Source organism: Billgrantia pellis (assembly GCF_008297955.1).
Classification (GTDB): Bacteria; Pseudomonadota; Gammaproteobacteria; order Pseudomonadales; family Halomonadaceae; genus Halomonas; species Halomonas pellis.
Genome location: NZ_VTPY01000005.1, coordinates 279878 through 337360 on the forward strand (window position 1 = coordinate 279878; position 57483 = coordinate 337360).

A 57483-nucleotide genomic window follows, 5' to 3' on the forward strand; every position below is an offset into this window, starting at 1 on the left:
TTGGGTGGCCGTACTCAGTTCATGAATGAGAAATATCTCCTCGGCATGACGCGCAGCGCCTTCATAGTCGGGGAATAGCGTGGCTGCCGAATGTCCATGGCGGTCGCACTCGCGCATCAGCGCGGGAATGGCGCGTACCGACAGGCTATGGCGGGTCAGGAAGCGTGCCGCTTCGGGCTGCTCCTCCAGGCATAGGTTGGGCACGCGGCGGCCCTTGATCAGAGTGAAGATGCCGCGCTGGGCGGGGAGGTGAGCGCTGACGCTGCCCGGGGCCCGCTTGATTTCGAAGTCGCTTCGATAGCGCGCCGACGCGTCGATATCGAGCTCCCAGACGGCCAGCTTGCGAGAAAGTGGGTCGTCGTGGTGGCCTTCCTCCCATCTTCTCAATGCCGCCGAGGCGGCGAAGTAGGCGGCGATGAGCGGAGCCGTGGTCCAATCGAGCAGGCGAGTGGGAACCCCGTAATGCTGGGCTTGGGCCATCAGCGAAAGCATCTCGTTGCTGTCGCCCGGCCATTGGTTGGTCCTTGTGGACGAAGCGTTACCCCCCTTCCCGTCGACAAGATTCGGGTCGTCCAGGAAGTTGCGCAGCTTCTCGCTATCGCCGGAAATGGGCAGACCGGCTTTGTCGCAGGCATTGACGAAGAGCATCAGGAAATGATTTTCCAGGCGCATGGAGTCGCGCTCGGTATCCAGTCCGTTCAATCGGGTCTGCACCTGATAGCGCCGATTGCGCACGATGGAAGGCTCGAGCCGCCAGGTCGAATCGCCGTGTCCGCGGTATGCCCTGGCGCCTGGCGCGGTGTCGGTCAGCGCCCGAATCAGGCTGTCGACATCCTCGTGTTCGATCTCGCGGGAGCCCATCAATGCGCCTCCCCGTATCGCTTGGTTTGCCGGAGCAGTAGGATAAGCGTTGTCGGTAAGTGAACGGTTGATAACGATGCCGTGTCGATTCCAGTCATGGCGTTCTCCTCATTCCTTGTCATCGTTCTCGCAGCTCGGCGTCATTGGCCTTCGTCGCTGCGCTCCTGTGCCGGCCCCTTGTGATCCGGTGCGTCCTTGCTGAGGTTGTGGGCGCTATTGATCAGCCCGACGTGAGAGAAGGCCTGGGGAAAGTTACCCAACTGACAGCCCAGGATAGGATGGTACTCTTCGGCGAGGAGACCGAGATCGTTGCGTACCCCAAGGAGCTTGTCGAAGCGCTGGCGTGCCTCGTCGTGTCGACCGAGCAACACCAGCGTATCCACCAGCCAGAAGCAACAAACCAGAAAGGCGCCTTCCCCTTCGGTCAGGTGGCGGGTCTCATCACCGTGTGAATAGCGGTAGACGAAACCGTCGTGTACCAGTTCGGCCTGTAGGGCGTCGATGGTGCCGAGAATGCGGGGATCATCAATGGGAAGGAAGCCGACCTGAGGCAGCAGCAGCAGCGAAGCGTCCAGGGCGTCCGAGCCATAGGACTGGACGAAGCTGTTGCGCTTGGAATTGAAGCCGTGCGTGCAGACGTCATCATGAATGCGTTGGCGCAGCGCTCGCCAGCGCTGCACGTCGCCATCGAGGCCGAACTCCTCGGCCCCCTTGATGACCCGATCCACTGCGACCCATGCCATGACCTTGGAATGTGTATAGTGGCGTGCAGGCTCGCGACTCTCCCACAGGCCGGCGCCCTTCTCGCTCCAGTGCTGCTCGAGATGTTCGATCATCTGGCGCTGGATGGCCCACATGTCGCGGGAGGGTTCGATATCGTGTATACGGCCAAGGTGCAAGCCATCCATCACTTCACCATAGACGTCGAGCTGGTTTTGCCGAAAGGCATCGTTGCCGATACGTACCGGCTGGCAGCCGTTGAAACCGGATAGCCAATCGAGTTCATGTTCGTAGAGGCGCCGCTCCCCGGCCAGACCGTACACTGGCTGTAGCTTGCCAGGGTCTCCGGCCACCGCACGCAGTAGCCACTCCCGCCAGGCGCAGGCCTCCTCCCGGTAGCCGGAGGAAAGTAGTGCATAGAGCGTGAACGTGGCATCGCGCAGCCAGGTGTAGCGGTAGTCCCAGTTGAGACCGGCATCGGGTTGCTCGGGCAGGGAAGTCGTCGCGGCTCCCACCATGCCGCCGGTCTCGATGTGAGTGAGTGCCTTGAGCGTGATCAGCGATCTCACCACCGGTTCGCGATATCGTTCGGCGATTCGACAGCGTGAACTCCAACTGCTCCACCACGCTTCGGTCTCTTCGAGAGCGCGCAACGCATCCCGGTGGCCGGGGACGTTGCGGAACGGGGGATACCAGGTCAGCACGAACGGCACTCGCTCTCCGGCATGAATCTCGAAGGAAGCGATGATGTCGTTGCCGCAAGCTTCCATTTTGACGGGTGCTTCAAGACGCAGGCCATCCGGGCCGGCCACGGCGGATAAGCTGCTCTCATCCTGGCTCAGCCAAGGCTTCAGCCGGCCATAGCCGAAGCGAAAGGCAGCATGTGAGCGCATCGTCACGCAGCCACTTCGCCCCTCGACGATACGCATCACGTCCTCTTCGTTGTCTCCCTTGCTGGCAACCGGCATGAAATCGATTACTGCGACACTGCCGCGGTCCGTCTCGAAGAGCGTCTCCAGTACGAGTGTCTCCCCACGATAGCGCCTCGAGCGTGACCGTACTGTCTCGCTGGGATAGATCCACCAATGACCGTTATCCTCGTTTCCGAGCAGCTCCGCACAGCAGGCTTCCGAGTCGAACCTGGGAAGGCAGAGCCAGCTCATCGAAGCATGGCGGTCGATGAGCGCGGCCGTGCGCATGTTGCCGATGAACCCGTAGTCCTCGATCATCCGTATCGTGTGCTTCACCTCGACTCCCTCCTGTGCGCCTTCCTTTCGCCAAGTACTGTGATGCTTGGAAGTGATAGCGTCATGCCGTCATGGCGAAAAAGAACAAAAAACCGCTTTTTTTAACAACACGAAAATTAAATCAAGCCGCTCTGACTGCGTGCTGAGAGCGTCTTTTCTTCGCAAGGGGGCGAAGCGTTTTTCTTGTTCAACATGCTGTTTGGCAAACATTAATTAAAAGATTTTCCAATGCAGCGAAGCGAAGCCATACCGGTCAGGCCACATTGACCATCTGGATATGGCTGACTATAGCTCTAGTGATTTCTATGGAAAGAGTGTGCTTGGAGTGTGTCGAATCCGAGCACGGAAGTTGCTATGGGAGAGCCAAGCATGAGCGAACAAGTCGGCGACTTCATCATCAGGCGCTTGGGCGAGTGGGGCGTCAAGCGTATCTATGGCTATCCGGGCGACGGCAGTAACGGCATCATGGGAGCCCTGAACCGGGCGGACGATCGCATCGAGTTCATTCAGACGCGTCATGAGGAGATGGCGGCGTTCATGGCTTGCGCCCATGCCAAGTTCACCGGCGAAGTCGGGGTGTGTACCGCCACGTCGGGGCCGGGCGCTATCCATCTTCTCAACGGGCTCTACGACGCCAAGAAGGACCATCAGCCCGTCGTGGCGATCGTCGGTCAGCAGGCGCGAGCTGCCATGGGCGGCGAGTACCAGCAGGAAGTGGATCTCGTCTCGCTGTTCAAGGATGTCGCGCATGAATTCGTTCATATGGCGACCAGCCCCGCCCAGGTTCGCCATTTGATCGACCGTGCGATTCGCATCGCGCTCTCTGAACGTACGGTGACCGCCGTCATCGTACCCAACGACCTGCAATCGCAACCGGCAGTGGAAACGCCGCCGCATGCCCATGGCACGATTCACTCGGGGGTCGGTTATGTGCCGCCTCGCGTGGTGCCTCATGAGGAGGAATTGCGTCGGGCCGCCGCCGTGCTCAACGAGGGCGAGCGCGTGGCGATTCTGGTCGGTGCCGGGGCGTTGGGCGCCGCCGACGAGGTGATCCAAGTGGCGGAGCGGCTCGGCGCGGGGGTAGCCAAGGCGCTGCTCGGACGCGCGGCGCTGCCCGACGACTTGCCCTTCGTGACAGGCTCGATCGGATTGCTGGGAACCAACGCAAGCTGGGAGCTGATGGCCAACTGCGACACGCTGCTGATGATCGGCTCGGGGTTTCCCTATTCCGAGTTTCTGCCCGAGGAGGGGCAGGCGCGCGGCGTACAGATCGACATCGATCCGCGCATGCTGAGCATTCGATACCCGATGGAAGTGAATCTGGTCGGTGACAGTGCGGGTACGCTGCAGGCGCTGTTGCCGCTGCTGGAGGAAAAGCGCGATCGTTCCTGGCGCGAGCATATCGAGACCAGCGTCGCGCAATGGTGGGACGTGCTCGAGGAGCGCGCCATGGCCGAGGCCGACCCGGTCAATCCTCAGCGCGTCTTTTGGGAACTCTCTCCACGCTTGCCCGATAACTGCATCCTGACCAGCGATTCGGGATCGGCGGCCAACTGGTACGCCCGCGACCTCAAGATTCGGCGTGGCATGATGGCGTCGCTGTCGGGCGGTCTGGCGACCATGGGTAATGGGGTGCCCTATGCGATCGCCGCCAAGTTCGCCTATCCGGACCGCGTCGCTATTGCCTTGGTCGGCGATGGGGCAATGCAGATGAACGGCTGCGCGGAGCTGATTACCGTCGCCAAGTACTGGCAGCGTTGGGCCGACCCGCGGCTCGTGGTCATGGTGCTCAATAACCAGGACCTCAACCAGGTGACTTGGGAAATGCGCGTCATGGAGGGCGACCCCAAGTACGAAGCGTCGCAGGACCTACCCGACTTCCCTTATGCCGAGTATGCCGAGCTGATCGGTCTGAAGGGAATTCGAGTCACCGAACCGAATGCGCTGGCTGGCGCCTGGGATCGGGCCCTTAGCGCCAATCGACCCGTGGTGCTGGAAGTCGTCACCGACCCCGACGTGCCGCCGATTCCGCCGCATATCAAGCGTGAACAGGCCCAAGCCTACATGTCGGCGCTGCTCCATGGCGACCCGGATGCCCTGGGCATCGTCAAGGCCTCGTTCAAACAGTTCGCGCGGCAATTTGTGCCAAAGGTGCGCCGGCATTGAACGCCAAGCGCGGACGCGGAAGAGGAGGGCAACATGCAGCGCCAAGTGCCGATCGAGGCCCTATGGGTAAGCGTCTATCGACCCACCGACATGCCCGAAGAGGACGGCACGCTGGCTTGGGACGAGACGACGCTCATTCTGGTCGAACTGGCCGCCGGCGGAGAGACCGGGATCGGCTATACCTATGCGCGTTGAGGCCAGGCGCTACCGAATCGCATCGATGGGAGCATGAGGAGTCGAACATGGAACCCTCGAGGCATGTCGCCCGCTTCGCCGATGTCATGGATGGCTATCATCGCCTGGCCGAGGAGCTGGCCGCGTCCATTGCCGGAGAAGTGCGCTTCGATGCCGGCAGCCGGGCGCTCTACGCCAATGATGCGTCGAACTATCGTCAGCCGCCCATCGGCGTGACGATCCCACGCTCGGTGGAGGATATCGTCGCCATTCATCGCATCTGTCAGGCGCACGGCCTTCCGATCCTGTCGCGCGGCGCCGGTACCAGCCTGTCAGGAGAAACCGTCAATCACGCGGTGGTGATCGACCACTCCAAGTACCTGGATCGCGTCGTCAATATCGATACCGTGAACCGGCGGGTCACCGTGGAGGCCGGGGCGATCAATGACAAGGTCAACCAGGCGCTGGCCCCCTATGGTCTGGTTTTCCCTCCCGATCCCTCCACCCACGAGTGGTGCACCATCGGCGGCAATGTCGGCAACAACTCCTGTGGGGTGCACTCGGTCCAGGCACAGTGTCACGGTCATGGGCCGCGTACCTGCGACAACGTTCAGGCGCTGGATATCCTGACCTACGATGGTGTGCGCATGACGCTCAAGGATGGCTACCGCGAGGAGGAGATCGACGCGATCTTGGCCGCGGGCGGCCGCCAGGGCGAGATCTTCGATCGCCTGCGCCGGCTTCGTGATGCCTATGCCGAGCGCATTCGTCAGGCCTACCCGCAGGTTGAGCACATGCCGCGCCGAGTGTCCGGCTATAACCTCGACGACCTGTTGCCGGAACGCGGCTTCAACCTGGCCAGCGCTCTGTGCGGCACCGAGGGCACCTGCATGACGGTATTGCATGCCACCCTCAAGCTGACCGAGAACGTGTCACATCGCACGCTCGTGGTGGTGGGCTTCGACAGCGTCGAAGAGGCCGGCGACCATGTGCCGCTGATCGTCGAGACGCGGCCGATCGCCCTCGAGGCCATCGACAAGCGGCTGCTCGAGCATGAGATCCGACAGCACATGCACGAAACGGCTCTCCAGCGGATGCCTCGCGGCGATGCCTACCTGCTGGTCGAGTACGGCGGCTCCGATGCCGACGCCACCTGCCGCGAGGCGCGCGAATTGATCGAAGGCCTGCGCAATGCCGGCAGCCGCATCGTGGATTACCGGATCGTCGACGATCCGGCGCAGGCGACGGCGTTATGGGAGGTGCGCAAGGCAGGGCTGGGAGCGACGGCGTTTCCTCCGCCCGAACGCACGCCGCACTGGCCCGGCTGGGAAGATTCCGCGGTGCCGCCGGAGCGGGTGGGCGACTACGTGCGCGATCTCAAGGGGCTCTATCGCAAGTACGGGTACGTCGGCGCGTTCTACGGCCACTTCGGGCAGGGTTGCGTCCATTCGCGCATCGACTTCGACCTGCAGTCGGAGGAGGGGATTGCGACGTACCGACGCTTCGTCGAGGAGGCCGCCGACCTGGTGGTGTCCCATGGTGGCTCGCTGTCCGGTGAGCACGGCGATGGCCAGGCGCGCGGCGAGCTGCTGGAGCGCATGTACGGACCCGAGCTGACCGAGGCCTTTCGTGAGTTCAAGCGCATCTGGGATCCGCAATGGAAGATGAATCCGGGCAAGGTCATCGATCCTTATCGCCTGGACGAAAACCTGCGCATGATCGACTACACGCCATGGCAGGTCGAGACCGCCTTCACGTTTCCCGACGACGAGCGCAGCTTCGCCAGGGTCGCGTTCCGCTGTGTCGGCGTCGGCAAGTGCCGGAGCGACAACGGCACCATGTGTCCCAGTTACATGGTGACCCGCGAGGAGAAACATTCGACCCGAGGGCGGGCCCGACTGTTGTTCGAAATGATGAACGGAGAACTCATCACCGACGGCTGGCAGTCCGACGAGGTGCGTGAATCCCTCGACCTATGCCTGGCCTGCAAGGGCTGCGTCAACGACTGTCCGGTGAACGTCGACATGGCGACCTACAAGGCCGAGTTTCTGTCGCACTATTATGGCCCAGGCAGGCATCGCCGCCCGCTGTTCCACTACGCCTACGGCTTCATCGACCGCTGGTCGCGGCTGGCGTCGAAGGTGCCGGCCCTGGTCAACTTCGTCAGCGGTGCGCCATGGGTGAGTGCGGCGACCAAGCGCCTGGTCTCCATGCCGCCGCAGCGCCGGGCGCCGCGCTACGCTCCCGAGACGTTTCAGGAGTGGTTCGCCAGACGCCCTGAGGTCAATGCCCACGCGCCTGCGGTGATGCTCTGGGCCGATACGTTCAGCAACCACTTCTACCCCGAGACCGCCCAGGCCGCCACCGAGGTGCTCGAGGCGGCGGGTTACCGTGTCATCCTGCCTCCGGTGGGACTGTGCTGCGGGCGGCCGCTCTACGATTTCGGTATGCTCGGGCACGCCAAGGCATATCTGGAACGGGTCATGACCGCCCTGGACGCTCCCTTGGCGGCCGGTACGCCCATCATCGGGTTCGAGCCATCGTGCATCACGGTCTTTCGCGACGAACTGGTCAACCTGTTCCCGGACGATCCCCGTGCGCGACGCCTGAGCGACAACAGCTTGATGCTGAGCGAATTCCTCATGCAGCGCGCCGGAAACTATCGGCCACCGTGCCTTCCACGCAAGGCGCTGGTTCACGGACATTGCCATCACAAGTCCATGCTTCACCTGGAGGCCGAGAAGGCGCTGCTCGAAGCGATGGGGCTGGACGTCGAATGGCTCGATGCCGGCTGCTGTGGGATGTCCGGCTCTTTCGGTTACGAACGCGACAAATACGAGGTATCGATGGCGATCGGTGAGCGGATCCTGCTGCCGCGCGTTCGCGAGGCCGAGCCGCAGACGCTGGTCGTCACCAGTGGCTTCAGTTGTCGCCAGCAGATTGCCGATGCCACGCCCAGGCGTGCACTGCATGTCGCCGAGGTACTACGCCTGGCCTTTGACGAGGGACACGATACGACCCCAGATGTGCCACCGGAGCGTGGTCTCGAAAGACGCCGCGTGCAGGCGCAGCGTCGGGCCAATCGGCGCGCTGCCGTCGTGGCCGGTGCCTTGGCAGCCTTGGGTTGGCATCGCGGGGCCAGGCGATAGACAACGAATGCCGAAGCAGGCAAGGCACAAGGCAAAGGAGGTGCACATGCAAGACCGTCAGGAAGTCGTCGTCGTCACCGGCGCGGGCGCCGGGCTGGGGCGTGCCGTGGCGCGGGAATTCGCCCGGCATGGGGCCGCCCTGGGGCTGATCTCACGCAGCCCGGGCCGGCTGGAGGCCGTGAAGAGTGAGATCGAGGCCCTTGGGGCACGCGCCGTCACGATGAGCGTCGACGTGGCCGATGCGCCCCAGGTCGAGCGAGCCGCCGAGCGTGTCGAGGCCGAGCTCGGCCCCATCGACATCTGGGTCAACGGCGTCATGACCACCGTGTTCTCGCCTTTGCACGAGATGAGCCCGGACGAGTTTCGCCGCGTGACCGAGGTCACCTACCTGGGCTACGTGCATGGCACGATGGCAGCGCTCAAACGCATGCGCCCGCGCAACCGCGGTACCATCGTCCAGGTTGGCTCGGCCCTGGCCCATCGTTCGATACCGTTGCAAAGCGCCTACTGCGGTGCCAAGCACGCCATCAAGGGTATGACCGAGGCGCTGCGCTGCGAGCTGATGCACGAGGGTAGCGCCATACATGTCACCCAGGTCGAGATGCCGGCGCTCAATACGCCCCAGTTCGACTGGTGCCGCAACCGCATGCCCCGGCGCGCCCGTCCCATGGCCCCCGTGTTCGAGCCCGAGGTGGGAGCGCAAGCCGTCTACTGGGCCGCGCATCATCGTCGGCGCGAGCTTCATGTCGGGCTGTCGACCGTGGCCACGATCTGGGGCAGCCGATGCCTTCCCGGCCTCATGGACCGGTGGCTGGCACGCTCGGCCGTCGACGGACAGCAGACCGAGGAATCGGAATATCCCGAGCGCGCGGACAACCTATGGCAGCCGATCAAGGGTGACATGGGGGCCCGAGGTCGCTTTGGGCGCGAGTCGAAGCGTCATAGCGGACAGTTCTGGCTGGCGACGCACCGCGGCCAGGTGGGGGCGATCGCCGGTTCGTTGCTGCTGGCCGGAGCCGCCACGCTATATGCCAGGCGGCGACCCCGCCGAGCGCCGGTCCAGATGCCGAGGCGGCGTTAGTGATCGGAATTCTTGGCCGAGCGTTCGCTCGGCACTCGTGCCATTTCATTTTCCAGCCGCCGGCGCACATCGCCGGGCGAACCGGTGTGGCGCGCCAGCAGGTCGTAGGCCACCGGGACCACGAACAGAGTGAAGAGGGTGGCGGCCGCGACGCCAGCGAGAATCACGGTACCGATCACCATGCGCGATTCGGCGCCGGCGCCTGACGAGACAATCAGCGGGACGGAGCCGGCCATGGTGGTGACCGCCGTCATCAGGATCGGCCGCAGGCGTGTCACGGAGGCTTCCAGCAGAGCGTCGCGAAAGGCGAAGCCCTCGTCGCGCAACTGGTTGGCGAATTCCACGATCAAAATGCCGTTCTTCGCTGCCAGACCGATCAGCATTACCAGCCCCACCTGACTGTAGATATTGAGCGACTGCCCGGTGACGTAGAGCCCCAACATGGCGCCGCTCATGGCCAAGGGCACGGTGAGCATGATCACGAAAGGATGGATGAAGCTCTCGAACTGGGCCGCCAGCACCAGGAAGACCACCAGGCCGCCAAGGATCAATAGGGTGAGGGTGGCACCGCTGGCGCGGTCGTAATCGCGCGAAGCGCCGCTGACGTCGGTCTGGGCCTGGCCCGGCAGCACTTCGTTGGCTGCCGCTTCCAGATACTCCAGCGCATCGCCCAGCGCATAGCCGTCGGCCAGGTTGGCCTCGATGGTGATGGCGCGCAGACGATTGAAGCGGTTGAGCGTGCTGGCGCCGGCCTCGTCGGAGAAGCTCACCAGGCTGGCCAGGGGAATCAGCTCCCCGGTACGGGCCGAACGTACCTGGATGTTATCCAGGGCGCGCGGGCTCGACTGGTTGGCGCGGTCGCCCTCGACGATCACATCGTACTCCTGGCCATTGTCGAGGTAGCGGGTCACGTTGCGCCCACCCAGCATGACCTCGAGGGTCCGACCGATTTCGGTCACGGTGACGCCCAGGTCGGCGGCCCGTGTATAATCGATCTCGACGCGCAACTGCGGCTGGGTCTCCTTGTAGTTGCTGTCCAGGCCGATCAGGCGCGGATTGTCCTCGCGTATATGCGCCATCAACAGGTCGCGCCACTCGGCGAGCTCTTCATAGGTGCCGCCGCCCAGCACGAACTCCACCGGCTTGCTGATGCGTTGGCCGAAACCTTGGCGCATCACTGGGAAGGCCTGGACGCCGGGCAGGTCGGCGAGCTTGCGCCGCACATCGTTCATGATCGTCCACGCGTCGCGACGCTCTCCCCAGTCTGCCATGCTGACGATCGCGAAGCCGTTGTTGAAGTTCTCGATATTGCCGAACCCGCGAGGTGCCCGGACCACGACCCGCTGCAGGTCGCCGCTGTCGATCAGGGAAGAGAGGCGCGTCTCGATCTCGTCCATGTAGTCCATGGTGTAATCGAACGTTGCCCCTTCCGGCCCGTTGACCAGAATGATGAAGCTGCCACGATCCTCCTGGGGGGTGTACTCGCTGGGCAGACGGTCGGCGAGCCAGGCGGTGGCGGCGACCAACCCGACGAAAACCGCCAGCACCGGCAGACGCGCCTTGAGCACGCCGACCAGCAGCGTGTGGTAGAGGCGCTGCGAGAATTCCAGCAGCCACTGCACGCCGTGGGCGATACGGCTGTCCTGCATCGAGGGCTTGAGAATCTTCGACGCCATCATCGGCGTCAACGACAGGGCCAGTACGCTGGAGATGACCACCGCAGCGGCCATGGTCAGGGCGAACTCGGAGAACAGGCGACCCACGTTGCCCTGCAGGAAGCCCAGCGGCACGAATACCGCGACCAGCACCAGGGTGGTGGCGATGACGGCGAAGGCGATCTGGCGGCTGCCGCGAAAGGCCGCGACCAGCGGCGTCTCGCCATAGTCATGCATGCGCCGGTGGATATTCTCGAGCACCACGATGGCATCGTCGACGATCAGGCCGATCGCCAGCACCAGGGCGAGCAGGGTGAGCAGATTGATCGAGAATCCCATCAGCGCCAGTGCCATGAATGAGCCGATGATGGCGATCGGCACGGTAACGGCGGGAATCAGCGTGGTGCGCACGTTGCCGAGGAAAAGAAAGATCACCACCACCACCAGTCCCAGAGCGATGAATAGGGTGAGCACGACCTGCTCGATGGCGCCCGAGACGAATACCGAGGCATCGTAGTTGAGGGAGAGCGTCATGCCGTCGGGCAAGCTGTTCTGCACCCGCTTCAGCTCTGTCTGGACCCCCTGCGATACTTCGAGCACGTTGGCGGTGGACTGTTTCATGATACCCAGACCCACCATCGGCACGCCGTTGGCGCGGAAGATCGAGCGATCCTCCACCGAGCCGATCTCCACCCGCGCCACGTCAGCGAGGCGTACCAGGTAACCGTCGCTGCCCCGCGCCAGGGCCAGGCGTTCGAAGTCCGCCGGTTCGGCAAAGCTGCGCGGCAGGCGCACCACGAACTGGCGCGTACGCGATTCGATGGAACCTGCCGGCAGTTCGACGTTCTCGGCGCGCAGGGCGCTCTCCACGTCGCCGACAGTCAGATGGCGGGCGGCCAGGGCGTTGCGGTCGAGCCACACGCGCATGGCGTACTCGCGGCCACCGCCCACGCGCACGCGCGCCACCCCGGGCTGCACGGAAAAGCCATCCACCAGATAGCGATCGGCGTAATCGGTCAGCTCGGGAATGGTGTAGCCGGCGCCGGAGAGGGACAGCCACAGCACCACGTCTTCGCTCGAGTCGGTCTTCTGTACTTCCGGCGGGTCGGCTTCGTCGGGCAAATTCTGCATCGCCCCCGAAATACGGTCGCGCACGTCATTGGCCGCCGCGTCGATATCCATGTCGAGGCGAAACTCGATGTCGATGCGCGACTGGCCGTCCTCGCTGGTAGAGGTGATCAGTTCGATGCCTTCCACCCCGGCGATGCGATCCTCCAGCACTTGCGTGATCCGGGTCTCCACCACGCTGGCCGAGGCGCCTGGATAGCGGGTCTCGATACTGACCACAGGCGGGTCGATGGAGGGGTATTCCTGCAGTGGCAAGCGCTGCAAGGCCAGCAGGCCGAAGGCGACGATCAACAGGGCCAGCACAGTGGCCAGCACCGGGCGCTGGACGGAGATATCCGAGAGCCGCATCAGGCATCTTCCTCGTGGCGATTGGCCTCGAGAATGTCTCGGACCGAGGTGTCGTCGGCGGCGATACCCAGCACGCGCACCCGGTCGCCTTCGTGGGAGCGCTGGAGGCCATGGCTGACCACCAGTTCCCCGCCCGTGAGCCCTTCGAGAATCTCGGCCTGGCCAGTGCGGCGCTCGCCGACTCTCACCTGGCGACGCACCAGGCGGTTGTCGTCGGCTTCATCGATCAGCAGCACATACTGCTTGTCACCGCTAGGGACCAGTACCGACTCGGGCACCACCACCGCCTGGCGCGGGTTGCGGCGTAGCACCACCTCCATCAACATGCCGGGGCGCAAGCGCAGTTCGGGGTTGTCGAGCTTCGCACGCACCGTGACGCTGCGGCTGACCGGATCGACCCGTGAACCGATGCTGGCCACTTCGCCCTCGAAGCGCTCGTCGGGAAAGGCCGCGCTGCGGGCGGTCAGCGGCAGACCGGGGGCGAGAATCGACAGGAAGGACTCGGGGACGCTGAAGTCGAGTTTCATCTCGTCGAGTTTGTCCAGAGTCACCAGTTCCGTGCCGGGCGTGACCAGGCTCCCCAGGCTGATGTTGCGAAAGCCTACCCGGCCGGCGAACGGTGCGCGTATCCGGTAATTGGACAGCCGCGCCTCTAGTGCCTGGACTTCGGCCTCGACCTGGCGTAGCTGCGCTTGGCTGTCCTCCACATCGGCGCGTGGCGCCATGTTGCGGCTCTGCAACTGGCTCAGGCGATTCACCGTGCCGCGCCGCTCGTCGCGTAGCGCTTGGGCGGCGCGCAATTGGGCGCGCTCCTCGGCATCGTCCAGTCGGATCAGCAGTTGCCCCGCCTCCACTCTTTCACCGTCCTGAAAGTTGAGTTCCGCCACGAGTTCGGTGACCGTGGCCGAGAGCGTGACGCTTTCGTCGGCACGTAGCGTGCCCAACGCCTCCAGCGGGTCGGACCAGGCCTCGACGCTGGCACGGGCGCCGATGACCGCGGGGCGCTCTTGAGCGGCAACAGGTGAGTGAGGACCGAGGACGAGGCCAATGGTCAGGGCGAGGACCAGGCAGAGCGGGCCGGTCAGCGTGGCCAGGCATCGGTCCAGCGCAAGGGGGGGGGGGCGCGTTGGGGTCATGAGGGCTCGTTATCGTGATTAGACAGTTGCTTGGAGACCACATCCCTGGGTATCCCATACCAGCTTACTGATTTTTCTCCTCACACATGTGACAAAAAGTGCGCAATATTGGCTTTGCGCATGCAGTGTTCTTGTACAAGGTTTGTGCCGTTATTCCAGGTGAGGAGGGCTCTGGTAGAATCGACGCCCTCGAGTCCAAGGTGAAGTCGCGATGCCATCTTCCTTCGATGTGATCGTCATCGGCGCGGGTGCTGCCGGATTGATGTGTGCGCTGACCGCCGGCTACGCCGGGCGCCGCGTGCTGGTTCTCGATCACGCCAACAAGCCCGGCAAAAAGATCCTCATGTCAGGGGGAGGGCGGTGCAACTTCACCAACCTGGCAACGGGGCCGGCCAATTTCTTTTCCACCAACCCGCACTTCTGCATCTCCGCGCTGAAGCGTTACCGCCCCGAACACTTCGTCGAGCTGGTGGAGCGCCACGGCGTCGAGTATGTCGAGAAGGCGCCGGGACAGCTGTTCTGTGCTCACTCGGCCAAGGAGCTGCTCGGAGTGTTGCTCACCGAATGCGATTGGGCCGGCGTGACGCTGCGAATGAATGCCCGAGTGGAGCGGCTCGAGCGCCATGCCGAGGGCATGCGGCTGAGGACGTCCCATGGCATCCTCGATGCTGGCGCCGTCGTGATCGCCACCGGTGGGTTGTCGATTCCCACCATGGGCGCGACCGGTTTCGGTTACGACATCGCACGCCAGTTCGGCTTGAGGGTAACGCAGACGCGGCCGGCGCTGGTGCCCTTCACTCTGACCTCACACTGGAAAGCGCGAGCGGCCGATCTGGCCGGCGTGGCCTGCGACGTGGCGGTCGGGGCCGTGCGCGGTGGTCAGCGCCTCGGGCCGGGGCGCGAGCGGCGCTATCGCGAGCCGATGCTGTTTACCCACCGCGGCTTGTCCGGCCCTGGCATGCTGCAGATTTCCAGCTACTGGGAGCCCGGCGACGAACTCGAAATCGATCTGCTGCCGGACGTCGATATCGCTGGCGCCCTGGCATCGGCGCGTCGTGCGACACCGCGTCGACAGCTCTCGACCTGGCTTGGCGAACGTCTGCCGCGCCGCCTGGCCCAGGCGCTGGGCGAGTGGTACGGCGAGGACCCCACCCTGGCCGAGTTGTCCAACTCCCGTATCGAGACATGGCGCGTACGTCTCGGTGCCTGGCGCCTCAGACCTGCTGGCACCGAAGGCTGGCGTACCGCCGAGGTGACCCTGGGCGGTGTCGACACCGAAGCGATCTCCTCACAAGATTTCTCCGTCGGGGGATTGTCCCAGTTGCGCTTCATCGGTGAGGTGCTCGATGTCACCGGTGAGCTGGGCGGTTACAACTTCCAGTGGGCCTGGGCGTCCGGCGTGGCCTGCGGTTCGGCGCTCTGAGCTCGAGGCCGATGGCGAGTCGTCAGGCCGGGCGACAAAGTTTTACGCTTCGTAACCTGATGGCCCGGGACGCGTTGCTACGCTTGGGGAGTCGGTTCGCCACGTACGTGGCTCGTCACAGGAGAGCGCCATGCCCCCCTTCGCTCAACAGCTGGAAACGCCGGACAGCCTGCACACCAAGGAGTGGATGAGGCGCTACCAGCGCATACGGCAGGCATCCGAGACGCTATGTGCCCCGCTCTGCACCGAGGATTTCGTCATTCAGAGCATGGATGACGTCAGTCCACCGAAATGGCACCTTGCGCACGTCACCTGGTTCTTCGAAGCTTTCGTGCTATCTCCCTTTCTTCCGCGCTACCGTCCGCTCGATCCCGCCTACGACTTTCTCTTCAACTCCTATTACGAGACGCATGGGGTGCCGTTTCCCCGGCCTTGTCGGGGGACCCTCTCGCGTCCCGTCGTGGCTGACATCTACCGCTTCCGCGCCCATGTCGACGCCGCCATGGCGGAGCTGCTCGCGTCACCGCCCGCGGAGCATGTCGCGGAGATCGTCAGACGGGTAGAACTGGGGCTGCACCACGAGCAGCAGCACCAGGAGCTGCTGCTCATGGACATCAAGCACATCCTGGCCCAGAACCCGTTATGTCCCGCTTATCGCGACGACCTCGCTGCGCCCGTCGTGCGCACTCCGGCGGAGAGCGATTGGCTCGAATATGCGGCCGGCATCCGTGTCATCGGCCACGACATGGCCAGCGAGGGCTTCGCCTACGATAACGAGAGTTCACGGCACCGACAGTTTCTCGAAGCCTTCCAGCTCGCCAAGTATCCCGTGACCAACGGCGAGTATCTCGCCTTCATGGAGGAGGGCGGTTACGAACGTCCCGAGCTATGGTTGTCGGATGGCTGGCAGCAGGTCGGCCGGGAGGGTTGGAACGCGCCGCTTTACTGGGTGAAGCGCGGCGATGGCTGGTATCACTTCACCTTGGGTGGGCTGCGTCCGGTGGACCCGCATGCGCCTGTGGCGCATGTCAGCTTCTTCGAAGCCGATGCCTATGCCCGCTGGGCCGGGGCGCGTCTGCCCAGCGAAGCGGAGTGGGAGACCGCGGCCAGGGGTATGGTCATGACCGGCAACTTCGTGGAAGCCGACTTCCTTCAGCCGACCGCCGCGGCGGGAACGGGCGATGGCCCCGTCCAGCTGTTCGGCGACGTGTGGGAATGGACCGGCAGCGCCTACCGGCCTTATCCCGGATTCCGTCCCCTGCCGGGCACGTTGGGCGAGTACAACGGCAAGTTCATGTCGGGCCAGATGGTACTGCGCGGCGGCTGTTGCGCCACGCCGGCCGGGCATATCCGCCCAACCTACCGCAACTTCTTCCCGCCTCACGCGCGCTGGGCGTTTTCCGGCTTGCGACTTGCCAGGGAGGCATGACATGGATCCGGTCGTTCGTTTTCACGACCAGCAACCGCCGGCCGCGGCGGTTTCGCTGGGCGAGGAGCTGCTGGCGGGGCTGATCGCCACGCCAAAGTTCACTTCACCCAAGTTTCTTTACGATCGGCGCGGCTCGGAGCTCTTCGATGCCATCTGTCGTCAGCCGGAGTACTACCCGACCCGCACCGAGGAGGCGATCCTGAAGGCGGCGAAGGCAGAGATCGCCGAGGTCGTCGGCCCCCACGCGGCGCTGATCGAGCTCGGCAGCGGGGCCAGTCGCAAGGTACGCTTACTGCTCGAAGCATTGCGGCCCGCCTGCTACCTGGGGGTAGATATCTCGCGCGACTTCCTGTGGGAGAGTACCCGGCGCCTGGCGACCGATTACCCTTGGCTGGAGGTGCATGCCGCCTGCGCCGACTTTACCTGTCCGATGGTCTGGCCGGAGGGGTTTGGCGGTGAGCGGCCGGTGGCCTTCTTTCCCGGTTCGAGCATCGGCAACTTCACCCCCGACGAGGCTGAGGGGTTCCTGTGCGGCCTGGCCGAACTCTTGCCTGTTGGCGGCGGTCTGCTGATCGGCGTCGACCTGATCAAGGATCGCACCGTGCTCGATGCCGCCTATAACGATGCCGCGGGTATCACGGCGGCTTTCAACCTCAACCTGCTGGAGCGATTGCGCCATGAATTCGACGCCGACGTCGAGCCCAGTCGCTTCCAACACCAAGCCTTCTACAACGAAAGCGATTCGCGGATCGAGATGCACTTGGTGAGTCGGTGCGATCAGACGGTTCGGGTGGCGGGGGAGCGGATCCGCTTTGTCGAAGGCGAATCGCTGCACACCGAGAATTCCTACAAGTACAGTGTCGAAGGCTTCCGCCGTCTGGCCGCTTGCGCCGGCTTCGAGTCACGTGCGCAATGGACCGATCCCGACGCGCTGTTCTGTATCCATTATCTGGAGCGGGGCGGATAATGGCCCTGCTTCGATTCCGGGCTATGCTCCATAGCAGGAAACCGCTGTAAATCGAGGCCCGCCATGACCATGATCGCCATCCACGACTCGTCCGAGTCCACTGCGTCGCCCTTCGTCGACACTATCGTCAACGAAGCCGTTCGCCAGGCCGAGGAGCGGGGATGGCAAGCGGTGCGGCTCAGCGAAGTCGCCCATTGTCTGGAGCTGCCCATGTCGGTCGTGCTGGAGCGTTTCCGTGATATGGACGACGTGGCCAATGCCTGGTTCCAGCGAGGCTGGCGCGCGATGCTGGCCGAAAAGCCCGATACTTTCGAGGACTGGCCCGAGCGGGTGCGTATCGAACACTGCTTGCTGGCCTGGTTCGATGCCTTCGCCGCGCATCGCCAGGTAACCGTGGAGATGCTACGTCGCAAGGCGCACCTGCCGCATCCGCATACCTGGGTACCCATGGTGTTCGATCTGTCGCGCACCGTGCAGTGGCTACGCGAGGCGGCACGGCTCGAGGCTCGCTACGGAACCCGCCGTGCCCAGCTCGAAGAAATGGCGCTGACCCACCTGTTTCTGGCGTCTCTGGCGGTCTGGTCGACGGATCTCAGTGAAGGGCAACGGCGCACGCGGCGTTTTGTCGAACGCCAGCTCAAGCGCGGCGAGCGTTGCATGAAATGGATGCCGGGAGTGGGGAGACGGGAACGCCACGCCGAAGCACAGCTCTAGTCCTACCGATCTGCTGCGTTCATCTGAACTGGCGGAGCAAGAGGCGAGCCCGGTTGAGCATGAACCCTCCCGCGGCGAGCCGTCGAGCGAGGCGAACCAGCGAGTGTGGCCTCCGGGCACTGCCCACCAACAGGGCTCCACCCGCCACGTACAGCAGCCCCCGGTAGCGCGCCAGGCGTTGCCACCCCTCATCGAGCGATCGGCCTGCCTGATGCCAGCGGCTCGCCTCGACCAGCATGTCGATGCGCTGCTGCTCGATCATGGCGATAAGCTCGGTCTTGCGCTCGGCGCGTGCTCGGCGCAAGTCACGATGGCGGCGTGTCACGTTGGCTCTCCAGCAGGTGACGATCCAGGGCCAACTGGGCCAGGGTTTCCTTCAGCAGGCTGCGGCGGCGTGCCAGGCGCATCGCCTGAAGAGCGGAGAGCAGGCCGCCGCCCAGTAGCACCACGGCACTGGTGCCGATGGCGGCCAGACGATGGGTCTCCCAGAACAGCACCACCACCAGCAGGATCAGCATGCCCAGGCCGAACATTACCAGTACCAGACTGATGCCCAGTAACAGAATCAACGTGGCGAGACGGGCACGCTCCTCCTCCAGCTCCAGCACGGCGAGACGCAGGCGCGTCTCGCCGGAAGCCATCAGACTGGATAAAAGGCGCCTGCCAGCGGCGATCAGGCGTTGCGTGGGGCCTTCGCCAGATGCCATCAACGCCGCCCGATCAGCATACCGATGATCATGCCCAAGACGGCGCCGATACCGATGCTGGTCCAGGGATTCTCGTGGACATAGCGATCACAGCTATCGACCTGATGGCTGATGGAATCGCGGGCCTCACCGTAGAGTCGCTCACCGCGGGATTCGAGTCGCTGGCGCGTTTCCTTGAGCCGCTTCTCGGCGCGATCCCTCAGCTCCTTGACATTGCTGCGGGAGTCATCGGCCGTTGCGCTGACCAGTTCCTCGATGGTCTGGGACAGGTGCTGGAGATCTTCCTTCAGCTGGCGGGTGGTTTCGTCCACGTGAGGAGTGCGTGAGGCCATGGCAGTCTTTCCTTCGACGATGAATGACCCGTTCAGCATAACAGTCGTTACTGCGACTTCAATGCCGCTTCGCTGCGCTATTGATCGGCGTCATTCCGGAATAAGCGAACTGCTTCCCGAGAAGATGGGGTTGAGGCTGAAGCCAATGCCGATGCGCTGGGTACGGTGATCGTAGTCGATCATGCTGTCGCCGTAGCCATAGAAGTACTGCAGATGGCCACGGATGTTGCCGTGCAGCGGCCAGGAGTAATCCACCCGGGTTCCCATGTGGCCGGCACCGGGATTGCCATGCCACTGTAAGGCTACCTCGCTGTCCCCCAGGCGGTGGGCGACCGTGATCTCGCCATAGCCCAGATAGCGTTCGATATCGGGGTTGTCATCGTCGCCCGCCGACTCCGGCACTCGCCAATGGGGCGCCACGCTGACCAGCCAGTCGTTATTGATGAAAGTCGACTCGAGAATAACGCGGTTCCAACTGCGCGACATGTCCCCCGAGCGACCGTTGGATTGATGGTTAAAGCTAAAACGGTTATTGATGTTGGTCCAACCCAGCAGCGACCAGCGGTTCTCGAAGTCGATGAAAAACTCGGGTTCGTAATTGGTCTCGCGGAACGGCGACGAGGAGTCGGCATTGTAGGCTTGCCACCAACTGCGCTGGGTATAGGCGAAGTAAAGGTCGCCGCCGTGATCGCCGAACAGGCGTTCGATGAGGTTGAATTTCGCACTGAACTGGAACTTGACTTCGGCGCGGTCGGGCGTGCCGTCCCTGTCGACGTTGCCGAAGACTTCCTCGTTGGGACGACGGTCGTAACTCATCGGCAGGAGGTAATTGCGCCGGTGCGCGGTGATCGAGAAGGGGTTGCGCATGGATTCGCGCTCGAGCTGGCGGCGTTCTTCCACCGACTCGAGCTCCTGCTCGGAAGCGATGGTCAGCACCTCGCCCAGGCCAAGACCAAGACGCCGATCTTCCGGCTCGAGCCGGTCCTCCGCGAGTTGTTGGCGCAAGGCGTCCAACTCCTCGCTCAATGTTTCGATGCGGGCCTCGATGGCCGCACGCTCCGTCTCCGTGAGAGGGGACGCCTGGGCTGATACCGTATCGGCGGAGCCGAGCATCAGCAGGAGGAAAGCCGGCGTAACGAGGCGGAGTGGCATCATAAGGGCGGAACCGTAAGCGGAGGTTGAACGCCGTTTCTATCATGCCCTTGTGTCAAGTCAACCACAAGAATGGCTTATGCCCATTGCCTTGCCGTGTGCATAGGATGAGAATCGGCCCTGGGCCCAGGGCCAGTCCAACCGAGAGTTCGTGTGAGCCAATTGTACAATCCAATCTCCTGTAACCGACGGCGAATCGGCCCTTCGATGGGGCTCGTCGGCTGGTGCTTTCTGCTGATGCTGCAGTGCCTGACCGGTATGACGGCCATGGCCGATGAGTTGCCCGAGCGCGATGCGGTCGAGGCGCGTCTGGCCGAGCTACGCCCCGAAGAAGGGCAAAGCGTCGGCGACGCGGAGCAGCGCGATATCGAGGCCCTCGAGGCGGCCCTGGCGGCGCTGGAGCAGTTAGCCAGCGTCGAGGAGCGATTCGAGGCGCTGGAACAGCGGTTGGAGGCGGCGCCCGGTGAGCTGCTGCGCCTCGAGCGAGAGTTGCTTCAAGAGGAGGAGGCCGCACTGGAACGCTCGGCCTCCGACCTGGACGGCGTGCCGCTGGACGAGCTGGAGTTTCGGCAGCAGGAAGCGGTGTACGAACTGCAGCAGCTGCAGGATCGCCTGGCCGATGTCAACGCTCAGTTGCTTTCCGCCCAGACCTTGCCGGAGCGGGCACAACAGGCGATCTCCGACGCCATGCAGGCCGCCGAGCGCACGCGCCGGTCGTTGGATGCGCTGGAGAGCCAGGGAGCCAGCGAGGGGTCGCCACGGCTGTTGCAACTGCGCGTCGAGCGCCGCCTGGCCGAGCGCACCCTGCGTTTGCACCAGCGCGAGTTGGGCAGTAACACCCGGCTGCGCGAGCTGGCCCAGCAGCGCCGCGATCTGCTGACTCAGCAGATCGCGCGCCAGGAGGCCGAGTTGACGCTGCTACAGAGCGTGATCGACCGTCAGCGCCGTATCGCCTCGGAGCAGGCGATCGCCGATGCTGCCCGGGACGATCCTCTGCTCGAGGCCGGCCATCCGGTGCTGGAGCGTGCCCAGCAGATCAATCGCGATCTGAGCCTCGAACTGCTGCAAGCCAATGACCGCCACAACGGGCTGGTCCGCGAAAGCCTGGCGACCCGCAGCCAACTGGATCACGTGCGCCAACTGCAGCGCAGTTTGAACGAGCAGATCGAGGCGATTCGGGGCAGCCTGCTCCTGTCGCGCATACTGCGCGAGCAGCGCCGTTCATTGCCACAGGTCGACGCTCGCAGCAGCCTGCAGGACGAGATCGCCGACTTGCGCCTGCGCCAGTTCGACCTGGTGAGGCAGCGCGACGCTCTGCGCCAGAGCGAACGGCTGGCCAGCCAGCGGCTCGAGGAGGCGGGGATCGAAGTCAGCGGGGCGCTGGTGGAGTCGCTGCAGGGCCTTTATCAATCGCGGCGACAGTTGGTCGATCAGCTCGAGCAGACTTACGGCGGCCTGCTGAGTGCCGCTATCGAGCTGCAACTCAACCAGCAACAATTGCTGGAAACATCGCTCGAACTGCGCACCACCATCGACGAGCAGCTGTTCTGGATCGCCAATACCCGGCCGCTGGACCTGGCCTGGTTCCGCCATCTTCCCAACAATCTGTCCACTGAGTGGCAGCAGGGCGAATGGCGCGAGGTACTGCCGGCACATTGGCGCAAGCCAGGGAGCGAGGCATTCGCCGGGTTGCCTTTCGTGCTGGCTGCCTTGATGCTGCTGGGCCTGCGTCGTCGCATCCAGCGGCGGCTGGCCGTCCTGCACGATCAGATCGGCCGGCTGCGTAGCGATTCCCAAGCGCATACGCCCCAGGCCGTGGCACTCAATGCGTTGCTGGCGCTGCCGGGCCCGCTGACCCTGGCCGGTCTTGGCTCGGTGCTGGTCTCCGCCGGCCAAGGTATCGCTACCGGGCTCGGCCAGGCCTTCTGGCACCTGGCCCTGGCCTGGGCCTTCATCGCCTGGTCGCGGCGGTTGCTGGTGCGCGATGGCGTGGCAACGAAACACTTCTACTGGCCGGCAGGCTACGTCGCACGGCTGCGCTGGCTGTTGGGCTGGCTGGGAGTCGCGCTGATACCGGTGCTGTTCATCGCCATCCTGGCCCGCGACGGCGAGATCAGTCTGACCCAGCGGCCGCTGGCGCTGGGGCTGCTGATGGCGGGTCTGCTGTTCATGAGCGTGCTGCTGGCACGCCTGATTCTTGCGCACACGCCCTTCTTCGGCGTCAAACTTTTTCGTCTGGTGCTGGGACTGATCATGGCAGCGGTACCGCTGGCGCTGGTGGGCCTGATCGTGTCCGGCTACGAGTACACCGCGTTGAGCCTGATCGGTCGCTTCGTGATCACGCTCTATCTTCTGGCGATGTGGATCCTGGTTGAAGCCAGCCTGGTGCGTGGCCTGGCGGTGGCGGCCAGGCGGTTGGCCTTCAAGCGCGCGCTGACGCGTCGCCGCGCCCAGGCGCAGGAGGGCGCCGAGGGTGCCATCGAGGTGATCGAAGAGCCGCCACTGGACATGGAGCAGATCAACCAGCAGTCGCTGCGTCTCTCCAAGCTCATCTTGTTGATCGGCTTCGCCGTACTGCTCTACCTGGTATGGTCGGACCTGCTCACCGTACTCGGCTACCTCGATGACGTCGCCATATGGGAGGCCAGCGACGGGGTGGGCGCGGAGCTCGTGACCAGCGCGCTGTCGGTGGCGGATATCTTCACGGCACTGTTGATCTTCGTTCTTACGATGGTGATGGCACGCAACCTGCCCGGACTTCTGGAGGTGATGGTACTGTCGCGGCTGGAGTTGAAGCAGGGCAGTGCCTATGCCATCTCCTCGCTGCTTTCCTACACCATCATCGGTACCGGGCTGGTCGTCTCGCTGGCCACCCTGGGCGTGGCCTGGAGCCAGCTGCAGTGGCTGGTGGCGGCGCTGGGCGTGGGGCTTGGCTTCGGTCTGCAGGAAATCTTCGCCAACTTCGTCTCGGGCCTGATCATTCTGTTCGAGCGACCGGTGCGTATCGGCGACACCATCACCCTGGGTAATCTCACCGGTACGGTAAGCCGCATCCGCATCCGTGCCACCACCGTGACCGACTTCGATCGCAAGGAAATCATCATCCCCAACAAGACCTTCGTCACGGACCAACTGATCAACTGGTCGCTGTCGGATACCATCACCCGGGTGGTGCTCACCTTCGGTGTCGCCTACGGCTCGGATCAGCGCCTGGTACACCGGCTGCTGCGCCAGGTCGCCGAGGAGAATCCGCGTGTGCTGGGCGATCCGGAGCCGCAGGTGTTCTTCATGAACTACGGCGAGAGCACGCTCACCTTCGAGCTACGCGTGTTCGTCAACTCGCTGGGTGATCGTCTCTTCGCTACCGACGAGATCAACTGCCGAGTGGGTGAGCTGTTCCACGAGCACGGTATCGACATCGCCTTCAATCAGCTCGACGTCTGGCTGCACCGCGCTGGCGACGAGACGACGAAGAAGGTGCAGACGGTGACGCCGGCGGATGGCTGCGGGGAACAGTTTCCTCCTCCCGGCGCTGCGGGCGATCCCGGCGAGATCGAGATCGGCAGTAGCAGCGACGGAGATGGCGGCGGCGGGGGTGACGGCCGCTGAGCGGCCGCTATCCCTTCACTGCATAGAGCAGGAACTCGCGGTTGCCGTCGCCGCCCTGCAGCGGGCTTTCCTGCCAGTGCATCACGCGCAGATCGGATGCTTCGCAGACATCGCGAACGTTCACTTCGACCTCGGCATAGAGGGACGAGTCGATCACGATGCCGCGCGCATTGACACCGCCCGGACCCACCTCGAACTGCGGCTTGACCAGGCTCAGCAGCGCGCCATGCGAGGGCAGCAGAGCGGCCAGCTGTGGCAGGATCAATGTCTGCGAGATGAACGAGACGTCCATCACTGCCACGTCGGGACCCGTGGCGCCGCGGGCTGCCAGCGCCTCGTGCAGGCGCGGCTCGTCGGTCATGGCCCTGGCGTTGACCCCCTCCAGGCAGGTGACGCGAGGGTCGCCGCGCAGTTCTGAATCGAGCTGTCCGTGGCCCACCTCCACGCCGATCACATAGCTGGCGCCGAAGGCCAGCGCGCAATCGGTAAAGCCGCCGGTGGACTGACCCACGTCGAGCACCAGTTTCCCTTTCAGGTCGAGCCCCAGCGTTTCGATCAACGCTTCCAGCTTCAGGCCCGCCCGCGAAACATAGCGCTCCTCGGGGTCTTCGGCGACGACCAGATGCACGTCTTCCGACAGTTTCTCCCCCGGTTTTCCCAGCACACGCCCGGTCTCTGCCAGGCTGACCCGGCCATGGCGAATCAGCCGCTGGGCGCGGGTACGCGAGCGGGCCAGGCCCTGGGCGACGAGCAGTTGATCGAGACGGGGCATGGGTATCCTTTGGGCACTTTAACGAGAGGCATGATACCGCAGGCAAGGTGTGTCCCTAACCCAACTGCCGCTCCAACTGCGCGGCAAGTTCTTTCAATACTTCCCCGTATTGTTGGCATGCTGCTTCACGGAAGCGGTCGATCAGCCCCGAGACGGCCAAGGCGCCATACAGCTTGCCACGGGAATCGATGATTGGAACGGCGACGGCGGCCAGACTGGGCTCGCGGTCTCCGAAGGAGCGAAAGATCTCCCCACGCTGGGGAGGCTCTTGAGCGAGTGCGCGTCCAGCGGCGCCTTGGCCGAGAGCCAGCCGAGCTCCTTCTTCCAAGTGATGGCGAACCTCATGGCGGCCATTCTCGCGGTACAAACATATTCGTTCGTCACCGTCGCGGATATAGAAGGAAGCTGTTTCACGAGTCAGGTCCCGCACTTGTTCCAGCACTGGCCGGATCAGGGCTTCCAGATCGATGCTGGCCCGCCCGAGGTTCGCCAGTCGCAACAGAGCGGGGCCCAGGCGATAGATGCCGTCCCGGTCGCGCCGTACATAAGCGAACCGCTCCAGCGAGCCCATGAGCCGCAGGATGGTGCTCTTGTAATAACCCGTTTCCTGGGCCAGTTCGGCCAGGCTCCAGGCCTCCTTGCCGGGGTGAAAGACGTTGAGCAGGGTCAAGGCACGTTCCACGGATTCCACGCGTTGCTCGGCCATGTCGCTTGTCTCCTCCTGATGAGACTTTAGTTTACCGTCTGGCAGAACGCGTTGCAAAGAGCAGAACTCCACTTTATATTCCTTCTAGCGAAACGCATTCTGTTAGGAGGAACTCAATGTCCATGCCACTCTCCGGCGTTCGTGTGCTCGATCTGACCAATGTGCTGGCGGGCCCCTTTTGTTGTCATCAGTTGGCACATCTGGGAGCCGAGGTGATCAAGGTGGAACGCCCCCAGGGGGGGGATCTGGCGAGACAGCTCGGTGCCGATGCCGAGCTCAATCGTGAGCTGATGGGAGTGTCCTTCCTGGCGCAGAATGCGGGAAAACGTTCCGTGACGCTGGATCTCAAGCAGGATGAAGGGCGAGAGCAGTTCCTTGCCCTGGTCGCCAGTGCCGACGTGCTGGTCGAAAATTTTCGCCCCGGTGTCATGAGGCGCCTGGGGCTGGATTACGAGAACCTCAAGCGGATCAATGAGCGGTTGATCTACTGCGCTATCTCGGGTTTCGGCCAAGATGGTCCTCTAGCCAATTATCCTGCCTACGACCAGATCATCCAGGGGATGGCTGGGGTAATGAGCATCACGGGTGCGCCTGAGCATGCTCCCTACCGGGTTGGTTACCCCCTGGCGGACACCATCGGCGGCTTGACGGCGGCCATGGCGATCAATGCCGCCCTAGCCGAGACGCACCGCCAGGCACATTTCATCGACGTTTCGATGCTCGAGTCGGTGCTGTCGACCATGGGATGGGCTGTTTCCAATCTGCTGATTGCTGGCCGCCCCCCCGCCCCGTTGGGCAATGACAACGTGACCGCGAGCCCCTCCGGCACCTTCCGTACGGCCGATGGCTTGCTGAACATTGCTGCCAACAAGCAGGAGCAGTTCGAAGCGCTGTGTCGCGTGTTGGGCCACGAGGAGTGGATCCGCGATTCACGCTTCGCCGAGCGGCAGGCACGTCTCGAGCATCGTCGAGCCTTATCCGAGTTGATCGAGTCGGCCTTGGCTTTCGATACCACCGAACATTGGTGGAAGTCATTGGTGGCCGTGGGGGTGCCGGCTGGGCCGGTGTTTACCGTGGCCGAAGCCCTCAAGCACCCCCAAGTGCGAGACCGGGGTCTTGTCGAGTGTTTCGACGATAGCGGTATCGATCGTCCCTTGGAGGTTGTCAGCGGTGGCTACCGCATCGATGGCAAGGCTCCGCGTGTTTCGACCCCGCCACCCCGACTGGGAGCTGATAACGCCGCTTTGTTAGTGCAAACCTCGGCGGCTCCCGCGCATGCCAGAGAAATGGGAGACAAGTAATGCCTGATACTCGAGCGTTCAATGCCCAGGCCGCCGACTGGTGGCAGACCGAGATCATCGACATGCGTCCAGGGGAGATCCGCTACCGTGGCTATCCCATCGAAGAGCTCATTGGCCGTATCGGCTTTGCCGATATGGTATGGCTGATGATCCGGGGAGAGCTGCCCTCGGCAGCCCAATCAGCGCTGTTCGAGGCGGCTTTGGTGAGCGCGGTGGATCACGGTCCGCAGGCACCCAGCATTGCTATCGCTCGCATGGCCATGACCTGCGGTAGCAGTCTCAACAACGCCCTGGCATCAGCCGTCAACGTGCTTGATGACATTCATGGAGGGGCTGGTGAACAGGTCGTGGAACTCTTTCAGTCGATATCCACCAGCATGGAGGCGGGCAGTGGGGTGGAGGAAGCCACGCGGCAAGGGTTGGCCGATTGGCGGGAATTACACGGCAAGATCGTGCCGGGCTTCGGTCATCGCTTCCATCCGATCGACCCACGGGCGCCGCGCCTGTTGGCGCTGGTAGAGGCCGCGGCTGAGCGTGGCGAGGTGAACGGCCGTCATGCACGTATCGCTCGTGAGGTCGAACGCCAGCTACAGGCGGACAAGGGTAAGCCGATCCCACTGAACATCGACGGTGCGACGGCCGTGATATACGCCGAGCTTGACTTCCCCGCGCCGCTTGCCCGGGGGCTGTTCTGCCTTTCCCGTAGCGTGGGTATTCTCGCTCACGCCTGGGAACAGCAGTGCCAGGGCGGGCGCAACAAGGGGCCGATGCCCAAGGGCTGGCTTTGGGACTACCGAGGGCACCCGCCACGCAGTATCTCGACCGTCACCGAGTCGCGATAACACAACGACAAACACGTCACCCAAGGAGAGCGCATCATGCAGACCAATTCTTTCACGCGAATGCTCGCCACCGGCCTCGCTATTACCGGACTGTCCGTGGCAACCGTCCAGGCCGACAACCTGGTAATCAGTGCGGTATCCCAGACCTCGGACGACTATGCCCTTGCGGTGGCCTGGTCCAGTCTGCTGGCACGTGAGAATGCTGAGCACAAATTGACCGTAGTGGATAACGGCACCGTGCGTGGCCTGCGTATGCTGGCCTCCGGCCGGGTCGATATCTCGGTCATCGGCGCTCCTCACTATTTGGATGCTGTCAAAGGCAGCGGTAATTTCGCTGAGGATCCCGATCAGCTTCGAGAGGCCTACGGTGACCTGCAGGCACTCTTCGCGATCAGTACGAGTGCCGGCCAATACGTGGTACGTGACGATAGCGGGATCGAGTCCTTCGGAGATCTGGCCGATAAGAGTATCGCAATCGGACGCCCGGGCGGCAATGCCGGTCGCGTCAGCAGCGCCTTCCTCGAGGCCTACGGTTTGACTCCTGGCGAGGATATCGATACTCAATTCATCGATTATGGCGACGCCTTCACCCAGATGAGCAACAACCGTCTCGACGGCACCTTCGTCTGGGGAGGGCTGCCGCAGGCGGCGATCGATAATGCCTCCCGCACGATGAATCTGCGCTTCATCTCTCCGGAGGAGGATAGCTTGGAGGCGTTCCGCGATCACATGACCGCGGGAGAGCACTATCTGCTGAAGCGTGTCTCGACCGAGGAGATCGAGAACGCTTACCAAGGCCGGATCCAGGCCAATGGCGACATTCACTTTTGGTCATTCCCGTTCATGTTCGCTGTCCGCTCCGATATGGATGAAAACACGGCCTATGAGTTGACTCGCTGGCTGTGGGACAACCTCGATGCTGTCAAGCAGACCAGTAGCGCCCTGTCGCTGCTGCGCCAGGACGAAGCGGTGAAGGGGCTGACCACGGAATTGCACCCCGGCGCCGAGCGTTATTTCCGTGAAATCGGATTGCTGGAGTAACGGCCTCGATTGGTCTCGGAGATTCGTATGTCGCCCTCTATCATCAACCCACCGACCTGGAATCCGAGCCCCGCTATGCGGGGTCTTGGACTCATGGCCTGTGCCGCACTGACACTGTTTGTCCTGTGGACCACCGTGGCGGTGCGTTATCCCTCCCAAATCATGTATGGCGCCAGCTTGATGCTGGGTTTGATTGCCACCTTCGCCCTCAAGCCTGGTCCCCTGGCACATCGGTACCCGGTCATCGATCAGGGAATTTCCTGGCTACTGATCGCCCTGACTCTCGCCACCAGTGGCTACTACCTCAAGGAATACGTCAATATCGCCGCCTTCCGTGAGGGCCTGCCCAATTCCCAGGATAGGGTGACCTACGTCATCGGTACCCTACTGGTACTCGAAGGGGCTCGGCGTGTGGAAGGCTGGGCGCTGGTGGCAATCAGCGGCGGGGCGATTGCTTACTTGCTATTCGGGCACTGGCTGCCGGGTGCCCTGGGGCATCGCGGCCTCTTTCTCGACGAGGTATTCGAGGTCAGCTACAGCTACCAAGGTATTTATGGTATCGCGCTGGGTGCGGTGGTCGACGTGGTGCTGATGTTCGTTATTCTGGGAGCGGCATTGCGTCATTCGGGGGCGGGAGACTTTTTCAACTTCCTCTCCCTGCGCCTGGCCAACGGACGACGTTCCGGTGCTGCCCAGGCGGCGATTCTGGGGTCGGCCATGTTCGGCTCGGTCAATGGGTCGGCGCCGGCCAATGTCATGTCCACCGGCGTGCTGACCATTCCGATGATGAAGCGGGCCGGCTACCAGGGCCGTTTCGCTGGCGCCGTTGAGGCCGTGGCCTCCTGCTCGGGGCAGTTGCTGCCACCTATCATGGGAGTCGGCGCCTTCATCATGGCCGAGATCACCGGCATTCCTTATCCCAGCATTCTGCTGGCGGCGATCGTGCCGGCTTTCCTGTATCTGTTGGCTCTCTCGGCTGCCGTGGCTTTCGAAGCAGGGCGCCTGGGGCTCGCCCCCGAGGAAACCGGTGAGGAGCCCTTCGACAGGCAACGTCTCTCCCAGGGAGGGGTGTTGTTGTCGGGATTCGTAACCTTGATCGGCCTGCTACTGCTCGGCTATTCACCGACCTGGTGTGGAATGAGTGCTGCCGTCGTTGTAATGATCGTTGCCATGATGCTTCCAGCGACACGGTTGACGTTGTCCGGTATGCGGGATGTGCTGGTCGATGGGGGACGTGATGGTCTGGCCGTACTGGTATCGTGTGCGGCGATCGGCATCGTTATCGGTGCGGTCAGCGTGACCGGGCTGGGCGTGACGCTGAACCAAGCCATCGTCGGATTCGGTCAGGGCAACCTGGTGCTGGCACTGGTTCTTGCGGCCTTCTGTTCGATACTGCTGGGGATGGGGCTACCGACGGCGGCATCCTACCTGATGGTGATCTTCGTGGCCGGGCCTGCCATCCTCGAGTTGGGCGTCGGTCTGCTGCAGACTCACCTGTTCGTCTTCTATTACGCCGTGCTATCGGCCATTACACCCCCCGTGGCCTTAGCGGTATTTGCGGCCGCGGCCATTACCGGTGAGCGAACCCTGGGAATAGCGCTCAGTGCGCTGCGCTTGTCGGTCGTGGCGTTTCTACTGCCATTCGCTTGGGTGTTCCATCCTGAGATCAATCTGCAAGATCTCTCGTTCGGTGCCTTGCCCGGGGTGGTGGCGGCGGTGCTGCCGATGATCGTCGCCACGGTCGGTATCAGTGCTGCCAATGTCGGGTTTTGTTGTCGTCGACTCAAGGTCGCCGAGCGCCTGATCATCGCGATTGCCGGTGTAGTGGCTCTCACCCAAGGGGTGCTGATCTCGGCGGTCGCCTGCGTGGCGATCATCGGGCTGATGTTCAATGCACGGCGTACCTCGGCTCCCGGTTCACTCACGGCAAAAGCCAAAGGGAGAATGTCATGAGTCTGTATTTGCCGCCCGAGACGCGCTGGTGCGAAGTCTTCAGTGAAGTGCCCGAATCACTGCGTCTGCATGAAGCACGCTCCGGGTGGATCGATGCCAATAAGCCTGGACAGTCGGTGCCGAGCTTTCTCGAGGGTCCTGTCTTCGACTCCGCGCATAACCTTTACCTCACCGATATCCCGCATGGCCGGATCTTGCGCGTGACGCCAAGCGGTGAATGGTCGATGGTCAGTCGCTATGACGGCTGGCCCAACGGCATGAAGTTCGGCCCCGATGGCCGGTTGTGGATCGCCGAATATCGCCACGGCATCCTGGCCCTTGACCCGGCCGGCGGCCAGCCCGAGCCCGTCATCACTCATGTGGGCAGTGAAAGCTTCAAAGGGGTCAACGACCTGTTCTTCGATAGTCGCGGAAGGCTTTACTTCACCGACCAGGGGCAGACAGGACTACAGGATCCTACCGGCCGCGTCTATCGCGCCGATATCGAGACAGGGCGGCTGGAGTGTCTATTGAGCAATGGTATCAGCCCCAATGGCCTGGTCTGCGATCTCGAGGAGACGGCGCTGTTCGTTGCCATGACCCGGGGCAACGGGGTATGGCGACTGCCGCTCAAGGACGATGGTCCCGCAGGCAAGGTCGGAATGTTCGTCCAGCTCGCGGGCGGCATATCCGGTGCCGATGGGCTGGCGCTCGATGAGGCGGGTAATCTCTATGTCTGCGATGCCGGCAATGGCTGTGTGTGGGTCTTCGACCGATATGGGGAGCCGCTCTGGAGGCTGCGAACACCGACGCAAGGGCGAACAGTGACCAATCTCGCCTTCGGCGGAAAAAATCGCAAGACGTTGTTCATGACGGAGTCGGCGACTGGCACCGTGCTGAACGTCGAGATGGAGGTGGCAGGTAAGCCATTGCGTTTCGGGTTGGACGATCCTTTCGAGTCTTGAGCTGTGGCACAATGCGTTCATTAGCCAGTTAACGAAAGGAGGCAGGACGTGCAGAGGAACACGGCGCGGGCGTTGGGCGTGTCATTGGCAATCGGCGCCGTAGGTGGGTTCGTGTTCCAACTCATCGGCCTGCCGCTGGCCTGGATGCTGGGGCCATTGACGGCCAACCTGATGGTGTCCGCCCGGGGTGTCGATGTGCACATTCCCGAGCGGCTGCGTGAGGTCTTTCTCGGTGTGCTAGGCCTGGTGCTGGGCAGCCAGGTGACGCCGCAACTGGCCGAGCGGGTACTGGACTGGCCGGTTTCCGCCGTGCTGCTGCTGCTCGGCGTGGCGGTTTCCACCGCAGCGGCGGCGGCCTGGTACCGCCGTTGCGGCTTCGATTCGGTAAGCGCGTGGTTTGCCTCGGCACCGGGGGCCATGACGGCGATGATCCTGATGGGGGAGCAGGGCGGTGGAGATCCACGGCGCATCGCCATTGCCCAGTCGCTGCGAATCATTCTGGTCGTCATGATCCTGCCACCCTTGTTTTGGGCCTACGAGGGTGGTACGGCAGTATCAGCGGGGACGGCGGAGAATGGCTTCGAAGCCGCCTGGATGCTGCTGGTCCTGCCGCTGCTGTTCCCTTTGGGGCGCTGGCTGCGCTTGCCCAACCACACCCTGCTTGCCCCGCTGCTTTTCGCCGGCCTGCTCTCCGGCTTCGGCATGGCCAGTTTCAGCTTGCCGGACGGGGGCATGAACGTGATGCTCTGGGTACTTGGCTGCGCTATCGGGTCGCGTTTCCGTGGGCTGTCCTCGGCACGCCTGGGGCGCTATTTGTTCGAGGCTTTCATTGCCACCTTGTTGGCATTGACGGTGCTGGCCGGCTTCGCCGAGCTGATTCATCGACTGGTGGGGGTACCGCGCGATGTGGCGCTGCTGGCGCTGGCGCCAGGTGGCATCGGCGAGATGGCCATCCTGGCCGTGGCGCTGGAGCTCGATCCGGTCTTCGTGGCCTTTCATCACCTGCTGCGCATGGTGGCACTGATGCTGTTCGCCCCGCTATGGGCGCGCTGGTTGCTACGCCAGGGTAAGCGGGGCGAAGGGTAGTGGCTCAGTCGTGCCTGGGCCCTGCCCCGGCATCGGCCTGAAGGTCGGACGCAGGCACTCGATCGGCGCCCCAACTGCGATAGAGATAGGCGGTGACCCGGTCGATCTCTTCCTGAGTGATCTGAGTCAGTTCGCCGCGCTCGAGCGGATCGTAGTGAAAGATGTAGAGGCGTGAGGCGAATTGCTCGAAGGGCAGCGAAGCTTCACCGAAGCGCTCGCCGTGCCCTGCGGTACTCACCTTGATGCCGTCGCCCCAATCCTGGCCACTGTCATTGTTGGGGTTGAAGAAATAGATCCGCATGACGTCCGTTGGATCCAGCGACACCCGCAGCACCGTAATCGCATGCCAACCAATGAAGCGGGCCGCACTGTCCGTCACGGCGATACCGGCCGGTTGGGGGTGGATCAACGGTTGATTGCCGTTGTAGTAGGGATGGTAGCTGGCATAGAAGTGACGCAGGAAGGTATCGACCTCATGCAACATGCCGGTGGCCACGTCGACGTTGATGCGAAAGCCTCGGCCCGACCACCAGCCGTGAAACTCGGGATTGACCCAACGATGCGGATCACCCTCACGGTCGGCGCAGCGACGTCCCATCTCGGCGTAGATCCTGTCCAGGTGGGGAACCACGATCAGCGAGACCGGGTCGAGATCCATGGGCAGGCTGTGGGCCACTCCGCCCAGGCTTTCCATCGAGGAGATGGCCTGCCCTTCGAAGTGCATGATGATCTCATCGTCGCGGGCCGCCCAGGCGACCATCTGCAATAGATAGTCGGGATCGTTGTAGGCCCACATGGAGAGGGCGCGCGCCGACTGGCAGGTCGGATTGTTGCCCTGGCCAACACCCAGCGGCTGGCCGAGCATGCACAGCACTCCTTCCAGCAGCCGCGCCCGGGGGGAGACCGTCTCGCCGAAGGCGAGGTTGAGACGCGCCTGCGACCATTCCGAGAGCGACAGGCCCAACTGACGCCACATGGCCGGTGCCACCGGAGGCTGGTAGAGGATGCCGCGCTCTAGCATCAATGCCAGACCGTAGACGGCCTGAGGCGTGGCCGGGTGTACGGCGCTGCGGATCAGGGCATGGACCAGCTCGCGGTAGCACAGCAGGCAATCGCGTCCGGTCGAGGAGAGGCCCAGGGCTTCGGTCAGTAGATGGTCGCTATGGTCGAGCAAGTGGCGTAGCAGTACCGGGTGGTAGGCCGAGACCAGGCCGGTGTCGTGCATGGCGCGGGCGAAACCGGTGGCCTCGCTCTGTAGGGCGGCGTTGTCCATGCTGGAGAGCCGTTCGCGATAAACCTCCAGCCCCGGGTCTTCGCGGCACGCCTGGGTGGGACCGAACAACGAACTGACCAGGCGATCGGCACCCTGGCCGCTGACGCCCAGGTCGATCTCGGGGTTGGCCTGGCAGATGGCGATCTGGGTGATCATCTGCTTGACGGTATCTACCTGGATGGGACGCTGCTGCAGGATTCGCCAGATCTCCTCGATCAGCTTGTCGATGATGTGTTCGTAGCCGATACGCTCTGCCAGATGATGGAACAGGTGGCGGGGAATCTGCGCCAACCGGCCCTGAGTCTCTCGTTCAGCCTCGCTGGGGGCGCCGAACAGCAGCCAGAGATTGAGCGCCATTGCCTGCGTCAGGTAATGATGGGCCTGCTCGGTCGAGATCAATGGATGCACGTAGTCGCCCTTGGCCACTGCCAACAGACGCAGCTCGCTCAGCGCCTCGATCACTACGGTGTTGGCGTCAGGACTCTTGAGCGAATGGGTGGTCAGGGAGGGCAGGAGGTACTGCGGCGTCTCCCAGTCCGATCCCTGAAAGACGCCGGCATCCTCCAGTGCCCTGGCGCGTGTCTCCAGTGCCGCCGCGCCTCCCGGCTGGAGCAGCACGCGGCGAGCGGTGTCCAGCACGCGGGGCAGCTTTGCCGGCTTGGCGAAGTCACGCGACTCGCCCAGCAGGGTAGCCGCTTCATCGAGCTTCGCCAGCAGGCCGGGAAGTTTGTCATCGCCTGCCGGATTCTGGCTGGCGTCTTGCATTTGCCCGTTGGTGGTCACGCCGGCTCCTTTGGATCAGGCTGTCATGACCATGACGCCTTGCTCAGACATAGAAATCAAGCGCTTCCTGATGCTTGAGCAGGTCTCTCAGTCGATGGGGATCCTCGCCCTTGAAATAGATCAACCCCCAGTGAGTGCCGAAGGCGGTGCGCTTGGTGACCGTTTCCTCCAGCGGTGGTGTCAGTTCGTGCGACTCGAAGTAGGGATCGTCCTCGACCTCTTCGGGAATCTCCAGGCGACTGACCACCCGGCGCCGCGGGTAGACCCCGAAGCAGCCTGCATAGCACTTGGCGTCCTCGACTTCCCTGGGGAAGAAGGACTTGACCTCTTCGGGAGTGCTCTTGGGGTCGAAGACCAGCATGCTGGCCTGGTAGGCATTGAAGCCATAGACCCGTTCGAGCAATTCGAAGACCTTGAAGCCTGGCGGGCGATAGGCGACTTCGCCGAAATACATCTCGCCGTCGCTAGTGACGAAGTACTCGGGATGGATTAACCCGAAATCAATATCGAACGCCTTGATCAGCTTCTCGATCTGGATGGTGATCTGCGGGCGATACTGCTCCAGCTCGGGTGAGGCCGGCACGAAGACCGAATAGCCCAGCGTGACGTACTCGGAAATGTTCAGGAAGGCGATCTTACCGTCATGGATCCATGCCTCGACGGCGAATTCCCAACCGTCCAGGTGCGATTCCATCAGCACGGGGAACTCTTCGTCGGGGATGGTATCGACCTCGTCGGGAGTGCGAATTACCCGATGGCCCAGGCAGCCGGCCTTGTCGAAGGCCTTGAGATGGATGGGATCGTTGGGATCGCCGTCGAGCTTGAGCAGGGTCTGGTTGACGCGCTTGAGAAAACGGATGACGTCCGCCTTGTCATGGGCCTCCTCGAAGATGCCGACGCGTATGCCGCCGAGCTGAGCACGCCGCTTCATTAGCGCCTTGTCGCGCAGCAGCAGCGATTGGCCGTAGAGGCGCGGCTTGTCGAGCAACAGCGAGTTGATGGCACCGGCCCACTCTACCGTCTCCTCGAACAAGGGGATCGCCACGTTCACACCCATCTCCTTCAGGGTCTCGGCGATCTCCAGCGAGCGGTCGTTCAGGCGTTCGAAGTTCCAGGCGATATAGGGGATGTCATGCTTTTGGCAGTATTCCTCGGCCCATTCCGGCGCTACCACTACATAGCGTCGGTCGAAATTCTCGGCGGCTTCGATGGCGTTCAGGCTCCAGCCGAGCAGTGCGATGTAACCCTTGTCGGGATTCTTGTCCATGGGCGCCTCCTGAATGGCGGGATCTTCCTCTGCGACCGAAACTCTCCCCCTTCAAGCTAGTCGATTCCTCGCTACCTCACAGGGCAAAGGATGTCTCGATGTCTGCTCTTGCTGCTCCCCGGCGCCGCTGGTATAGTGCTCGCGCACTCGGCAACCCCTTGATGCAACGCCGAGTTCGATGCCGCGGATGTCAGGCAGGCATCGTGTCGTGGTGGCCCCGTCGGTCCTCCCGCAACGCCAAACCGCAAACCCCGCCAGGCCCGGAAGGGAGCAACGGTAGCGGTGGCCGCGTGTGCCGGGATGTGGCTGTCGGGGCCGCCTCCATTTGGGGTGCCCTTCCAGCGCTTCCTCATGGTTTTTTCAAGCTTTTCGTCATATTCGACAGGCGGTACGTTCTTTGCCGATTGGTGCGCTCCGGTTGGCGACGAGTTTTTACGTCTAACGTCTTATTCGACCTTGGTATAATGCCGTCTCGCTGATATCATGCAATGCAGCAAATATCATGAGAGGATGCCATGCAGATCGACACGCCGAACGATGCCATTCAGCGCAGCTTGCGCCAGTGCCTGTCGGATGCCGCTTTCCTGCTCTATCAGCAAGGTCATGTGCTGGAAACCATCACCATACCTTTCCGCGGGCTCGACAGCCGCGCCCTGCGTCAGCTGCGCGAAGCGTCACAGGAGTGGCGCGCTTGCCAGCGGGTACTGGAGAGCAGCGAGGCCGCCGTCTACAACGAGCAGGGGCGTTTCGTGTTGACCCCGATGGCGCGCGAGCTGCTGTTTGATATGTTTGGCGAAGGGGCAGCGGATTGCGCCTGAGCCAGCCGACACATGCCCGACATTAGCGGGGAGGCCAACGGCCTTCCCGCAGCATTTTCGTCACCTTAGGCAATGCGGTATCTGACCGCATCCTGAGGCCTATCCCGGGTTCCCCAAATGCTTGCGAAGAAAGTGGCAAGTGCGTTCCTGGTCCGGATGAGAGAAGAGATGGTCAGGGGTGTTTTCCTCGATCACCACGCCACCATCCATGAACATGGCCCAGTCGGAGACATCGCGTGCGAAAGCCATTTCGTGAGTGACAATGAGCATGGTCATGTGCTCTTCGGCGAGGTGCTTCATGACCTGGTTCACTTCTTCCACCAGCTCGGGGTCCAGGGCCGAGGTCGCTTCGTCGAAGAGCATGACCTTGGGGCGCATGGCCAGGGCGCGGGCGATGGCGACGCGCTGTTTCTGCCCGCCCGATAAGGAACTGGGATAGACCGAAGCCTTGTCCGCCAGCCCCACGCGCTCCAGGAGCTCCATGCCCAGCTCCCGAGCGCTTCTGGCATCCACTCCCTTCAGTTTTCTCGGTGCCAGCGTCACGTTTTCCAGCGTCGAGAGATGAGGAAACAGGTTGAAATGCTGGAATACCATGCCCATGTTCTGGCGTATATGGTTGATATGCCGTTCGAAGGCGAGACCCTTCAGATCCGGTCGATTGACCTGGACACCATCCAGCAGGATGCTGCCCTCGTCGATCATTTCCAGGTTATTGATCGATCGTAGCAGTGTGCTTTTTCCCGATCCTGACGGGCCGATGATGGAGATGATCTTGCCGCGGTCGATCTTGAGATCGATACCCTTGAGGACTTCAAGGTCACCGAATCGTTTCTTGACTCCCTTGAGCTCCACCATGGGAGTGTCTGTCGCTTGTGTCATGTGAAGTCCTCGTTAGCGGCGAGCGGCGGCACGACGCTCTATCCATGATTGGCCAGTTTCCATGAGTAGGTTGATCAAGTAGTAGATGACGGCGATCGTGATATAGAACTCGAAGGGGCGAAACGTCACGCTGATGGCATACTGCGAAAGATAGACGAGCTCGGCGATACCGATGGCGGAGAGCACCGAAATATCCTTGACCATGATGATCATGTTGTTGCCAAGCTGGGGGATGGCGCGATGAAAGGCCTGAGGAAGAATGATATAGAAGAGAGTGGCGAGGTGGCCAAAGCCTAACGATCGCGAAGCTTCATATTGTCCGCTCGAGACCGATTTGATAGTGGCGATGAAGATATCGGCATTGTATGCCATGTAGTGGAAACCCAGGCCGAGAACGCCGACCGCGATGGCCGGTATCAGTATCCATTGCCCAAGGCCGAAGTACAGAAAGTAGAGCTGGAGAAGCAGCGGCGTGGTCATGAATAGCCAGATCAGGAAACGCAGCGGCCAGTTCACGACCTTCCTCGTGTAGAGGGATATTACGGCGACAATCTGGCCGCCGATGATCGACATGAGGGCGACCACCAGGCCAATCAGTAGCGTGGCGCCTACGCCCTTGAGCAAGGTTGGAAAATAGGTGATGACGGGGCTGAAATCGAATTCCATGCTGACTTACTCTGGTTGTATTATTGTCTGGTGGCACTATAGATAGGTGTATCGCGTGGCGCGACGATAGAGGAACTCAACGATGCCCATCACTGCATAGAGAATGACGATGTACATCAGGGCGCTCAGGGCAAAGACCTCCAGGGGCTTGTAAGTGGAGCCGATCAGGCGCTGAGCCTGGTAGGTCAGTTCAACCACCGAGATGATGGAAACCAGCGAAGAGTTCTTGACCAGGATGATGGCAAGCACGCCGATGGAGCGAATCATCAAGCCGGCCGATTGAGGCAGGATGATGTGCCGTAGCGTGGCGAAGCGGCCAAATCCCAACGATCGCGAGGCCTCGCTCTGTCCGCTGTCGACCGATTCGATGGCGCCCCGGATGGCCTCGCTCATGTAGGCGCCGATATTGAAAGCGCCGACCACCACGCCGCAGGTGAAAGGGTCCAGGCGCAGGCCGATCGCGGGCCCGCCATAGAAGACCAGCAGCAGCTGGACGAAATAGGGGGTGCCGCGAACGACGCTGATATAGGATCGCGCAAGCCAGCGAACGGGGAGGATTCGCGCGGTTCGCAGCGCCACTAGCGCGGAAGCGATGAAGAAGCCGAAGAACAGGGCACGAGCCGATATCTCAATGGTGACCCATGCCGCCTTTGCCAACAACGGCGTTATCTCGATCATCAGATTGATGTCCATGAGCCCCTTCACTCTGTTGTTGCGATTAAAATGGGAAGCACTGAGGAAATTGCCGAGCGAGATGAAGCGCAAAAGGCTCGAAGCACGGAAATCGGTGCATAGGTGATATCGGTAGGAATCCGAGCGCCGCGCAACGCGGCGCTGCGCTCGTGTAGTGTTTTCCCGGACCAGCAGGGCTTGCGCCCTGCTGGTCCGGGATTGACTAATCCAACTCGACCCCTTCGCCGATCCACTTGGCGACGATCTCCTGGTAAGTGCCATCTTCCTTGATCTCGGCAAGTGCCGTATTGAGGGCTTCCTTCAGCTCCGGCGTGTTCTTCTGCACGGCAATGGCGGCAGGCCAACTGGGCAACTCACCAACATCGATCTGTTTGATGGCGAGATCCTGTTCATTGAGTGCCACATAGACGGGAACATCGTCGGCTATCATCACATCGATGCGTCCGGTGGTCAGTGCATTCAGCATGTCAGGCAAACCCTGGAAGGTCTGGTTGCGCCATTTCCCTTCGCCATTCTCCGTGGCCCATTGATTTCCTGTCTCACCGAGGGTGGAGCCCACCCGCTTGCCGGCAAAATCGTCGATACTGGCGACATCCGTTGTACTTTCCTGGACCCACACGGAAAGTCCCGAGCGGTAGTAACTGTCGGTGAAATCGACGGCCCGCTCGCGCTCCTCCGTCACGCTCATGCTGCAGATGCAGGCATCGAAGCGACCGCCGGCCAGGGCGGCGACGATGCCATTCCATGGGGAGGTCTGAATATTGGCCTCGACTTCCATTTTATCTGCCAGAGCGTTGGCGATATCGACATCGAAACCGACCAGGTTTCCCGAGGTATCGACATAGCTGAAGGGGGGATAGGCGCCCGAGTTGGCAACTTGAAAGACATCGTTCTGAATCTCGGGTAAATCTCTCGCCTGGGCTGAGAAACTCGTCAGGCTAATGGCGCTGAGTAGAGCCACGGCCCCGACGAGGGGGCGATGAAAGAGCTTTTTATGAATTGTCATGTTGATGCCTGCTCTATGTTGGTTTGTTTTGTTTCCATGGGCTTGCGATACGAGCATCGCGACATGCCTGTTGTTGCTTCAAGCTATCGAAGCGGATCCGGGCCTTGTTTGCCTTATCTTCTCCCTTTAGCTATTGCTAAATTCAAATGTTCGAGATTAGCAAGCATTCCCTGCGCCGTCACATGCGTTCAAGAATCACGGCAATTCCTTGGCCGCCGCCCATGCAGGCGGTGGCACAGCCGTAGCGGCCGCCACGCTCGGCAAGGATGCGCGAAAGCGTTCCAGCCAGGCGCACGCCGGTGGCCCCTAGCGGGTGACCCAGTGCCAGAGCGCCGCCCCAGACGTTGACCCTGGCGGGATCGAGCCCGAGCTGGCACATGGCGTGAAGCGGCACGGCGGCGAACGCCTCGTTGATCTCCCAGGCGTCGATCTGCTCCGGGCGCAGGCCGGCCTGGGCCAGTGCCTGCTGGGCGGCCGCAGCGGCTCCGGCGCCCATGGATTCGGGGGCCACGCCCACGTCGGCGAATGCCACGATGCGCGCCAACGGCTTGGCACCATGGCGCTCTACAGCCGTTGCCGACATCAGCAGCGTGGCGGCGGCGCCCGAGGTCAGCGGCGAGCTGTTGCCGGCGGTGATCCGGCCACCTTCGAGAAATACCGGGTCGAGCCCGGCGAGCCGTGCCGCGCTGGTGTCGGGGCGAATATTGGCGTCGCGTGCAATCGTTTCACCGGCGGGGTTGGCCAGTGCCAGGCGTTCACCTTCGAAGTGGCCTTCGGCGTTGGCTCGGGCCGCGCGTTGGTGGGATTCAAGGGTGAATTTATCCAGCTCGTTACGCGCGATGCCGGCCGACTCCGCCAGGCGCTCGGCGGTGAGCCCCATGTTCAGCGCCAGGTCGAGTTCGAGCCAGGGAGCGTTCTGTAAGGTACTGGGGGTGGTCAGTACGCCTTCCTTGAACAGCGCGGGGCCCATCGGCACGCGGGTCATGTTCTCGAAGCCGCCCGCCATGGCCACTTCCACCGCGCCGGCCTGGATCTCGCGGGCGGCGCTGCGCAGGGCGGCCAGCCCCGAGCCGCACTGCTGGTCGATCTGGCGGCTGGCACACGCGCGGCCATGTGGTCCGAGCCGCTGTGACAGCCACAGCGGGTAGCGCCCGCCAAAGCTCCACTGATCCTTGACCGGCAGCGCACAGCCGACGCTGAGATCCTCCACCGCCTGTGGGTCGAGGCCGGTGCGCTCGAGTAGGGCGTCGATCACTTTGGCGAGCAGGGCGTCGCCACGGGTGTTGGCCCAGCCGTCCGTCTCCGGCTTGCGCGGGTGGGCGCGGGTAAAGGCGGTGCGGGCGTAGTCGACGAGATACGCTTCCTTCATGAAGGATCTCCTGCGGCTCTGGCCATCTCCGCCCAGCGGTGAATGAACAGCGCGTAGGTAGTCAGCACGTGACGGATCGAATCGATCTCGACGCACTCGTCGACGCCGTGGATGCGCTGGGCGACCGGCCCGTAGCAGGTGCCGTTGATCGCGCCGCTGACGTGGAAAGCGCGTAGGTCGGTGGTGCAGGTGGAGAGGTAGGTGGCCGGCGGCTCGCCGAGCAGATCCTGGTGGCAGCGCGAAAGCAGGGCGATGCCTGGCGCCTCGAGGTCGACCAGATGGCCTTCGGAGCGGAAGCCGTGGAATTCCACCCGGGGCGCGGGACTGCCGTCGGCAAGTTCGGCGTGGCGCGCCGCGATGCACCGCCGCACGCGATCCATTACCGCGTCGGACGTCATGCCCGGCGGGAAGCCCACGCGTCCCTCGAGGGTGGCATGGGCGGGCACGCTGGAGGCCCAGTTACCCCCCTCGATCTTGCCGATGCTGAGGTTGAAGGGGCTGTCGAGGGCGTCGTAGGGGGCCTGGCGCGGCAGGCCGTTGATCTCGGCCTCCAGCGCCTTGAAGGCGGGCAGATACTCGACCAGGGTCTCGATGGCGTTGCGCCCGGCACGGGTGTCGAGCACGTGGGCCGGCACGCCATCCAGGCGCATGCGGAACCACAGCACACCGACCTGGCCGGCATAGATCCGGGCGCCGAAGGGCTCGGGGATCAGCACGAAGTCGCCGCTGTAGCCCTGGTGCAGACAGGCCAGGGCGCCGTTGCCGGTGCACTCCTCCTCGATCACCGTCTGCAGGGTCAGCGGGAAGTCGATGGTGTCCCCGGCCTCGCGTACCGCCTGTACGGCCAGGGTCATGGCGGCGATCCCGGCCTTCATGTCGCCGGTCCCACGGCCATGGAGCCAGCCGTCCTTCTCCCAGGGCTCCCAGGGCGGGCGGGTCCACATGTCGTTGGGCTCGGCCGGCACCACGTCGAGGTGGCCGTTGAACACCAAGTGCGGCCCCGGGGCGTCGGCGTTGAGCCGGGCCACCAGGTTGTAGCGCCCCGTGGAGTCCCATTCGACGGGGGCTCGATGGGGGTGGTCGGCGAAGCCCGGGGAATCCAGCGGCACCCGGGTGACCGGCAGATCGAGGCGTTCGAACCAGCCTTCCATGGTTTTGAGTGCGTCGTGCTCCTCGCCCAGCACGCTATAGCCGCGCACCAGGTCGCGGGTCAGCGCCAGGGTGTCGTCCATCAGCGCTTCGCAGCGCGCGACGATGCGTTTCTCGATGGCGCTCAGCATCAGAACCTCCCCAGTCGACGCTCGTCGACGATCAGTTCGGCCTCGGTGGCCTCGCGCAGCTCGGCCACGCTCAATCCTTCGGCGATATCCACCACGGCGAGCCCTTGCGGTGTGACATCAAGCACTGCCTTGTCGGTGACGATGCGTGACACGCAGCGCTCGGCGGTGAGCGGCAGGCGGCAGCGCTTGAGTATCTTGGGATTGCCGTGTTTGTCGTTGTGCGAGCAGAGGATCACCAGGCGCCTGACCTTCTGCGCCAGCTCCATGGCGCCGCCGATGCCCGGCGAGAACTTGCCGGGGATCTTCCAGTTGGCCAGGTTGCCCAGCTCGTCGACCTCGAAGGCGCCCATGAAAGTGATGTCCACGCGGCTACGGCGGATCATGGCGAAGGACATGGCGCTGTCGAACACGCTGGCGCCGGGGCGTGTGGCGATGTAGGCGCCGCCGGAGTCGATCATGTCCCAGTCCGGCGCCTCGTCCGGATGGCGCGGGCGACAGCCCAGCACGCCGTTCTCGGAGTGCACCAGCACCTCCATCTCGTCGGGCAGGTAGTGGAACAGCTGAGTGGGCAGGCCGATGCCGAGGTTGACGATCTGCCCCGGGATCACCTCGCGGGCGGCGCGGGCGAGGATGCGTTGCTGATCAGCCGACATGGAGGCGCCTCCCTTGTTCGCTGGTGTCGCGAGCGACTTCCACTACCTGGCTGACGAAGGCGCAGGGGGTGTGGATCGCCTCGAGGCCCAGGCTGCCGGGCTCGTCGACCCGGTAGGCCTGGGCGATGACGATGTCGGCGGCCATGGCCATCAGCGGGTTGAAGTTGCTGGCGGTGGCACGGTAGATCAGGTTGCCGTAGCGGTCGGCGCGCTCGGCGTGGACCAGGGCAAAATCGGCGTAGAGTGCCGGCTCGATGCCCCAGGTGCGGCCATCCAGCTCGATTTCGCGGCGCTTGCCGGCGATCTCGGTGCCCTGGCCGATGTCGGTGATGAAGGCGTGATGGCCGGCGCCGGCGCTGCGGATCTTCTCGGCGAGAAGCCCCTGGGGGAACAGCTCCACCTCCAGCTCACCGCGGTTCATCGCCGCGATGGCATCGCGATTGAGGCCGATGTGCGAGGTGATCAAGCGGCGTACCCGGCCGGCCGCGATCAGCTTGCCGATGCCGATGCCCGGTTCGTTGGCGTCGTTCTTGATCAGGGTGAGGTCGCGCTGGCCCTGGGCCAGCAGCTCGTCGACCAGGGCGAAGGGCGTGCCCGGCGAGCCGAAGCCGCCGACCATGATCGAGGCGCCGTGCGGAATGGCGGCGATGGCCTCGTCGATGGCGCGATGTTTCCGATTGAGTAGCGTCATGAGGATGCCTTTTCCCTCTGGCGATCAGGGTGTCGCGGCCTTGGCGGTCGAGGCGGTCACCTCGCGGTCGAAGCGCAGCATGGTGCGTTCGAGCCGGACCAGTAGCTCGGCGATGTCGGCGGCGTCGATGGTCAGCGGCGGGGTGACCAGGAAGTGGTCGCCGGCTACGCCATTCAGCGTGCGCCGCGGATAGATCAGCAGTCCTTCCTCCCTGGCCAGCGACGTGATGCGGGCGAAGCGGTTCTGCTCGGCGGGGAAGGGCGCCTTGGTATCGGCATCGGCGACCAGCTCCACGCCCCATAGCAGCCCCAGGCCGCGCACGTCGCCGACCCAGGGAAAGCGGGCCTTGAGCGCCTGCAGTCCCTCCTTCAATTCGCGGCCGCGGGCCGCCACGTTGTCGAGCACGTGCTCGCGCTGCATGGCATCGACAACCGCCAGTCCGGTGGCGCAGGCCAGCGGGTTGCCGGCATAGGTATGGCCGTGTTGGAAACCGCCCGAGGCCATGATCGTCGCGACGATATCGGCACGCGATAGCACCGCCCCCACCGGGTAGTAACCGGCACCGAGTCCCTTGGCGGTGGCCAGCAGGTCGGGCGTAACGCCGTAGTGCTGGTAGGCGAACCAGGCGCCGGTACGGCCGACGCCGGTCAACACTTCGTCGAAGATCAACAGGCAGTCGAACTCGACGCACAGCGCACGCACGCCTTCCAGGTAGTGCCGGTCGAGCAGGCGCGCGCCGGTGCTGGCTCCGCCCACCGGCTCGAGCACGAAGGCGATGATCGTCTCGGGGCCGGCGGCCTCGATGGTGGCGCGGGTTTCCTCCAGCACCCGTGCCACGTGCCGGGCGTCGTTGGCTTCGCCATGACGATAGAAGTCGGGGCCAGGCACCTTGAGCGAAGCGGTGAAGATGTCGGTGAAGGGGGCTTCCAGCGGCCCGTAGCCGGTCACGCCCAGCGCCCCCAGGGTGCTGCCGTGGTAGGAGGGGCGCAGCGAGACGAAGCGCTGGCGCTGCGGTTCGCCCCGGGCGACGAAGTACTGGCGCGCCAGCTTGAGCGCCGACTCCACCGCCTCCGAGCCGCTGGAGACGAAGAACACCTTCTCCAACTGCCGGTGGGTGAGGGCGATCAGGGTCTCGGCCAGGGCGACCGCCGGGGCATTCTCGAACTGGGTGCGGTAGGTGAAGGCCACGCGGTCGAGCTGGGCGAGCATGGCGTCGCGGATGTCGTCGCGGCCGTGACCCAGGTTGCAGGCGATGGCGCCGGAGCAGCCATCCAGGTACTGCTTGCCGGTATCGTCCCACAGGTAGACGCCCTTGGCGTGGCTGACCTCGGGCAGGGCAGGCCCTGCTTGATAGAAGAGAGGGGATGGGTCCATTGGCTCGCTCGTTATCGTTATGCATCGGTGAACGGTTGTTCAGCAGTCTATGTAGCGAACGCCGAGTATTTCAATATATGATCTTTTTATTGAATTCGATGAGTTTTGCTCATGGCTGACGTCACCATTCATTCGCTCAAGGCGCTGGCGATCTTCAAGACCCTGTTCGAGGCGGGTACCGCCTCCCAGGCGGCGCGCACTCTGGGCATCACCCAGTCGGGGGTGAGCCGCTCGCTGGCTCAGCTCGAGGAGAATCTGGGGATACAGCTGTTCCTGCGCGAGAAAAACCGCCTGGTGGCGACGCCCGAGGCACGCGAGCTCTACGATGAGATCCTGCGCCTGATGGGCAATATCGAGGAGCTGCGCCACAGCGTGCTGGCGCTAAAGGAGTTCGGTACCTCGCGGCTGCGCATTGCCGCGATACCTGGACTGTCGTTCGGATTCGTGCCGCGGCTGGTGGCGGCGCTGTTGGAGTACAACCGGAATTTCAGCGTCAGCCTCGACATGATGTCGAGTCACGAGGTGCAGCTTGCGGTGGAGTCGAGTCACGCCGATATCGGCTTCGTCACCCTACCGATCACCTCGCGGGTGCTGCGGGTGGAGCCCTGGTTCACCACCGAGGCGGTGTGCCTGGTACCGCAGGGGCATGACCTGGCGGTGCGCGAGCGCATCGACGTGCAGGATCTGCGTGATCAGCATCTGGTCATCAGCAACCAACCGAGCCTCAGCACCAACCCACTGCTCGAGCTGGCCAGTCAGCACCGCGTACGGATCGCCGGCAAGACGGAGGCCAACATCGGTACCATCACTGCCCTGGTGGCCAGCCATGTGGGCATCACGGTGATGAACCCGATCACCGCCCAGGATCAGCTCGCTCCCCGAGACGGCGTGGTGATGCGCCCCTTCTCGCCGGCCATGGAGTTCAGCTTCGGGCTGGTCTATCGCGATGACTGGAAGGAGGTCAAGGCGCTCGGCTTTCTGCGCGAGGAGGGGCAGGCGCTGCTTTGCGACTACCGTGGCGGCGTCGGCTGACATGGCTTTGCGCCCCTGGCCTTAACCGGTAGAATAAACCGTTAATTTCAGGCTGTCATGGCGGGCGCTCCCCGGCCATGACGACGCTCCCAGACCGGCTGCCAGCCAGCCCAGCTGCAAGGATTCCATGCCGCATGAGCTATCAGGTCCTGGCCCGCAAGTGGCGGCCGCGCACGTTCCATGAGCTGGTGGGCCAGGAGCACGTCCAGCGTGCTCTGGTCAACGCCCTCGATCAGGGACGCTTGCACCACGCCTACCTGTTCACCGGTACACGGGGGGTGGGCAAGACCACGCTGGCGAGAATCCTGGCCAAGTGTCTCAATTGCACCGCCGGTGGGCTCGGCGACGATGGCGTGACCTCGTCGCCCTGTGGCGAGTGCGACAGCTGCCGTGCCATCGACGAAGGGCGCTTCGTCGACCTGATCGAGGTCGACGCCGCCTCGCGCACCAAGGTCGAAGACACCCGCGAGCTGCTGGACAACGTGCAATACGCACCGACCCAGGGCCGCTACAAGGTGTACCTTATCGACGAGGTGCACATGCTTTCGACCAGCAGTTTCAACGCGTTGCTCAAGACGCTCGAGGAACCGCCGCCCCACGTCAAGTTTCTGCTGGCGACCACCGATCCGCAGAAGCTGCCGGCTACAGTGCTGTCGCGTTGCCTGCAGTTCACGCTCAAGAACATGCCGCCGGAGCGCATCGTCAGCCACTTGGCCAAGGTGCTCGAGGCCGAAGAGATCGGCTTCGAGGAGAGTGCGCTATGGCTACTGGGACGCGCCGCCGACGGTTCGATGCGTGACGCCATGAGCCTCACCGACCAGGCGATCGCTTTTGGCCAAGGCCAGGTACGCCATGCCGACGTTGCCGCCATGCTCGGCACACTGGATCATCGCCACGTGCTGGCGTTGGTCGAGGCTTTAGCCGACATCGATGCCGCCCGCGTCTTGTGCGAGGTGGCCCGGCTGGCCGAGCAGGGCCCCGATTTCGCTGCCGTACTCGATGATGTCACCGCCGTGCTGCATCGCCTGGCCGTGGCTCAGATGGTGCCCGATGCGGTGGACAACGGTCACGGCGATCGCGACGCGATACTGACGCTGGCTTCGCGCTTCACTGCTGAGGACGTGCAGCTCTATTATCAAATTGGCGTTCAGGGGCGAGGCGACATGGAGCATGCGCCCGATCTGCGCACCGCACTTGAGATGGCCCTGCTGCGCATGTTGGCTTTCCGCCCGCAGGGCGTACCGCAGCCGGCCACAGCCCCGCTACCGCTGCGTGGCGAGAATGGTGGGGGCTCGGCACAGTCGAACCAGGGCGCGCCTGACGCACCGCCGCCTTCAGGGGAAACGGCGGCCAGGCCAGCGCAGCGGCCGGCTCCCGAGCCGGTGCCGAGCGAGCCGGCCTCTCCGGCCGAGCCGATGTCGAGCTCGAGTTCGCTACCTTCAGCCGAAGCGAGCATGGCCCCGGAGCCGCCTCCGCCCTGGGAAGACGCCTCGCCGGCTCCGACATCGAGGGCCACTTCTGCATTTTCCGAAACCGCTGCGCCCCGCCATGCCGAGTCGAGCGACGGCGAGACGCACGGTGAAGCGATGCATTCCGAGGCTCGCCTCGGCAACACGAGCCTGGAAGCGGACGACACCGACGTTGCCGTACTCGAAGCGCCTGAGTCGACTTCCTTCCGCGAACCGGTGGCCAACGACGAAGTCCCGGCCACCGAGAGGAAGCACACCGCGGCTCACGCTGAGACGCCGATGGCCGATTCCTCGTCCGGGGAACGCTGGGATCATGGGCGTTGGCTCGCCAGCTTCGATTCCTTGGGCCTGGGGGGGCTGACGCGCAACCTTGCGGCGCACTGCGTGGTCGAAGCCGACGACGGCAACCGTTTGACCTTGCGCCTCGACCCATCGCAGGAGGCCATGAACGCCGAGATTCACGAGCGTCGCGTTCAGGAGGCGCTTGCCGCGATCGGCGTGGCGCGGCAGCTCGCGATCGTGCCGGGTCCATTGCCGGGGGAGGTGGAAACCCCCCGTCAGCAGGCTGAGCGAATTGCCGCCGAGCGACAAGCCGAGGCCGTGGCCGCCCTGGAGCGGGATCCCCACGTTCAGCAGCTACAGGAAGCCTTCGGTGCGCGCCTGATCGCATCGACCGTCAAGCCGGCGGGTATCGCACCGCGGGCCTGACACCCCACAGTTTCGATTTTGCCTATCGAGAGGAACGGACATGATGAAAGGTGGAATGGGCAACTTGATGAAGCAGGCCCAGGAAATGCAGCAGAAGATGCAGCGTGTGCAGGAGGAGATCGCCAAGGCCGAGGTGACCGGCGAAGCCGGGGCCGGCATGGTCAAGGTCACCATGAACGGGCGCCACGACGTAAGCAAGGTCGACATCGATCCGAGTGTCATGGAAGAGGACAAGGAGCTGCTCGAGGATCTGCTGGCCGCTGCGGTCAACGATGCGGTGCGCAAGGTCGAGACGACCTCCCGAACGAAGATGGAGGAGGCCACGGCGGGGCTCAATCTGCCGCCGGGCTTCAAGATGCCGTTCTAAGGTCTGAAACGCGCTCGATCGAGCCGCATCGGTGATCCTGTCGAAGGTACCGTCGACTCTGCGTGGACGCTGCATTCGCGAGGATCCTTTTGCCCTGCCTGCTCTTCGCTCGCTCAAGCGTCAGCCAGAGGTACTCAATGAGCTTTTCTCCCCTTGTCGAGCGGCTGATGGAGTCGCTGCGGGTGCTGCCTGGCGTGGGCCCCAAGACTGCCCAACGCATGGCCATGCACCTGCTCGAACGCGATCGCGATGGTGGCCGGCGCTTGGCCGGCGTGCTCGAACAGGCGCTCGAGCAGGTGGGTTATTGTCGGTGCTGCCGAACCCTCACAGAGGAGGAGGTGTGCGTACTCTGCACCAGCGGCCGGCGCGATGACGCTTTGCTGTGCGTGGTAGAATCGCCCGCCGATCAGCTCGCCATCGAGGAAGCGGGGGGGTATCGCGGCCGCTATTTCGTACTGCATGGGCATCTCTCGCCGCTCGACGGAGTCGGGCCCGAGGATATCGGGCTCGAACAGCTGGAGGCGCGTGTGGCTGCAGGAGGCGTGGCTGAGGTGATCCTTGCGACCAACCCCACCGTGGAGGGCGAGGCCACGGCACACTATATTGCCGCCCAGCTTGCGCCTCATGGCGTCACGCTCTCGCGGCTGGCATACGGCGTGCCGATGGGCGGCGAGCTCGAATATGTCGACGGCGGCACACTGAGCCGCGCCTTCAATGGACGGCTACCGTTTCGCGGCGAGTGATCGTCGCCCAACCGAGACTTTGCTGGACGAAGCATGACCTTGACCCCTGACATTCGCTGGATCGATACCGCCGAGGCCTTGGATGCCGCCTGTGGCGAAGTCGCCCAGGCGGAGGTGATCGCGCTGGACACCGAATTCTTCCGTGAAAAGACCTTCCATCCGGTGCCGGCCTTGATCCAGTTTTCCGCGGGTGGCCCCGCTTGGCTGGTCGACCCGCTTGTTGTCGACTGCACGGACGCCTTCCGGCGCCTGCTCGGTGAGGGGCCGCTCAAGCTTCTGCATGCCAGCAGCGAAGACCTCGAGGTGTTGGCGCACTGGGCCGACGTGGCGGTAGCCCCGCTGGTGGACACCCAGGTTGCCCAGGCCCTGCTGGGTGAAGACCCGGCCATGGGTTATCAGCGACTGGTGCAGCACTGGACCGGCGAGGTCCTGCCCAAGGACGAGACCCGCTCCGACTGGCTGCAGCGTCCTCTGAGCGAAGCCCAGTGCCTTTACGCGGCGCTGGACGTTGTGTTTCTGCTCAAGGTCTGGGAGCACCAGCGAGAAGCCCTGGAGCGGCTGGATCGGCGCGACTGGCTCGAGGCAGACTGCCGCGAACTGCTTGCCCAGGCGCTGCGCAGCGAAGACGCCGACGGGCAGTGGTATCGTCGCCATCGTCAGCTATGGCGACTTTCGCCTCGGCAAATCGAGGCCTATCGGCTGCTGACGACCTGGCGCGAGGGCGAAGCGCGGCGGCGCAACCTGCCGAGAGGCTGGCTGGTCAACGACAGGGTGCTCTTCGGCATCGCCGAGCGTATGCCCGAGAACCGCTATCAGCTCGCCGAAGTCGAGGATATCAAGCCGAGTCTGATCAAGCGTGACGGCGATACGCTGATGGCATTGGTGAAGCAGGCGCGTCAGTGTGAGGAAGAGTCGTTACCGCAGGCGCTGCCGTCGCCCATGGCGGGGGAATACAAGCGTCGCATGAAGGCGCTCAAGCGTGTGGTGAACGAGCGTGCCGAGCACCTTGGGGTGGCGCCGGAGGTGCTGATGCGTCGGCGCGAAATGGAAGCCCTGGTCGCCGCGGATCTGGCCGATGAACCCTTGCCTCTGCCGGAGGGCTGGCGCGGTGAATGCCTGGCAGTTCCGCTGCAGCGGGCACTCGACGAGGTGGAAATCGAATGACGGACGATCGAATGCAAGGCGACAAGGTGTTGTGCGAGATTTTCAAGAGTCCGCGCAAGGAGGAGATGTACCTCTACGTCGACAAGCGGCAGGGATTGGCCGAAGTACCCGAAGCCTTGTTGGAGCGCTTCGGCAAGCCGGTCTCGACCATGACGCTGATTCTGACGCCCGAGAAGCGCCTGGCACGCGCCGACGCCAGCGACGTCATGGCGGCGATCCGCGAGAAGGGGTACTACCTGCAGCTGCCCCCGGTCAAGGATGAGTACTTGCTGGACTTGTACCGTACACCCACCGAGGCGCGCTACTGATCATGCGAGAGCGCTTCTGGGAACGCTTCGACCTCGAGGAGCTCACCGCCGAAGAGTGGGAAGCGCTGTGCGACGGTTGCGGCCAGTGCTGCCTGCTCAAGTACCAAGATGAGGAGACGGGCGACCTGGCCGTGCTCGGTGTCGCCTGCGAGCTGCTGGATACGCACAGCTGCCGCTGCAGTGACTATGCCAATCGTCAGGAAAGGGTGCCGGACTGTTCCCGACTCACGCCGCAGCGGGTCGATGAGTTCCGCTGGCTGCCAAAATCCTGCGCCTATCGTCGTGTGGCAGAAGGGCGCAAGCTGGCCGGCTGGCATCCGCTGATTTCCGGCGACCCCGAGCGGGTCCACCGCAAGGGCATCAGCGTGCGCAGCTTTGCTGTCTCCCAGCGCGATGTATCCGAAGAGGCGCTGGAGGATTACGTCATCGCCATCCTGCCGATAGACGGCTGAGGCAGCGGTGCGAAAGTCACGTTGCAAGGGGGCCCGACCACCTCAGCAGACCCGGCCGGTGCCGGGTTCTTCCTTGCCGGTGCGGATTACGCCTCCTGGTCGTCGAGGCCCAGCGCCCAGAGAATGAAGGCATCCTGGCGCGCATTGTCGTGCCATGCCTTGAATCGCCCCGAGGCGCCTCCGTGACCGGCGGTCATGTCGGTGCGCAGCAGTATCGGTCCACGCGCCGTTCCCATTTCGGTGAGGCGGGCATAGAGCTTGGCGGGCTCCCAGTAAGGCACGCGGGAGTCGTGCCAGCTACCCTGCAATAGCAAGGCGGGGTAAGGCTGGGGCGAGAGATTGTCCAGCGGCGAGTAGGCATGGATGCGCCGGCGAGCATCCGGTTCAGCGGGATTGCCCCACTCGGTGTATTCGGCGGTGGTCAGTGGCAGGTCGGGGTTCTCCATGGTGCGCAGCACATCGACGAAGGGCACGTCGAGCACGGCGGCGCAGAAGGCTTCGGGAGCGAGGTTGAGACTGGCGCCGACCAGCAGGCCGCCGGCGCTGGCACCATAGGCAGCGATACGTTCGCCGTCGCTGAAGCCGCCTTCAACGAGAGCGTTGCGGGCGGCCAGGAAATCGCGAAAGCTGTTTTCCTTGTGCTCCAGCTTGCCTGCCAGGTACCAAGGCTCGCCTCGGTCACCGCCACCTCGCACGTGCGCCACGGCGAAGGCCATACCGCGGGAGAGCAGCTCGAGCCTGGCGACCGAGAACCAGGGGTCGAGTACCTCGCCATAGGCGCCATAGCCGTACAGGAGCGTGGGGAGTGGCCGGCCGGACAGATCGGCGCGCATCACTACCGATACCGGGATGCGTTCGCCATCGTGGGCACGGGCCCAGAGCCGCTTACAGCACAGGGCTTCAGGTTGCAGGTTGCCATGGACTGGCTGGGTCTTGAGAACGCGTCGTGCGCCGCTCTCCAGGTCATGCTCCAGCCAACGCACCGGCATGACGAACGACTCCTCGCGAAGCAGCAGTCGCCGCTCGTCGAAGTGGGGCATGTTGTCGAGCGTCACGCTGCAGGGAGATTCCGGCAAGGCCAGTCGCTCGTCACGTACGCACTCATGATCCGCATCGAATTCGATGATACGAATGCGCACCTGGGCTTCGTGATGGTCGCGCTCGGTCAATGCCAGCCCCCAACTGAAGGCTTCCACATGCTCCAGCGTGTGATCGTCGCGGTGGGCGATGAGCGTTCGCCAAGTGTCGTCGGGGGCGGCCTCGCGTACCCAGTCCAGGCGGAAGTGCGGCGCTTCGCGATTGTGAGCCACATAGAAGATTCCGGGGCGATGCTCCAGGCCGTACTCCACGCCTTTCTCGCGGAGGCGAAAGCAACGTGGCGACTCGTCCGGCGTATGCGCGGGGAGCAGATGACATTCGCTGGTGTCCTTGGAGGCGCTCTCCAGCACCAGCCACTGACGCGAGCGGGTCTTGCCGAGTCCTAGCCAGAACTCGGGGTCGTCTTCGCGCAGGATCAGCGATGCCTCGCCGGCGACCCCCTCGCACACCGGCAGACGCCAGACGCTATCGGGGCGCTGGGTGGGGTCGTAGCGGGTGAACAGCAGCGTGACGTTGTCTTCGGCCCAGACCAGCTCGGAGCCGATCTCATCAAGCAGCAGGCGCGGTTCGCCGTCCGGCAGGGATTTGATGTAGAGCGAGAAGCGCTCGTCGCCGCTCGTGTCTTCGGACCAGGCCAACCAACGCTCGTCCGGCGACAGCGCCATGTCGCCCACTTCGAGGAAACGATGCTCCGCCGCGCGGGCCTGTAGATCGAGAAACGGGGTTGTCTCGTCTTCGCGCCCGTTGGGATGGCGCCACCAGACCGGATAATCGGCCTCGGCGGCGGTCTCGCTCCAGTAGGTGAAGTGATCGAGCGAAGTGCGCAAGCCATGAACGGCCAGCTCACGACGCGACAGATGTCCATGGTAGAGCCGTTCCACCAGGTCTTCGAGCGGCGCCATCCAGGCCTGCGATTCCTTGTTTGTCGCTTCGAGAAAGGCCGTGACCTGAGGGTCGTTGCGGTCCTCCAGCCAGTGCCATTCGGGGTCATCATCGCGGCGGAAGCGCACGACGGGCGAGCGAACTTGCTCGCCTTCGTCTGCAGGCGGGGGCGTGGAATGTGGTGGCTGTGCTTTCATTGACTCGCGTGTACCATACTGACAGTGACTTTCCATCGTGTACGATCCGTTCATCGGCGGATCGTAACGCAAGACCGAGGTAGTGAATGCTGACCACCGATTCGATGTCTCTACTATGGCTTACCTATCTGGGTTTGTCGCTGGTCGTGCTGCTGAGCGGCTATCTGGCACTGTCCTTCCTGCCGCGCATGCTGCGCTTGCCGATCACCTGGGCTGTGGCCGGCATCCTCTGGATACCGACGCGCTTCCGACTGCCACTGGTGGAAGAGGGGGAATTCTACATCGGTCTGGCACCGGCCGTGGTGGTGGCATCCGTCGCCTTTCTCGAGCGCAACGCCTCGACCCTGCTCTCGTCGGGGTTGCTGGTCGCCGCCGGGGCGGGACTGGGGGTCGCTCTCGGCCTGCTGCAATGGTGGTGGTTCCGTTCGGGCAGTGAGCCCGAGGGAAGAGAAGATGACAATAACGCAAGGCGCGATGGCCGCAACGGCGAGGGACCCCGTGAGCCGCGCGAGCGCCGGGAGCCGTTGATCGGCTAGGGAGCCCCGATGGGGAGGGTAAGCAAGAAGGGTTGGCACGGGCTGATTGGGTTGGTCGGTGCGCTGATGTTGAGCAGTCACCTGGGTGCCGAACCCGTCGGGGAGCGGCCCGAGGTGCCCGAAGTGAGAATCATCATCGACGTCTCGGGCAGCATGCGTCGTAACGATCCCGACCAGCTCGCCGCCGAGGCCCTGGACCTGCTCGTGGCTCTGATGCCCGGCGGCATCAGGGTCGGCATCTGGACATTCGGCGAGCGGGTGGCCAATCCGCTGCCACCGGAGACGGTCAATACCGCTTGGCGAGAGCGAGCCCGAGCCCTAACGTCACGCCTGAGCGATTATCAGCAGTACACCGACATTGAATCCGCTCTCTACGAAGCCTCGGTTGTCGAAGCCGAGGGACAGCGTCATTTGGTGCTGCTGACCGATGGTATGATCGATCTGCCCAACTGGCGCGGCACCAAGCCGGCGATCGACGATGCCTCACGCCAGTCGCTGCTCGAGGAGCTCGGCCCGCGGCTGGCCAGCGAGGGCACCGTGGTACACGCCATCGCCTTTTCCGATGAGGCCGATCTCGACTTGGTGGAGCGGCTTGCCCAGATGACCGGCGGCTTGTCGGCACCGGTGAAGAATCCCGACGCCCTGCTGGGTGCCTTCCTTGATATCGCCGATCGCATCTTCCCCAGCGATCAGGTACCGGTGACCGATCAGCGCTTTCTCATCGAACCCGGCTTGGAGGGGTTCACGGCGTTGCTGTTTCGCGGCGAGGAAGCGCCGGGACTGGTGGCGCCGGACGGGCGTCGCTTCAGTGCGGAGGCGCCGCCCGAGGGAGCCGAATGGCGCAGTGAATCCCGCTACGATCTGGTGCGGGTGCCCAATCCGCAACCCGGCCAGTGGCGCCTGGAGGGTGAGCCCGGACAGTCGAGCCGTATCACCATCGAATCGCCTCTCAACCTGCAGACCGACGGCGTGCCGGCGACCCTTTACTTGGGCTTCGATGTTCCCGTGGAGGCCTGGCTGAGTCGTGATGGCCAGCCGCTGGAAGAGCAGGCGTTGCCCTTGCACTTGCGTTTGACGGCGGAACTGCAGGGCGAGGCGGAAACCGTACAGTCAGCCGTAGTGCTAAAATCGCAAGGAGATCGCTTTGTCGGTCGGCTCCCGGCACCGGCGCTGACCGGCTCTTTTCAGTTCGTGGTGCGTGCCGAGGGGCAGGGCTTTCGCCGTCAGCGGAGTCAGCCGGTCAATGTGCAGCCGGCCATCGCAGCGCGCCACGACGCCGCCAATGAGCGCGTGCTGCTTGTTGCCGAGCATCCGAATCTCGACCGTGACAATACGCGGGTGTTTGGCCAGCTTCAGGGCGTACGGCTCGAGGCCGAGCCAGACGATGCGCGACGCTGGATCATGGCCTTGCCGGAACTGGACACGGCGCTTAGCGTGCCGCTGATGCTGCATGCCGAAGTGGTCATGAATGGCGAAACTCGCGAACTATCGCTACCACGTCTGATGCTGTTCCCCGGGGTGGACACCGCCATCGACCAGGTCGATGCCCAGACGGCCCTGGAGGTGACGCGTTTCCATGATGAGCTGGCCCCAATGCAGCCGGAGCGCGAAACGACGAGCTTGCCGGAGCCGGTCGCGCGTGTCGTACGGCAGGTGCAGGCGCTTCCCCGGCTCACCCAGGAGCGCTGGGGCGAATGGCGTCCGCTACTCTCCACCTGGTTCGACGAGGCGATGCGCGACCCGCGAAGCTGGGCGCTGGTTGTCGCCACGCTACTGTCGCTGGGGGTGTGGCGATTGATAGTGCTGCGCCGGCGCCCCACGCAACGGGAGGAACCGCATGTGTGAGCTGTTGGGCATGAGCGCCAACGTGCCCACCGACATCTGTTTCAGCTTCACCGGCTTCCTGCATCGCGGCGGTGGTACCGGACCGCATCGTGATGGATGGGGCATCGCCTTCTACGAGGCAGGTGGCTACCGCGATTTTCGTGATCCGCATCCCTCGGTGCGCTCGCCCATCGCCCGGCTGATCACCGACTATCCCATCAAGTCGCATATCGCCATTAGCCATATTCGTCAGGCCAACGTCGGCCAGATTCGCCTGGCCAATACCCATCCCTTTACCCGCGAAATGTGGGGCAGAACCTGGTGCTACGCTCATAACGGCCAGCTTGAAGGCTGGCAGGCCCTGCCGCTCAGCTTCTATCGTCCGGTGGGCGATACCGACAGCGAGCATGCGTTCTGCTGGCTGCTCGCCGCTCTGCGAGAGGGCTTTCCCGAAGCACCCGAGCTTGTGGCGTGCGACGCTGCGCTGGGCGAGCGGCACCGGGCGCTATGGCAACGGCTCCACTGCCTGTGCGAAACCTTGCGTGCCAAGGGAGTGTTCAACATGCTGCTGGCTGATGGTGAATTTCTTTACACCTATTGTTCAACCAGGCTGGCACATATCACCCGGCGTGCTCCGTTCGGCCGTGCGGAACTCTCCGATGCCGAGTTGACGGTCAATTTCGCCGAGCATACCACGCCCGACGATATCGTTTCGGTCATGGCGACCGAGCCGTTGACCAGCAATGAAGCCTGGGTGCGCATGGTTCCCGGAGAGCTGTTGATCTGGCGGCAGGGCAGGATTCTGGCCAGGCTCACGCCCGACTCCTCTGCCTTTGCGCCGTAACGTAGAAACGCACGACTTGCCTTTCCGTGGTTCCTTGCCCAGCTTGGGAGTCAGGACGATGCTGCGCAAGCGAGTGGTTGAACGACTGTTTGAATCGCCTGTTTTACAGTGGCGCCGCGCCTGGTATATCGTAAAGGGCTAGCCACAATAAGAATCGTCGATGTCGAGGGTGAGCGATACGTCGACGCTGCTGCGGAGAAAGCGCCAATGAGTGAGCACGCCAACGCCCACGTTCTCAATGGACCTGAGCTGAAGGGCATGGAGGAGTATCGGTCGCTGATGGATGTTTTCCATGCGGCCGTCAAGCAGTATGCCGACAATCCGGCGTTTACCTGCATGGGACAGACGCTCACTTTCAACGAGCTCGATCGTCTCTCGGCCAATTTCGCCGCCTGGTTGCAGCACGAAACCGGGCTGCAACCAGGCGATCGCATCGCCATCCAACTGCCCAACGTGTTGCAGTT

General features: G+C 63.5%; 49 protein-coding genes and 1 other RNA gene (2 of these 50 only partly in view). 28 read left to right on the forward strand and 22 right to left on the reverse strand.

Annotated elements, in window-relative coordinates:
* Window positions 1-861, reverse strand: partial view of an FRG domain-containing protein gene (locus F0A17_RS14525; RefSeq protein ID WP_149329061.1) — the 5' portion only. 12 nt of this gene lie to the left of the window's left edge; only the first 861 of its 873 coding nucleotides appear in the window; its start codon is at window positions 859-861; its stop codon lies beyond the left edge, outside the window.
* Window positions 862-1001: 140 nt separating this feature from the next.
* Window positions 1002-2828 (reverse strand): glycoside hydrolase family 15 protein, encoded by a 1827-nt coding sequence (locus tag F0A17_RS14530; RefSeq protein WP_228716915.1) that lies wholly within the window; start codon window positions 2826-2828, stop codon window positions 1002-1004.
* Between the two features lie 369 nt (window positions 2829-3197).
* Here F0A17_RS14530 and F0A17_RS14535 point away from each other — a divergent pair, with 369 nt between their 5' ends.
* Genes F0A17_RS14535 through F0A17_RS14545 form a run of 4 tightly spaced genes read left to right on the forward strand, consistent with a single transcriptional unit; the run spans window position 3198 to window position 9398 of the window.
* A complete protein-coding gene (locus F0A17_RS14535; RefSeq protein ID WP_149329062.1) occupies window positions 3198-4994 on the forward strand; it encodes a thiamine pyrophosphate-requiring protein in 1797 nt (598 codons plus the stop codon).
* Window positions 4995-5027: 33 nt separating this feature from the next.
* Window positions 5028-5189 carry a hypothetical protein gene (locus tag F0A17_RS20595; RefSeq protein WP_187774704.1) on the forward strand — a complete coding sequence of 54 codons (162 nt, stop codon included), beginning with the start codon at window positions 5028-5030 and terminating at the stop codon, window positions 5187-5189.
* A gap of 47 nt (window positions 5190-5236) precedes the next feature.
* On the forward strand, window positions 5237-8317 hold the full coding sequence (locus F0A17_RS14540; RefSeq protein WP_223111552.1) for an FAD-binding and (Fe-S)-binding domain-containing protein: 3081 nt from the start codon (window positions 5237-5239) through the stop codon (window positions 8315-8317).
* A gap of 46 nt (window positions 8318-8363) precedes the next feature.
* The gene (locus tag F0A17_RS14545; RefSeq protein ID WP_149329063.1) at window positions 8364-9398 is read left to right on the forward strand and encodes an SDR family oxidoreductase; all 1035 of its coding nucleotides are present in this window, start codon (window positions 8364-8366) and stop codon (window positions 9396-9398) included.
* Here F0A17_RS14545 and F0A17_RS14550 read toward each other — a convergent pair.
* Both F0A17_RS14550 and F0A17_RS14555 read right to left on the reverse strand, forming a co-directional pair.
* A complete protein-coding gene (locus F0A17_RS14550; protein WP_149329064.1) occupies window positions 9395-12529 on the reverse strand; it encodes an efflux RND transporter permease subunit in 3135 nt (1044 codons plus the stop codon). The genes F0A17_RS14545 and F0A17_RS14550 overlap by 4 nt on opposite strands.
* A complete protein-coding gene (locus tag F0A17_RS14555; RefSeq protein ID WP_149329065.1) occupies window positions 12529-13665 on the reverse strand; it encodes an efflux RND transporter periplasmic adaptor subunit in 1137 nt (378 codons plus the stop codon). Before F0A17_RS14555 ends, F0A17_RS14550 begins: the two co-directional genes overlap by 1 nt.
* A gap of 211 nt (window positions 13666-13876) precedes the next feature.
* Here F0A17_RS14555 and F0A17_RS14560 point away from each other — a divergent pair, with 211 nt between their 5' ends.
* The 4 genes from F0A17_RS14560 (at window position 13877) to F0A17_RS14575 (ending at window position 18198) form a co-directional block, all read left to right on the forward strand.
* The gene (locus tag F0A17_RS14560; RefSeq protein ID WP_149329066.1) at window positions 13877-15088 is read left to right on the forward strand and encodes a BaiN/RdsA family NAD(P)/FAD-dependent oxidoreductase; all 1212 of its coding nucleotides are present in this window, start codon (window positions 13877-13879) and stop codon (window positions 15086-15088) included.
* Window positions 15089-15218: 130 nt separating this feature from the next.
* Window positions 15219-16517: an ergothioneine biosynthesis protein EgtB gene (gene egtB / locus F0A17_RS14565; protein ID WP_149329067.1), complete on the forward strand. Its 1299-nt coding sequence runs from the start codon at window positions 15219-15221 to the stop codon at window positions 16515-16517.
* 1 nt (window position 16518) lies between these two features.
* A complete protein-coding gene (gene egtD / locus F0A17_RS14570) occupies window positions 16519-17484 on the forward strand; it encodes an L-histidine N(alpha)-methyltransferase (protein ID WP_149329068.1) in 966 nt (321 codons plus the stop codon).
* Between the two features lie 63 nt (window positions 17485-17547).
* A complete protein-coding gene (locus tag F0A17_RS14575; RefSeq protein WP_149329069.1) occupies window positions 17548-18198 on the forward strand; it encodes a TetR/AcrR family transcriptional regulator in 651 nt (216 codons plus the stop codon).
* A gap of 19 nt (window positions 18199-18217) precedes the next feature.
* Here the strand turns inward: F0A17_RS14575 and F0A17_RS14580 are convergent, their stop codons facing one another.
* The 4 genes from F0A17_RS14580 to F0A17_RS14595 form a co-directional block, all read right to left on the reverse strand.
* The gene (locus tag F0A17_RS14580; RefSeq protein ID WP_149329070.1) at window positions 18218-18523 is read right to left on the reverse strand and encodes a YqjK family protein; all 306 of its coding nucleotides are present in this window, start codon (window positions 18521-18523) and stop codon (window positions 18218-18220) included.
* Window positions 18504-18905 carry a phage holin family protein gene (locus F0A17_RS14585; protein ID WP_149329071.1) on the reverse strand — a complete coding sequence of 134 codons (402 nt, stop codon included), beginning with the start codon at window positions 18903-18905 and terminating at the stop codon, window positions 18504-18506. Before F0A17_RS14585 ends, F0A17_RS14580 begins: the two co-directional genes overlap by 20 nt.
* Window positions 18905-19237: an ElaB/YgaM/YqjD family protein gene (locus F0A17_RS14590; protein ID WP_149329072.1), complete on the reverse strand. Its 333-nt coding sequence runs from the start codon at window positions 19235-19237 to the stop codon at window positions 18905-18907. The genes F0A17_RS14585 and F0A17_RS14590 overlap by 1 nt, the downstream gene beginning before the upstream one ends.
* A gap of 90 nt (window positions 19238-19327) precedes the next feature.
* Entirely contained in the window at window positions 19328-20392 is a 1065-nt protein-coding gene (locus F0A17_RS14595; protein ID WP_323849417.1) for a phospholipase A, read from the reverse strand.
* Between the two features lie 234 nt (window positions 20393-20626).
* Between F0A17_RS14595 and mscK the strand changes: the two genes are divergently transcribed.
* Complete coding sequence (gene mscK / locus F0A17_RS14600) at window positions 20627-23998, forward strand: mechanosensitive channel MscK (protein ID WP_228716929.1); 3372 nt, start codon at window positions 20627-20629, stop codon at window positions 23996-23998.
* Window positions 23999-24005: 7 nt separating this feature from the next.
* Here mscK and F0A17_RS14605 read toward each other — a convergent pair whose 3' ends face one another.
* Window positions 24006-24770 carry a TlyA family RNA methyltransferase gene (locus tag F0A17_RS14605; protein WP_149329073.1) on the reverse strand — a complete coding sequence of 255 codons (765 nt, stop codon included), beginning with the start codon at window positions 24768-24770 and terminating at the stop codon, window positions 24006-24008.
* A gap of 55 nt (window positions 24771-24825) precedes the next feature.
* Entirely contained in the window at window positions 24826-25476 is a 651-nt protein-coding gene (locus F0A17_RS14610) for an IclR family transcriptional regulator (RefSeq protein WP_149329074.1), read from the reverse strand.
* 116 nt (window positions 25477-25592) lie between these two features.
* Between F0A17_RS14610 and F0A17_RS14615 the strand changes: the two genes are divergently transcribed.
* From F0A17_RS14615 to F0A17_RS14640, 6 genes are read left to right on the forward strand one after another with little or no spacing between them, the layout of a single operon-like run.
* Window positions 25593-26777, forward strand: a complete 1185-nt coding sequence (locus tag F0A17_RS14615; RefSeq protein WP_149329075.1) for a CaiB/BaiF CoA transferase family protein — start codon at window positions 25593-25595, stop codon at window positions 26775-26777.
* On the forward strand, window positions 26777-27619 hold the full coding sequence (locus F0A17_RS14620; RefSeq protein ID WP_149329076.1) for a citryl-CoA lyase: 843 nt from the start codon (window positions 26777-26779) through the stop codon (window positions 27617-27619). The genes F0A17_RS14615 and F0A17_RS14620 overlap by 1 nt, the downstream gene beginning before the upstream one ends.
* A 36-nt stretch (window positions 27620-27655) precedes the next feature.
* Window positions 27656-28660, forward strand: a complete 1005-nt coding sequence (locus F0A17_RS14625) for a TAXI family TRAP transporter solute-binding subunit (RefSeq protein WP_149329077.1) — start codon at window positions 27656-27658, stop codon at window positions 28658-28660.
* A gap of 27 nt (window positions 28661-28687) precedes the next feature.
* Complete coding sequence (locus F0A17_RS14630) at window positions 28688-30613, forward strand: TRAP transporter permease (protein ID WP_149329078.1); 1926 nt, start codon at window positions 28688-28690, stop codon at window positions 30611-30613.
* A complete protein-coding gene (locus F0A17_RS14635) occupies window positions 30610-31557 on the forward strand; it encodes an SMP-30/gluconolactonase/LRE family protein (protein ID WP_149329079.1) in 948 nt (315 codons plus the stop codon). The genes F0A17_RS14630 and F0A17_RS14635 overlap by 4 nt, the downstream gene beginning before the upstream one ends.
* 48 nt (window positions 31558-31605) lie before the next feature.
* Complete coding sequence (locus F0A17_RS14640; RefSeq protein ID WP_149329080.1) at window positions 31606-32643, forward strand: AbrB family transcriptional regulator; 1038 nt, start codon at window positions 31606-31608, stop codon at window positions 32641-32643.
* 4 nt (window positions 32644-32647) lie between these two features.
* Here F0A17_RS14640 and F0A17_RS14645 read toward each other — a convergent pair whose 3' ends face one another.
* Window positions 32648-34681 (reverse strand): transporter permease, encoded by a 2034-nt coding sequence (locus F0A17_RS14645; protein WP_149329244.1) that lies wholly within the window; start codon window positions 34679-34681, stop codon window positions 32648-32650.
* Window positions 34682-34742: 61 nt separating this feature from the next.
* Window positions 34743-35966: an ATP-grasp domain-containing protein gene (locus F0A17_RS14650; RefSeq protein WP_149329081.1), complete on the reverse strand. Its 1224-nt coding sequence runs from the start codon at window positions 35964-35966 to the stop codon at window positions 34743-34745.
* Window positions 35967-36184: 218 nt separating this feature from the next.
* Between F0A17_RS14650 and ffs the strand changes: the two genes are divergently transcribed.
* Window positions 36185-36281, forward strand: an RNA gene (gene ffs, locus F0A17_RS14655) — signal recognition particle sRNA small type.
* A 200-nt stretch (window positions 36282-36481) separates the two neighbouring features.
* On the forward strand, window positions 36482-36784 hold the full coding sequence (locus F0A17_RS14660) for a hypothetical protein (RefSeq protein WP_149329082.1): 303 nt from the start codon (window positions 36482-36484) through the stop codon (window positions 36782-36784).
* A gap of 99 nt (window positions 36785-36883) precedes the next feature.
* Here F0A17_RS14660 and F0A17_RS14665 read toward each other — a convergent pair whose 3' ends face one another.
* The 9 genes from F0A17_RS14665 to F0A17_RS14705 all read right to left on the reverse strand — a co-directional run bounded on the left by F0A17_RS14665 (window position 36884) and on the right by F0A17_RS14705 (window position 45395).
* Window positions 36884-37663, reverse strand: a complete 780-nt coding sequence (locus F0A17_RS14665; RefSeq protein ID WP_323849418.1) for an amino acid ABC transporter ATP-binding protein — start codon at window positions 37661-37663, stop codon at window positions 36884-36886.
* A 12-nt stretch (window positions 37664-37675) separates the two neighbouring features.
* Window positions 37676-38329 carry an amino acid ABC transporter permease gene (locus tag F0A17_RS14670; RefSeq protein ID WP_149329083.1) on the reverse strand — a complete coding sequence of 218 codons (654 nt, stop codon included), beginning with the start codon at window positions 38327-38329 and terminating at the stop codon, window positions 37676-37678.
* 36 nt (window positions 38330-38365) lie between these two features.
* The gene (locus F0A17_RS14675) at window positions 38366-39022 is read right to left on the reverse strand and encodes an amino acid ABC transporter permease (RefSeq protein WP_149329084.1); all 657 of its coding nucleotides are present in this window, start codon (window positions 39020-39022) and stop codon (window positions 38366-38368) included.
* A gap of 202 nt (window positions 39023-39224) precedes the next feature.
* Window positions 39225-40085: a transporter substrate-binding domain-containing protein gene (locus F0A17_RS14680; protein WP_228716916.1), complete on the reverse strand. Its 861-nt coding sequence runs from the start codon at window positions 40083-40085 to the stop codon at window positions 39225-39227.
* Window positions 40086-40206: 121 nt separating this feature from the next.
* On the reverse strand, window positions 40207-41397 hold the full coding sequence (locus tag F0A17_RS14685; RefSeq protein WP_149329085.1) for an acetyl-CoA C-acyltransferase: 1191 nt from the start codon (window positions 41395-41397) through the stop codon (window positions 40207-40209).
* Window positions 41394-42677 (reverse strand): ArgE/DapE family deacylase, encoded by a 1284-nt coding sequence (locus F0A17_RS14690; protein ID WP_149329086.1) that lies wholly within the window; start codon window positions 42675-42677, stop codon window positions 41394-41396. The genes F0A17_RS14685 and F0A17_RS14690 overlap by 4 nt, the downstream gene beginning before the upstream one ends.
* Window positions 42677-43330 (reverse strand): 3-oxoacid CoA-transferase subunit B, encoded by a 654-nt coding sequence (locus tag F0A17_RS14695; protein WP_149329087.1) that lies wholly within the window; start codon window positions 43328-43330, stop codon window positions 42677-42679. Before F0A17_RS14695 ends, F0A17_RS14690 begins: the two co-directional genes overlap by 1 nt.
* Complete coding sequence (locus F0A17_RS14700; RefSeq protein WP_149329088.1) at window positions 43320-44021, reverse strand: CoA transferase subunit A; 702 nt, start codon at window positions 44019-44021, stop codon at window positions 43320-43322. The genes F0A17_RS14695 and F0A17_RS14700 overlap by 11 nt, the downstream gene beginning before the upstream one ends.
* A 24-nt stretch (window positions 44022-44045) precedes the next feature.
* Window positions 44046-45395 carry an aminotransferase family protein gene (locus tag F0A17_RS14705; RefSeq protein WP_149329089.1) on the reverse strand — a complete coding sequence of 450 codons (1350 nt, stop codon included), beginning with the start codon at window positions 45393-45395 and terminating at the stop codon, window positions 44046-44048.
* 111 nt (window positions 45396-45506) lie between these two features.
* Here F0A17_RS14705 and F0A17_RS14710 point away from each other — a divergent pair, with 111 nt between their 5' ends.
* From F0A17_RS14710 to F0A17_RS14740, 7 genes are all read left to right on the forward strand, one after another.
* Window positions 45507-46427, forward strand: coding sequence for a LysR family transcriptional regulator (locus F0A17_RS14710; protein ID WP_149329090.1), 921 nt, complete (start codon window positions 45507-45509; stop codon window positions 46425-46427).
* A 134-nt stretch (window positions 46428-46561) separates the two neighbouring features.
* Complete coding sequence (dnaX, locus tag F0A17_RS14715) at window positions 46562-48604, forward strand: DNA polymerase III subunit gamma/tau (RefSeq protein ID WP_149329091.1); 2043 nt, start codon at window positions 46562-46564, stop codon at window positions 48602-48604.
* A 40-nt stretch (window positions 48605-48644) separates the two neighbouring features.
* Window positions 48645-48971: a YbaB/EbfC family nucleoid-associated protein gene (locus tag F0A17_RS14720; protein ID WP_149329092.1), complete on the forward strand. Its 327-nt coding sequence runs from the start codon at window positions 48645-48647 to the stop codon at window positions 48969-48971.
* Between the two features lie 137 nt (window positions 48972-49108).
* Window positions 49109-49714 carry a recombination mediator RecR gene (gene recR, locus F0A17_RS14725; protein ID WP_149329093.1) on the forward strand — a complete coding sequence of 202 codons (606 nt, stop codon included), beginning with the start codon at window positions 49109-49111 and terminating at the stop codon, window positions 49712-49714.
* Between the two features lie 33 nt (window positions 49715-49747).
* Entirely contained in the window at window positions 49748-50878 is a 1131-nt protein-coding gene (gene rnd / locus F0A17_RS14730) for a ribonuclease D (RefSeq protein WP_149329094.1), read from the forward strand.
* Window positions 50875-51186: a YcgL domain-containing protein gene (locus tag F0A17_RS14735; RefSeq protein ID WP_149329095.1), complete on the forward strand. Its 312-nt coding sequence runs from the start codon at window positions 50875-50877 to the stop codon at window positions 51184-51186. The genes rnd and F0A17_RS14735 overlap by 4 nt, the downstream gene beginning before the upstream one ends.
* Before the next feature lie 2 nt (window positions 51187-51188).
* The gene (locus F0A17_RS14740) at window positions 51189-51638 is read left to right on the forward strand and encodes a YcgN family cysteine cluster protein (RefSeq protein ID WP_149329096.1); all 450 of its coding nucleotides are present in this window, start codon (window positions 51189-51191) and stop codon (window positions 51636-51638) included.
* Between the two features lie 86 nt (window positions 51639-51724).
* On the opposite strand, the gene F0A17_RS14745 is transcribed toward F0A17_RS14740, so the two are convergent.
* A complete protein-coding gene (locus F0A17_RS14745; protein ID WP_149329097.1) occupies window positions 51725-53815 on the reverse strand; it encodes a S9 family peptidase in 2091 nt (696 codons plus the stop codon).
* 86 nt (window positions 53816-53901) lie between these two features.
* On the opposite strand from F0A17_RS14745, the gene F0A17_RS14750 reads away from it, so the two are divergent.
* The 4 genes from F0A17_RS14750 to F0A17_RS14765 form a co-directional block, all read left to right on the forward strand.
* Entirely contained in the window at window positions 53902-54351 is a 450-nt protein-coding gene (locus F0A17_RS14750; RefSeq protein WP_149329098.1) for a hypothetical protein, read from the forward strand.
* A 9-nt stretch (window positions 54352-54360) separates the two neighbouring features.
* On the forward strand, window positions 54361-56196 hold the full coding sequence (locus F0A17_RS14755) for a vWA domain-containing protein (protein ID WP_149329099.1): 1836 nt from the start codon (window positions 54361-54363) through the stop codon (window positions 56194-56196).
* Window positions 56189-57019, forward strand: coding sequence for a class II glutamine amidotransferase (locus F0A17_RS14760; protein WP_149329100.1), 831 nt, complete (start codon window positions 56189-56191; stop codon window positions 57017-57019). Before F0A17_RS14755 ends, F0A17_RS14760 begins: the two co-directional genes overlap by 8 nt.
* A gap of 207 nt (window positions 57020-57226) precedes the next feature.
* A protein-coding gene (locus F0A17_RS14765) for an AMP-binding protein (protein WP_149329101.1) crosses the window boundary here: on the forward strand, window positions 57227-57483 show its 5' end (the start). Its footprint extends 1417 nt past the window's final position; only the first 257 of its 1674 coding nucleotides appear in the window; the start codon lies at window positions 57227-57229; the stop codon falls past the right edge of the window.

Coding starts and splice junctions, on each gene's coding strand:
- F0A17_RS14540 (WP_223111552.1), top strand. CDS start 5,237: ATGGAACCCTCGAGGCATGTCGCCCGCTTCGCCGATGTCATGGATGGC.
- F0A17_RS14615 (WP_149329075.1), top strand. CDS start 25,593: ATGTCCATGCCACTCTCCGGCGTTCGTGTGCTCGATCTGACCAATGTG.
- F0A17_RS14670 (WP_149329083.1), bottom strand. CDS start 38,329: ATGGAATTCGATTTCAGCCCCGTCATCACCTATTTTCCAACCTTGCTC.
- F0A17_RS14610 (WP_149329074.1), bottom strand. CDS start 25,476: ATGGCCGAGCAACGCGTGGAATCCGTGGAACGTGCCTTGACCCTGCTC.
- F0A17_RS14575 (WP_149329069.1), top strand. CDS start 17,548: ATGACCATGATCGCCATCCACGACTCGTCCGAGTCCACTGCGTCGCCC.
- F0A17_RS14710 (WP_149329090.1), top strand. CDS start 45,507: ATGGCTGACGTCACCATTCATTCGCTCAAGGCGCTGGCGATCTTCAAG.
- F0A17_RS14550 (WP_149329064.1), bottom strand. CDS start 12,529: ATGCGGCTCTCGGATATCTCCGTCCAGCGCCCGGTGCTGGCCACTGTG.
- F0A17_RS14700 (WP_149329088.1), bottom strand. CDS start 44,021: ATGACGCTACTCAATCGGAAACATCGCGCCATCGACGAGGCCATCGCC.
- F0A17_RS14595 (WP_323849417.1), bottom strand. CDS start 20,392: ATGATGCCACTCCGCCTCGTTACGCCGGCTTTCCTCCTGCTGATGCTC.
- F0A17_RS14650 (WP_149329081.1), bottom strand. CDS start 35,966: ATGGACAAGAATCCCGACAAGGGTTACATCGCACTGCTCGGCTGGAGC.
- F0A17_RS14545 (WP_149329063.1), top strand. CDS start 8,364: ATGCAAGACCGTCAGGAAGTCGTCGTCGTCACCGGCGCGGGCGCCGGG.
- F0A17_RS14555 (WP_149329065.1), bottom strand. CDS start 13,665: ATGACCCCAACGCGCCCCCCCCCCCTTGCGCTGGACCGATGCCTGGCC.
- F0A17_RS14680 (WP_228716916.1), bottom strand. CDS start 40,085: ATGCTCGTATCGCAAGCCCATGGAAACAAAACAAACCAACATAGAGCA.
- F0A17_RS14660 (WP_149329082.1), top strand. CDS start 36,482: ATGCAGATCGACACGCCGAACGATGCCATTCAGCGCAGCTTGCGCCAG.
- F0A17_RS14560 (WP_149329066.1), top strand. CDS start 13,877: ATGCCATCTTCCTTCGATGTGATCGTCATCGGCGCGGGTGCTGCCGGA.
- F0A17_RS14620 (WP_149329076.1), top strand. CDS start 26,777: ATGCCTGATACTCGAGCGTTCAATGCCCAGGCCGCCGACTGGTGGCAG.
- F0A17_RS14665 (WP_323849418.1), bottom strand. CDS start 37,663: ATGACACAAGCGACAGACACTCCCATGGTGGAGCTCAAGGGAGTCAAG.
- F0A17_RS14675 (WP_149329084.1), bottom strand. CDS start 39,022: ATGGACATCAATCTGATGATCGAGATAACGCCGTTGTTGGCAAAGGCG.
- F0A17_RS14630 (WP_149329078.1), top strand. CDS start 28,688: ATGTCGCCCTCTATCATCAACCCACCGACCTGGAATCCGAGCCCCGCT.
- dnaX (WP_149329091.1), top strand. CDS start 46,562: ATGAGCTATCAGGTCCTGGCCCGCAAGTGGCGGCCGCGCACGTTCCAT.
- F0A17_RS14740 (WP_149329096.1), top strand. CDS start 51,189: ATGCGAGAGCGCTTCTGGGAACGCTTCGACCTCGAGGAGCTCACCGCC.
- F0A17_RS14745 (WP_149329097.1), bottom strand. CDS start 53,815: ATGAAAGCACAGCCACCACATTCCACGCCCCCGCCTGCAGACGAAGGC.
- F0A17_RS14590 (WP_149329072.1), bottom strand. CDS start 19,237: ATGGCCTCACGCACTCCTCACGTGGACGAAACCACCCGCCAGCTGAAG.
- F0A17_RS14750 (WP_149329098.1), top strand. CDS start 53,902: ATGCTGACCACCGATTCGATGTCTCTACTATGGCTTACCTATCTGGGT.
- F0A17_RS14690 (WP_149329086.1), bottom strand. CDS start 42,677: ATGCTGAGCGCCATCGAGAAACGCATCGTCGCGCGCTGCGAAGCGCTG.
- F0A17_RS14605 (WP_149329073.1), bottom strand. CDS start 24,770: ATGCCCCGTCTCGATCAACTGCTCGTCGCCCAGGGCCTGGCCCGCTCG.
- F0A17_RS14735 (WP_149329095.1), top strand. CDS start 50,875: ATGACGGACGATCGAATGCAAGGCGACAAGGTGTTGTGCGAGATTTTC.
- recR (WP_149329093.1), top strand. CDS start 49,109: ATGAGCTTTTCTCCCCTTGTCGAGCGGCTGATGGAGTCGCTGCGGGTG.
- F0A17_RS14645 (WP_149329244.1), bottom strand. CDS start 34,681: ATGCAAGACGCCAGCCAGAATCCGGCAGGCGATGACAAACTTCCCGGC.
- F0A17_RS14760 (WP_149329100.1), top strand. CDS start 56,189: ATGTGTGAGCTGTTGGGCATGAGCGCCAACGTGCCCACCGACATCTGT.
- F0A17_RS14535 (WP_149329062.1), top strand. CDS start 3,198: ATGAGCGAACAAGTCGGCGACTTCATCATCAGGCGCTTGGGCGAGTGG.
- mscK (WP_228716929.1), top strand. CDS start 20,627: ATGCTGCAGTGCCTGACCGGTATGACGGCCATGGCCGATGAGTTGCCC.
- egtD (WP_149329068.1), top strand. CDS start 16,519: ATGGATCCGGTCGTTCGTTTTCACGACCAGCAACCGCCGGCCGCGGCG.
- rnd (WP_149329094.1), top strand. CDS start 49,748: ATGACCTTGACCCCTGACATTCGCTGGATCGATACCGCCGAGGCCTTG.
- F0A17_RS14695 (WP_149329087.1), bottom strand. CDS start 43,330: ATGTCGGCTGATCAGCAACGCATCCTCGCCCGCGCCGCCCGCGAGGTG.
- egtB (WP_149329067.1), top strand. CDS start 15,219: ATGCCCCCCTTCGCTCAACAGCTGGAAACGCCGGACAGCCTGCACACC.
- F0A17_RS14705 (WP_149329089.1), bottom strand. CDS start 45,395: ATGGACCCATCCCCTCTCTTCTATCAAGCAGGGCCTGCCCTGCCCGAG.
- F0A17_RS14720 (WP_149329092.1), top strand. CDS start 48,645: ATGATGAAAGGTGGAATGGGCAACTTGATGAAGCAGGCCCAGGAAATG.
- F0A17_RS14685 (WP_149329085.1), bottom strand. CDS start 41,397: ATGAAGGAAGCGTATCTCGTCGACTACGCCCGCACCGCCTTTACCCGC.
- F0A17_RS14625 (WP_149329077.1), top strand. CDS start 27,656: ATGCAGACCAATTCTTTCACGCGAATGCTCGCCACCGGCCTCGCTATT.
- F0A17_RS14755 (WP_149329099.1), top strand. CDS start 54,361: ATGGGGAGGGTAAGCAAGAAGGGTTGGCACGGGCTGATTGGGTTGGTC.
- F0A17_RS14585 (WP_149329071.1), bottom strand. CDS start 18,905: ATGGCATCTGGCGAAGGCCCCACGCAACGCCTGATCGCCGCTGGCAGG.
- F0A17_RS20595 (WP_187774704.1), top strand. CDS start 5,028: ATGCAGCGCCAAGTGCCGATCGAGGCCCTATGGGTAAGCGTCTATCGA.
- F0A17_RS14635 (WP_149329079.1), top strand. CDS start 30,610: ATGAGTCTGTATTTGCCGCCCGAGACGCGCTGGTGCGAAGTCTTCAGT.